The organism is Phenylobacterium sp. SCN 70-31, from assembly GCF_001724605.1.
Lineage (GTDB): Bacteria > Pseudomonadota > Alphaproteobacteria > Caulobacterales > Caulobacteraceae > Phenylobacterium.
The window spans coordinates 1-57671 of the sequence record NZ_MEEX01000003.1 but is presented as its reverse complement, the minus strand read 5'-3'; the positions used below and the strand labels follow the sequence as shown (position 1 = coordinate 57671).

General features: G+C 69.7%; 37 protein-coding genes and 1 pseudogene (1 of these 38 running past the window's edge). 22 read left to right on the top strand and 16 right to left on the bottom strand.

What is annotated here, in order from left to right:
• The 4 genes in view from ABS78_RS01520 to ABS78_RS01505 are tightly spaced (at most 38 nt apart) and all read right to left on the bottom strand, a layout consistent with a single transcriptional unit that may run on beyond the window.
• Positions 1–473, bottom strand: the 5' portion of a protein-coding gene (locus ABS78_RS01520) for a glycosyltransferase family 4 protein (protein ID WP_293374178.1). The gene continues 1183 nt to the left of window position 1, outside the view; the window shows 473 of its 1656 coding nt (coding positions 1–473); it begins with the start codon at positions 471–473; its stop codon lies off the left edge, out of view.
• 38 nt (positions 474–511) lie between these two features.
• Positions 512–3700, bottom strand: a complete 3189-nt coding sequence (locus tag ABS78_RS01515) for a CHAT domain-containing protein (RefSeq protein ID WP_293374177.1) — start codon at positions 3698–3700, stop codon at positions 512–514.
• Positions 3697–7419, bottom strand: a complete 3723-nt coding sequence (locus ABS78_RS01510) for a filamentous hemagglutinin N-terminal domain-containing protein (protein WP_293374175.1) — start codon at positions 7417–7419, stop codon at positions 3697–3699. The genes ABS78_RS01515 and ABS78_RS01510 overlap by 4 nt, the downstream gene beginning before the upstream one ends.
• Before the next feature lie 17 nt (positions 7420–7436).
• The gene (locus ABS78_RS01505; RefSeq protein WP_293374173.1) at positions 7437–9194 is read right to left on the bottom strand and encodes a ShlB/FhaC/HecB family hemolysin secretion/activation protein; all 1758 of its coding nucleotides are present in this window, start codon (positions 9192–9194) and stop codon (positions 7437–7439) included.
• 278 nt (positions 9195–9472) lie between these two features.
• Between ABS78_RS01505 and ABS78_RS01500 the strand changes: the two genes are divergently transcribed.
• From ABS78_RS01500 to ABS78_RS01480, 5 genes are all read left to right on the top strand, one after another.
• Positions 9473–10780 carry a multiheme c-type cytochrome gene (locus ABS78_RS01500; protein ID WP_293374171.1) on the top strand — a complete coding sequence of 436 codons (1308 nt, stop codon included), beginning with the start codon at positions 9473–9475 and terminating at the stop codon, positions 10778–10780.
• On the top strand, positions 10777–12729 hold the full coding sequence (locus ABS78_RS01495; protein ID WP_293374169.1) for a heme-binding protein: 1953 nt from the start codon (positions 10777–10779) through the stop codon (positions 12727–12729). The genes ABS78_RS01500 and ABS78_RS01495 overlap by 4 nt, the downstream gene beginning before the upstream one ends.
• Positions 12730–12731: 2 nt before the next feature.
• The gene (locus tag ABS78_RS01490; protein WP_293374167.1) at positions 12732–14714 is read left to right on the top strand and encodes a hypothetical protein; all 1983 of its coding nucleotides are present in this window, start codon (positions 12732–12734) and stop codon (positions 14712–14714) included.
• 22 nt (positions 14715–14736) lie between these two features.
• Positions 14737–18696, top strand: a complete 3960-nt coding sequence (locus ABS78_RS01485) for a hypothetical protein (protein WP_293374165.1) — start codon at positions 14737–14739, stop codon at positions 18694–18696.
• Between the two features lie 78 nt (positions 18697–18774).
• Positions 18775–19287, top strand: coding sequence for a GNAT family N-acetyltransferase (locus ABS78_RS01480; protein WP_293374163.1), 513 nt, complete (start codon positions 18775–18777; stop codon positions 19285–19287).
• Between the two features lie 83 nt (positions 19288–19370).
• On the opposite strand, the gene ABS78_RS01475 is transcribed toward ABS78_RS01480, so the two are convergent.
• Genes ABS78_RS01475 through ABS78_RS01460 form a run of 4 tightly spaced genes read right to left on the bottom strand, consistent with a single transcriptional unit; the run spans position 19371 to position 25243 of the window.
• Positions 19371–21242, bottom strand: a complete 1872-nt coding sequence (locus tag ABS78_RS01475) for an adenylate/guanylate cyclase domain-containing protein (protein ID WP_293374161.1) — start codon at positions 21240–21242, stop codon at positions 19371–19373.
• 3 nt (positions 21243–21245) lie between these two features.
• Positions 21246–22079, bottom strand: a complete 834-nt coding sequence (locus tag ABS78_RS01470; RefSeq protein ID WP_293374159.1) for a phosphodiesterase — start codon at positions 22077–22079, stop codon at positions 21246–21248.
• 52 nt (positions 22080–22131) lie between these two features.
• Positions 22132–23568: an aldehyde dehydrogenase family protein gene (locus ABS78_RS01465; protein WP_293374157.1), complete on the bottom strand. Its 1437-nt coding sequence runs from the start codon at positions 23566–23568 to the stop codon at positions 22132–22134.
• 25 nt (positions 23569–23593) lie between these two features.
• Complete coding sequence (locus tag ABS78_RS01460; RefSeq protein WP_293374155.1) at positions 23594–25243, bottom strand: acetolactate synthase large subunit; 1650 nt, start codon at positions 25241–25243, stop codon at positions 23594–23596.
• A 175-nt stretch (positions 25244–25418) separates the two neighbouring features.
• Here ABS78_RS01460 and gdhA point away from each other — a divergent pair, with 175 nt between their 5' ends.
• Complete coding sequence (gene gdhA / locus ABS78_RS01455; RefSeq protein WP_293374154.1) at positions 25419–26774, top strand: NADP-specific glutamate dehydrogenase; 1356 nt, start codon at positions 25419–25421, stop codon at positions 26772–26774.
• A gap of 103 nt (positions 26775–26877) precedes the next feature.
• Here gdhA and ABS78_RS01450 read toward each other — a convergent pair whose 3' ends face one another.
• From ABS78_RS01450 to ABS78_RS01440, 3 genes are read right to left on the bottom strand one after another with little or no spacing between them, the layout of a single operon-like run.
• Complete coding sequence (locus ABS78_RS01450; RefSeq protein WP_293374152.1) at positions 26878–28731, bottom strand: cytochrome c3 family protein; 1854 nt, start codon at positions 28729–28731, stop codon at positions 26878–26880.
• Position 28732: 1 nt separating this feature from the next.
• Positions 28733–29611 (bottom strand): hypothetical protein, encoded by an 879-nt coding sequence (locus ABS78_RS01445; RefSeq protein ID WP_293374150.1) that lies wholly within the window; start codon positions 29609–29611, stop codon positions 28733–28735.
• 4 nt (positions 29612–29615) lie between these two features.
• Complete coding sequence (locus tag ABS78_RS01440) at positions 29616–32066, bottom strand: NAD(P)-binding domain-containing protein (protein WP_293374149.1); 2451 nt, start codon at positions 32064–32066, stop codon at positions 29616–29618.
• A gap of 149 nt (positions 32067–32215) precedes the next feature.
• Between ABS78_RS01440 and ABS78_RS01435 the strand changes: the two genes are divergently transcribed.
• The 8 genes from ABS78_RS01435 to ABS78_RS01400 all read left to right on the top strand — a co-directional run bounded on the left by ABS78_RS01435 (position 32216) and on the right by ABS78_RS01400 (position 39874).
• On the top strand, positions 32216–34189 hold the full coding sequence (locus ABS78_RS01435) for a heme lyase CcmF/NrfE family subunit (RefSeq protein WP_293374147.1): 1974 nt from the start codon (positions 32216–32218) through the stop codon (positions 34187–34189).
• Entirely contained in the window at positions 34186–34722 is a 537-nt protein-coding gene (locus ABS78_RS01430; protein ID WP_293374145.1) for a DsbE family thiol:disulfide interchange protein, read from the top strand. Before ABS78_RS01435 ends, ABS78_RS01430 begins: the two co-directional genes overlap by 4 nt.
• Positions 34719–35186: a cytochrome c-type biogenesis protein gene (locus tag ABS78_RS01425; protein WP_293374143.1), complete on the top strand. Its 468-nt coding sequence runs from the start codon at positions 34719–34721 to the stop codon at positions 35184–35186. Before ABS78_RS01430 ends, ABS78_RS01425 begins: the two co-directional genes overlap by 4 nt.
• Positions 35186–36394 carry a c-type cytochrome biogenesis protein CcmI gene (gene ccmI / locus ABS78_RS01420; protein ID WP_293374142.1) on the top strand — a complete coding sequence of 403 codons (1209 nt, stop codon included), beginning with the start codon at positions 35186–35188 and terminating at the stop codon, positions 36392–36394. Before ABS78_RS01425 ends, ccmI begins: the two co-directional genes overlap by 1 nt.
• A gap of 8 nt (positions 36395–36402) precedes the next feature.
• The gene (locus ABS78_RS01415; protein ID WP_293374140.1) at positions 36403–37533 is read left to right on the top strand and encodes an ATP-binding protein; all 1131 of its coding nucleotides are present in this window, start codon (positions 36403–36405) and stop codon (positions 37531–37533) included.
• A gap of 83 nt (positions 37534–37616) precedes the next feature.
• Positions 37617–38315 carry a phosphate signaling complex protein PhoU gene (gene phoU / locus ABS78_RS01410; protein WP_293374138.1) on the top strand — a complete coding sequence of 233 codons (699 nt, stop codon included), beginning with the start codon at positions 37617–37619 and terminating at the stop codon, positions 38313–38315.
• Positions 38312–39001: a phosphate regulon transcriptional regulator PhoB gene (gene phoB / locus ABS78_RS01405; protein ID WP_293374136.1), complete on the top strand. Its 690-nt coding sequence runs from the start codon at positions 38312–38314 to the stop codon at positions 38999–39001. The genes phoU (ABS78_RS01410) and phoB overlap by 4 nt, the downstream gene beginning before the upstream one ends.
• A gap of 66 nt (positions 39002–39067) precedes the next feature.
• A complete protein-coding gene (locus ABS78_RS01400) occupies positions 39068–39874 on the top strand; it encodes a UDP-2,3-diacylglucosamine diphosphatase (RefSeq protein WP_293374135.1) in 807 nt (268 codons plus the stop codon).
• A gap of 160 nt (positions 39875–40034) precedes the next feature.
• Here the strand turns inward: ABS78_RS01400 and ABS78_RS01395 are convergent, their stop codons facing one another.
• Together ABS78_RS01395 and ABS78_RS01390 are read right to left on the bottom strand one after the other, a co-directional pair.
• The gene (locus ABS78_RS01395; protein ID WP_293374133.1) at positions 40035–41051 is read right to left on the bottom strand and encodes an inorganic phosphate transporter; all 1017 of its coding nucleotides are present in this window, start codon (positions 41049–41051) and stop codon (positions 40035–40037) included.
• 9 nt (positions 41052–41060) lie between these two features.
• Positions 41061–41702, bottom strand: coding sequence for a DUF47 domain-containing protein (locus tag ABS78_RS01390; protein ID WP_293374131.1), 642 nt, complete (start codon positions 41700–41702; stop codon positions 41061–41063).
• 234 nt (positions 41703–41936) lie between these two features.
• Here ABS78_RS01390 and ABS78_RS01385 point away from each other — a divergent pair, with 234 nt between their 5' ends.
• From ABS78_RS01385 to ABS78_RS01360, 6 genes are all read left to right on the top strand, one after another.
• Positions 41937–42953, top strand: a complete 1017-nt coding sequence (locus ABS78_RS01385) for a PstS family phosphate ABC transporter substrate-binding protein (protein WP_293374129.1) — start codon at positions 41937–41939, stop codon at positions 42951–42953.
• A 31-nt stretch (positions 42954–42984) separates the two neighbouring features.
• Positions 42985–43923, top strand: a complete 939-nt coding sequence (pstC, locus tag ABS78_RS01380) for a phosphate ABC transporter permease subunit PstC (RefSeq protein WP_293374127.1) — start codon at positions 42985–42987, stop codon at positions 43921–43923.
• Positions 43923–44855 (top strand): phosphate ABC transporter permease PstA, encoded by a 933-nt coding sequence (pstA, locus tag ABS78_RS01375; protein WP_293374125.1) that lies wholly within the window; start codon positions 43923–43925, stop codon positions 44853–44855. The genes pstC and pstA overlap by 1 nt, the downstream gene beginning before the upstream one ends.
• 35 nt (positions 44856–44890) lie before the next feature.
• A complete protein-coding gene (pstB, locus tag ABS78_RS01370) occupies positions 44891–45706 on the top strand; it encodes a phosphate ABC transporter ATP-binding protein PstB (RefSeq protein WP_293374123.1) in 816 nt (271 codons plus the stop codon).
• A gap of 8 nt (positions 45707–45714) precedes the next feature.
• Positions 45715–46383, top strand: coding sequence for a phosphate signaling complex protein PhoU (phoU, locus tag ABS78_RS01365; protein WP_293374121.1), 669 nt, complete (start codon positions 45715–45717; stop codon positions 46381–46383).
• 215 nt (positions 46384–46598) lie between these two features.
• The gene (locus tag ABS78_RS01360; RefSeq protein ID WP_293374119.1) at positions 46599–47639 is read left to right on the top strand and encodes an FAD-dependent oxidoreductase; all 1041 of its coding nucleotides are present in this window, start codon (positions 46599–46601) and stop codon (positions 47637–47639) included.
• 213 nt (positions 47640–47852) lie between these two features.
• On the opposite strand, the pseudogene ABS78_RS01355 reads toward ABS78_RS01360, so the two are convergent.
• The 3 genes and pseudogenes from ABS78_RS01355 to ABS78_RS01345 all read right to left on the bottom strand — a co-directional run.
• Positions 47853–48746: pseudogene (locus ABS78_RS01355) on the bottom strand (transglutaminase family protein); the annotation flags it as partial.
• A gap of 12 nt (positions 48747–48758) precedes the next feature.
• Positions 48759–49706, bottom strand: coding sequence for an alpha-E domain-containing protein (locus tag ABS78_RS01350; RefSeq protein ID WP_293374117.1), 948 nt, complete (start codon positions 49704–49706; stop codon positions 48759–48761).
• Positions 49703–51112 (bottom strand): circularly permuted type 2 ATP-grasp protein, encoded by a 1410-nt coding sequence (locus tag ABS78_RS01345; RefSeq protein WP_363082513.1) that lies wholly within the window; start codon positions 51110–51112, stop codon positions 49703–49705. The genes ABS78_RS01350 and ABS78_RS01345 overlap by 4 nt, the downstream gene beginning before the upstream one ends.
• Positions 51113–51383: 271 nt before the next feature.
• Here ABS78_RS01345 and ABS78_RS01340 point away from each other — a divergent pair, with 271 nt between their 5' ends.
• The gene (locus ABS78_RS01340) at positions 51384–53159 is read left to right on the top strand and encodes an autotransporter assembly complex family protein (protein WP_293374115.1); all 1776 of its coding nucleotides are present in this window, start codon (positions 51384–51386) and stop codon (positions 53157–53159) included.
• A gap of 107 nt (positions 53160–53266) precedes the next feature.
• Positions 53267–57373: a translocation/assembly module TamB domain-containing protein gene (locus ABS78_RS01335; RefSeq protein ID WP_293374113.1), complete on the top strand. Its 4107-nt coding sequence runs from the start codon at positions 53267–53269 to the stop codon at positions 57371–57373.
• The last annotated feature ends 298 nt before the right edge of the window (positions 57374–57671 follow it).

The window sequence follows — 57671 nt, the reverse complement described above, 5'->3', positions numbered from 1 at the left end:
CCTTCCAACAAGGATTCCACGGCCTTGCGTCCTGCATCTGATGTGCAGATCAGGGCGTCCCAGGGTTCGAGCGGCGCCAGCAGAAGCCCCGCCATCTCGTCGAGGATATAGGCCTCGGCGATCGAATGCGTCACCCCGGTCAGGGAGTACGCGGTCCCCCCGAAAGCCCGGCGCGCCCAGGCCTCTCCGCGCAACTCCGGGGTGGGGATGTAGAGGGCGCCCGCTTCCGCGACATGTCGCCGGTCCGCCCGGCCGAACCACCGGACGGGGCGGGTGGCCCCACCCAGGCGGGCGACCAGGGCGTCCAGTTCCGACTGCTCCTGGTCACGGGCGTTCCAGAAATAGAAGGCGTCCACGTCGGCATGGGCGAGAAGACCGCGCAGGAAGCCTTCGCCCGCCGAGTTGCGGCCCATCGGATGGGGAATCGCGGCGTCGTACGGCTCGGTGCTGAACAGGATCGCTGCGTTCGTCATGCCGCGCTCACGGTCCCGGCGCCCGCCGGCGCCAGGACTCAGTCCGCCGTCCCGCCGGCCGTCGGGAGCGGTCGGGAGCCGTCGCCGACGATCGTGAAGGGCGCCCAGTAGTACGGGTGCGAGAACTCGGGGTCCTGTTGCAACGCGAGCTGGGAACGAGTGAGCGCCTGGGCCTGCGACGTCGCATCGGCCGAGAACATGCCCGTCATCAGCTTCACGGTGGCCACAGAGTCCACCGACCAGTGCGAAACGATGAGCGAACGGCCGCCGGCGTAGATCACCGCGCGGGTAAGACCGCCCAGGGCTTCGCCGCCGCCTTGCAGCCCGGTGGCGGAGGGGTCGGCGCCCGCACCGCCGGTGTCGCAGGCCGACAGCACCACGAGGTCGGCGTCCAGCTTCAGGTCCAGGATCTCGCTGGTGTCGAGCAGCCCGTCCGAATCGCCCAGGCCGACCGAGGTCATGAGCGCAGGTTCCGGCAGGCAGGCCGAGGGCTGGGGAAGCAGGCCGTGGGTGGCGAAGTAGAGCACCTTGTAGTCGGAAAGGTCGTTCCGGGCCCGCAGGGAGTCGTCGGTGAAGGCTCCGCCGACGACGATATGCGCGTCGCTGGCCCCGCCGATGCTGGCGCTCACCGCCCGGACCTCGTCGGCGGTGTCGGGCAGCGGCGGCATCTGCAGCAGCGCCAGACGCGTGTTCTCGCAGATGTCGGAGATGTCGCGCTCGCTGCGCAGGCTGACGCCGCGGCGCACGACCGACGAGTAGGCGCGGGTGTCGGCCCGGCCGGGCGTGAGCGGATCGGCGAAGCCCAGGAAGCTCTGGCGGGCCTGCGAGGGCGCGAAGGCGCGCGACTGCAGGAAGCTGGCCGCCGAGAGGACCAGGGCGGAGTCCACCTTCGCCCCCAGCCAGGCCACCTTGCGATAGTCGGCTTCGCCCGTCCGTCCGGCCCCAGCGACCGCGGCGGTGGGGTCGGAGGTCACGAGGGCCGCCACCGGCAATGCGATCAGCGCGCCGTCGGGCTCGTAGATCAGGTGGCGGGCGGCCATGACGTCGGCGGCCACGGGACCGAACAACCCCTGGAACAGCCGATAGGCCTCGACGACGTCGAACGGGGGCAGGGTGTCTTCGGCCTCGAACGGCGCGCGCAGGCGGCGCACCGAGGCGCCGGCCGTTCCCCGGTTGAAATCGATCGCGTAAGGCTCTGCTTTCGTAGGAGAAACGAGAAGTCCGTAGCCGCGATCGTCGAGCAGCAGGATCTTGACGTACACCTCCTGAGCCCCCAGCGCCTTCTGGAGATCGGGCAGGGCGGCCTGGGAAGACACGAGTTGGGCGTAGCGCGGGTTGGCGGCCAGGAGCTGAGCTTCCAGTCCGTCGGCCTGCTGCTGGAGCGAGGCGAGGCGGGCTTCCAGATCGGCGCGGTCGCGATTGGCCGCGTCGCCCGGCTGGAGGCCGGCGATCTGGGCCTCGACGACGCGCAGTTCGCGCCGCGTGTCCTCCAGCGCGCGGACCAGGCCCGTGACGGCGCTGTCGCCCGAGGCGACGCGGGCGGCCAGCTTGGACACCGTCTGGGCCGTGGCGTTCGAAGCCACGCTGGAGGCGGCGTTGAAGAAACGCGCCTTGTAGTCGTCGGACCGGCCGGGGTCGGATTTGATGCGACGCAGCAGCAGATCGAAATAGGGCGCCGCGTCGTCGGCCGAAGCGCCGAGGGCGCCGCGCTGCTGCTGGAACAGTTCGAAGGCGCGGGCGTACGAGGCCAGCGCGGCCTCTTCCTGCCCCGCGGCGATCTGGGCGCGGCCCAGGTCCAGGAGCAGGCCGCCTTCGGCGGCGGTTCCGGCATGCCGGAGCCTGACCGTGCGGATGGCGCCCTGATACCGGGCGACGGCGCGGGCAGGCTGGCCGTCGTCCAGGTCGAGTTCGGCGAGATCGGCCTCGATCCGCGCGCGGAGCCAGATGTTGAGCGCGCCGCTGGCCTCGGCGCCCGTGAGCAGGGCGGAGGCGCGGTTGAGCGCAGCCCGGGCGCCGGCGTCATCGCCCTGCGCGGCCAGGGAGGATCCCACCACCTCCAGCGCCTGGGCGTCCTGGACGGCGAGGCGGTCGGACAGCGAGACGCGGCTGCCCCCCAGGATGTCGCGGCCGGCCGGGCGACGATTCAGGGCCTGGGACAGTTCGGCGCCGATGGCCACGTCGCCGCCGTCCTCGCGCGTCGCCACGGGCCCTGTGGGGCCCAGCCCCTGGGCCGTGCGAACGGCCTGGTTGGCGTTCAGGGCGGCCTGGCCGGCCTCCACCGCCTGGGCGAAGCGGCCCGCGTTGCGCAGGTGCAGGGCGCGATAGGTCCGGGCCTGGGAGGCGAGGAAGGGATCGTTGGCGGCGGCGACCAGCGGCTCGGCCTCGCGGAAATGACGGTCGGCTTCGGCGAAGCGGCCGTTGTTGGACACGTTCAGCGCCAGGTTGAGCAGCGCCTCGGCCTGTTCGGCCGGAGGGGCCCGGCGGGCCTGGGCGTCGGCGACGAGGGCCTGGAAGTCGGTCTCGGCCTGCTCGAACCGCCATTCGTTGTTCTGGACGTAGGCGCGCGCCCTCAGGCGCGAGGGGTCGGTGGCCGCCGCCGCCTGCGAACGGGCCAGGCCGCCGGTGGCGCCACCGAAGTCGGCTGCGATTTCGGCGCTGGCGGCTGACGTCTGCAGGTCGGAGGCGGCGGGCGCCTTGATGGCTCCGGCGACGACCTTGAGCCCGGTCTCCAGGATGTCGGCGATCTGGGCGGGGCCTTCGGCCGCGTAATATCCGCCGCGCCGCTCGGACGCATAGGCGAGGTAGGGCGCCTGGCCCGCGACGCTCCGGCAGGCCCGACGGGTGATGGCGCCCAGGCCGGGGAGGTCCTCGACCTTGCCGGCTTCGCAGGACGCGCGTGCGGCCAGCGCCGATTCCACCACCTGGGCGTCGTCGGCGCGAGGCATGACATAGAGGCGACCGAGGCTGCCTTCCCACCCGCGGCAGCGGATGTTCCAGGTCCGCCGTCCGGCCGCCTGCACGGCGGGGTCGTCGTAGTCGCGCACCGCCTGGCAGACGGCGCCGCTGGCGGCGCTCTGGCCCAACGGGATCAGGTCGGCCCGCGTCTGGGCCCCGACCGGCGTCGGCAGGATCGCGACAATGGCGACGGCGCTCAGGACCGCGCCCAGGAGAGTCGGGGCCGTCGGGCTGAGGGCCGTCGGCGTAGGGGCGAAGCTCGTGCCGGTCATTTCTTCTGCCTACGCTTGCGCCAGATCTCTTCACTGCCCGCGCCCGTCGTCACGGGGTCGGTCACGATCTCGTCCGGGCTGGGGGACGCCACCCCCAGGATGACTGGCGGGTTGATCAGGTTTTCGGACGAGATGGCGTCCAGCAGGCCGTCAGCCGTGAGATCGTTCTCTCCGGACAGGGCGTCCCGAATTCTCAGAACGCCGTCGTTGAGGCCCGCACCGCCGTCGCCCGAGCCGCCCGAGGCGAGCAGGGGACACATCGATGTGCCCACGTCACAGCTGTTGAAGCGATAGGCCGCGCCATCGGGCTTGGAGATCTCGACGCCGGACGCGTCGAGGACCACGAAAGTCAGGGCGTCGTTCGCGTCCGGTCCGGTGAGCGTGCGGCCGTCGGGGCCGGCGAACGCCCCCCACAGCTCCACCACCCTGGGCGGATCGATGATCAGGGCCGGTCGGAACTGGCCTGTGAAGAAGAGGCCGACGGACTGCGCCGTGCCCGAGGGCGCGGCGTTCTGCTGGACGACCTTGTTCTCGGCCGACACTTCGAGGCGGCCGGCGGAGACATAGACCTTGAGCAGTTCGGCGCCCTGCGGAGCCACCCCGGCCGGCATGCCGGCGGCGAGGTCGATTCCCTCGACCGGCGTGCTCTGGATGAGGGAGATGAAGCGTGGCGACCCCATCAGGATGTCTTCGCGCGCCGCCAGCCGCACCTCGTCGAAGGCGCGGATGTTGGTGTAATTCCCGCGCTGATAGGTCGCGGCGCCCAGCCCCCCCGTGATCAGGATGGAATCGGGGCGCCAGTTGAGGTCCGCCGCATCGCCGATCCGCAGGACGCCGCCGTTGGACGAAGGGGCGGCCAACCCGTTCACGCGGGCGACGTTCGACGAGCCCACCAGGAAGGTGACCCGCGGCGTCGCGGACGGATCGACGGTCAGGTCCAGCAGGGTGAGGTCGCCCCGCGAACCGCCGGTCGTGAGGCCGGCGTAGACTCTCACCTCGTCGGACGCGCGCAGCTGGCCGAAGTCGTTGTTGTCGAGCACGAACCCGCCGGCGCCGCCCGCGGCTCCCCCGACCGTGATCGCGCCGCTACGGGACTCGATCTGGATGCGCGGGGCGGTGACCAGTCCGGTCAGGTCGAGATCGCCCGCGGCGATGCGGACCGTCCCGGCGGCGGTCGTCTGCGCCAGCGTCGCCTTGCCGGCCACGTCGATCGTGACGTCACGTCCCGCCGAGAGAGGCGCCGTCGAGGTGAAATTTCCGAGAGATGTGATTGAAAGATCGCGAACAACCGGCGCGATGGCTGAACCGAGCGACAGGCTGGTTCCCTGCAGGATCAGGTCGCGGCCGGTCCGATAGCTGGTCGTCGTCACACTGCCGCTGAGCGCTCGCAGCGTCAGGTCCTCGCTGGCCGAGACGGCGCCCGCCGTCACGCTGGCGCCCGTGAGCGTGACCGAGCCCGAGTCGGCGCGGACGTCGCCGAGACGTAGGGCGCCCGCGGCGCTCACCGAGATGTTGCGGACGGCCGAGAGCGCCGTGGTCAGCTCGAAGTCGCCCGTGGTGCTGCCGAGCGAGAGGTCGCGCCCGGCTGTCACCGAGTCCAGCCGGACGGTGGGCGCCCGCAGGGTGGCGTCGCGGGCCGCGACGACCGAAACGAGGCCCGGCGTTTCGCGCACCACCTCCACGATGGCGTCCTGGCCGGCCCTGACCGTCACCGCCGTGGCGCCGGTCACGCCGCCGGTCCCCAGCCCCAGCCGGGCGTCCAGGTTCGACGATTCCACGTGGACCACCCGACCGTTCCCGGCCGCATCCGGATTGCCCACGAATCCGACGCCCACTTCGTCCGGCGCGGTTCCGGTGAGGGTGGCTTCGCCGAGCGAGGCCGTGCCGTTGGTGGCCAGGATGTAGATGTCGTCGCCGGCGGTGGCCGACCCCACCGCGGCGTCGCCGTTGGTGGAGACGATGTAGAGGTCGCCCGACGTCGTCACCGCGCCCAGCTTCAGGCTTTCGGCCTGGCCGTTCACCTTCGGCGCCGTGACGGTGTTCACCTCCAGGGCGCCGCCGCGCAGATTGACGTTGGCGCCCGCGGTGATGCTGTCGATCCGCGCCGAGGCCAGGTTCACGGTGACATTCTGCGGCGCCGTGAGCGAGATGACGCCGGAGACCGACGAGTCGCCTTCGCCGAGCACGATGTCGCGCCCGGCCGTCACGTTCAGGCTGAGCGGCGCCGTCACGGCCCCGATCTGGACATCGGTCTTGGCCGATATGGCGCCCTCGCGCGTGACGCCGACACCGGCCAGGAGGATGTCGCCTTCCGTCGAGGCGACGTTGAGCGCGCCCGCGGCGACGAGGCCGTTGGCGTCCACCGAGGCGCCGGTGATCGAGACGTCCCGATTGGCGGTGACCCGGCCCAGTTCGATGCTGGCGGTGGCGGCGATCCGGACGTCCCGGCCCGTCGAGATGGCCGAGATCGCCGTCGGGTCGAACAGCGCGGCGACCAGGGCGTTGTCCAGGACCACCGATTCCATCGGCGCCATGAACCCGTTGCCGAAGCCGTTGCCGTTGCCGAACCCGTTGCCGGGGCAGTCTCCGCGGAGTTCGCAGAAATCGGGATCGGTGTCCTCCCGGAGGGTGGTCGGGTCCTTGAGCTCCTCGAGGGGGCGCAGCCAGGGCCGCGGGCTGACCGGACCCACGTTGCGGACATTCAGGTCGCGCGACGCGCTGGCCTGGTTCAGGAAGATCTCGGTCTCGCCGGCGCCGGCGAGGCTTTCTCCCGGCAGGCGGTTGGAGATGCCGCCGCCCCCGGATAGCACGATGTCGCCGCCCTCGGCCTTCGCGGCGGTGGCGGTGATCATGCCTTCGAGGTTCACCACGGCCTTGGTCGCCGTGGTGGGGTTGACCGCCGCGACGAAGACCGTGTTCGCGCGCGTCGCGCCGGCCAGATCGATCAGCAGGCGGTCGTTCGAACCGTCGCCGGCGCTCGGCACGATGAAGTCGACGAGGTCGAAATCGCCCCCCGTGCCCGGAGCCAGTCGGAGCTGGTAGCTGTCGGCCGCGCCGTACAGCACGCTGCCGTCCGGCGCGGACACCAGGGCGTTGGCGCGCGTGACGATGGTGGGGCCGGTGAAGGCCGCCACGCCGCCGTGCGCGGTGACCTTGGCGTCGGAGAGGACCCAGAGCCTCGCCCCGGGCAGGACATCGCCGCCCTTGAACGAAAACAGGGTGTTGGACGGATCGAGGAACGTCGAGGTGTCGGGCGTGCCGAGCGAAACCAGGATGCTGCCCGCGTCGATCTGTGCGCCGCGGCCGAAGATGATGCTGCTCTGGGACGCGAACCAGATATTGCCGCCATAGGCGCCGCCGACCCGACCCTCGACCACGCCTTCGATCTTCGAGGCCGCCAGCCCCGTGATCCGGTTGAGGACGACGCCGTCCCGCGATGCGAAGTTGAAGCTGACGGTCTCGTTCGGGAAGACGTCGAAGCTGCTCCAGCTCAACACCGTGCGGGGCGCGTTGAGCGTGACGTCGATCCGCGTTTCGCCCGTCACGATCGTAGGCAGGCCGCCGCCCGGATTGACATCGGGCAGGCCGCCGACCGGCAGCGCCGCCGCCGGCGTCGGCGCGAGGGTGTTGGCGCTGGCGAGGACGCCGCAAAGCGCCGTGCGCGCCAGGAGAAGCCGGCGTCGGGCCGACGATGCGGCGGATCGGGGCGTCGTCGGCATCGTTACTCCCCTGCGCATCATAGCAGGCTCGCCGTAAGCTGGATGAGGACACGATCGCCGCGGCGCGGACCGCCGGGCCGGGTGGCGTCCAGCGGGTGCGCGTAGGTCACTTCGAGGTTGGCGCGGTTGAACAGGCGGAAGATCACCCCGGCGCCCACGGACGTGAGCGTGCGATCCTTCTCGGCCAGGGTGACGGAGGTCTTGTTGTTGACCACATATCCCGCATCGAAGAACGCATAGGGCGCGGCCTGGACCTTCGGATGCAGCTGGTGGGGGCCGTAGCGCAGCTCGAACGCGCCGGAGAGGCCCTTGTCGCCCAGGGCGGCGGCCGGATCGTAGCCGCGGCCGACCGTCAGCCCGCCCACCGAAATCTGCTCATAGGGCAGGAGAACGCTGTCGGAATACTGGGCCTGGCCGCGGAACATGCCGGTGAGACGCTCGCCCAGCACGATATCGGCGCCGCCCTGGGCCTTCAGCACCCAGGCGTCGGGCTTGCCCGCAAAGCGGCTCAGCAACACATCGCCGCTGTCGCTGCCACCCAGGATCGAGAGGCCCTTGCGGAGCGTCGCGCCCCCGCGCAGCAGCAGCGGCCGACCCGACAGCTCCGTGCGATAGTCGCCGTCGGCGCGCGCGTAGACCACCCTGAGCTGGTCGTGGCTGAGCCGCGTCACGCCGCCGAAGTCCGTCTTCTGGTCGACGACGTCCAGGCCGCCGGCCAGATAGAGATTCCGGTTCCGCGACCTCAGCAGCGGATAGGCCGCCTCGATATTGCCCACCAGCGACTTGCTTTGGAGATCGACGGGCGCGAGCGCGCCGCCGGGCTCGCTCTGGCCGTAGGTGATGGATGCGCGGCCCACCAGACCCTCGGAGCCGAACCGCGCGGTCTCGGCGAGCTGGACCAGCCATTGCTCCTTCGAGTCGAGCGTATGGAAGACGGTCAGCGCCGTGCTCTCGCCATAGGGGGTGAAGCCCGCGAATTCCGCGCGGAGCAGGCCGCCCCAGCGCCCGACCGCCTTCGATCCCGTGTTCTGGACGTTGGCGAACGCCGTCGGTCCGTCGCGCGCCACGGTGAGGTCGATGTCCACCGCCCCCCGCTCCGGACTGGAGGAAGGCCGTATCGCGGCGCGCACCCGCACGCCGGGCGTGTCGGAGGCGAGCAGCAGGTAGCGTTGGGCCCGCGCCATGTCGAACGGCTTCATCCCGCGGAGCTTCTCGGCGTAACGCTCGATGGTCTCCTGTACGGGGCCGACGTCGCCGCGGACGCGGACGTTGACCACATGCGCCTCGATCACTTCCAGCACCAGCGCGCCGCCGCTGATTCGCTGCTCGGGGATCTCGACGCGAGCCAGGACGCCGCGATCGAAGATGATCCGGGCGGCGCGATCGCGAATGGCGCAGACGACCGAGACCGGCTGGCTGCGGCCCAGATATTCGGCGTAGGCGGCGCGCAGTTCGTCGTCGTCGAGGGCCGTCACGCCGCGAAAGGTGACCGAACTGAGGTTGACCTGGACGTCCGAGGATTCGAGCGGGCAGGGGCCTGGGGGTTCGGGCGCGAAGGCGCTGCCGGCGCGTGGCGGCGGCGGCCGGGAGACGCGGGTGGAGGGGTCGAGTTCGGCGGCTGTCACGCCGGGGGTGGGCGCGCCCGGGGCGGGCTGTGACGGCGGCGGTTGCGCCTGGGCGAAGGCGGGCGGCGTGAGCGCCGTGCCGGCGAAGGCGAGAAGGGCGATTCGCGGCGCCAGGCCGGCGCGACGCAGCGCTCCGCGAGCCTTAGCCATACCCAAATCCCCCCACAACACGGTGTCGAGCCGTCTTACCGTCCGCGTAACATGTTGTTAAGCGCCCACTCCCGACAAGCGAGGATGCTGCGGAAGCGGGCGCCGGCCGAGTCTTTTGGCGGGAATGCGCCTTATTCGGGCTACCGAAGCCGAAGCGAGACGGCTAAGACTGCGCCGAGTGCGCCGGGGGAGAGCCTATGGGGGGAGCACGAGCGTCGCGAGTTATCGGCGCGCTTTGCGTCGCCGCAGCCCTGGCTGCGTGTGTTCTCGGCGTAGGAATGACGCGTAACGCCACGGCCGCGCCCGGTTCGTCGGCGTCGGCTGCGGTGCATGAAGGCGTGGCGTCCTGCGCCGGTTCGACCTGCCACAGCCGCCAGGTCGATTCGGGCGTGAACGTCCGCCAGAACGAACTCATCACCTGGCAGGACCCCTCCAGCGTGGCGGGCGCGCACAGCCGCGCCTACCGTGTGCTCTACGAGGCTCGTGGCCAGGCGATCATCCGCAAGATGGGCCTGGGCCCCGAGGGGGTGGCGAACCAGTGCCTGGGTTGCCACGCGGACCCGGCGCCTCCCGGCCTCCGGGGCGCGCGGTTCCAGCTTTCCGACGGCGTCGGCTGCGAGGCCTGCCACGGCGGTTCGCGCAACTGGCTGGCCAGCCACCGGGCGGTCGGCGGCACGCACGCGGACAATGTGGCGCGCGGGATGAAGGCTCTGGAGAATCCCAAGGTTCGCGCCGGCGTCTGCCTCGACTGCCACTTCAGCGGCTCGAAACCCGGACAGTTCGTCAGTCACGAGATCATGGCCGCAGGCCACCCGCGGGTGGCGTTCGAACTCGATCTGTTCTCGACCCTCCAGCAGCACTGGGACGTCGACGCCGACTATGTGCAGCGCAAGGGCTATGCGGGCGGCGTGAAGACCTGGGCCGTCGGCCAGGCCATGGCGCTGGAGCGCGCGCTGACGCTCTACGGCGAGCCGGGCCGCAACCGGGGCGCGTTCCCCGAACTGCTCTTCTTCGACTGCCACAGCTGCCACCGCCAGATTTCGGACGATCCCAAGGCGCGTCCCCAGTGGCAGGCCAACCCCGGCAGGCCGATTCCGTCCGGTTCGCCGCCGTTCAACGACGAGAACATGATCATGCTGGCCGCCGCGGCGAAGGTCGTGGCGCCGGGTCTGGCGGCGCGTCTGGAAGCCGATTCCCGCGCGTTCCATTCCGCGATCGCCCGCGACCGGGCCGAATCGCTGCGGGCGGCGGCCAAGCTTGCGGCCACCTCGCGTGCGCTTTCCGACGCCTTCGCCGCCCGGGCGTTCTCGCGGGCGGAAACGCTGGCCATCGTCGACACGGTGCTCGCGGGCGAACTGGCCCGCAGGTACACCGACTACGCCGGAAGCGCGCAGGCGGTGATGGCGGCGGACACGCTGCTGAACGCCCTGGTGGCCTCGGGTCAGGCCGACCGCGCCGCCGTGGCCCGCATTCGGCCCAGCCTGGACCGGGCCTACGCCCAGGTCCGCGATCCCAACAGCTATCGACCTGAGGCCTTCCGCGCCGCGCTGACCCAGGTCGCTCAAGGTGCGAGGTCGCTCAGATGAGCGTGCGTCGTTGGGCCGTGTTCTCGGCCGCGTTGGCATTGACGGCCTGCGGCGGGGGCGGCGGTGGAGGAAGCAGCGGGGGCGGCGGAACGCCTCCTCCGCCCACGAATCCGCCGCCGAGCGCGCCGCTCTACACTCTGCCGGACGCTCAGGCCCTGACCTCGGCCGACGTCCAGCAGGTGCTGGCCCAGGCGATCGCGGAAGCCCGCGCGCGCAACCTCCCGGCCGTCATCGCGGTCACCGACCGCGTCGGCAACGTGCTGGCGGTCTATTCGATGACGGGCGCCCGCGGGACGGCCACGCTGCGCGCCGGGCCGACAGGCGTGAATCGCGACGTCCAGGGCGCGGCCGTGCCGGCCGCCGCCGCCGCGATCGCCAAGGCCGTCACGGGCGCCTACCTCTCGTCCGGGGGCAACGCGTTCTCGACCCGGACGGCCAGTCAGATCGTGCAGGAGCATTTTCCGCCCGCGCCGACGACGGTCGGACTCGAGGGCGGACCGCTGTTCGGCGTGCAGTTCTCGCAGTTGCCGTGTTCGGATGTGGTCACACGGACCGCGACGACCGTGGTGGGGCCGCGCCGCTCGCCCCTGGGGCTGTCGGCGGACCCGGGCGGCTTCCCGCTCTACAAGAACGGCGTGCTCGTGGGCGGCGTGGGCGTCGCCGCGGACGGCGATTACGGGTTCGACACCAACATCCTCGACGTGGACGACGACGCCGAGGAGGCGATCGCCTTCGCCGGGGCCACCGCGTTCGCGGCGCCCGAGGACATCCGCGCCGAGCGCGTATCGGTTGACGGGACGACCCTTCGTTTCAGCGACGCCAGTTCGGGAACCCTGCGCACCACGCCCAGCAGCGCGCCCGCGTTCGCGAGCCTGCCGGCGGGGACCGGGGTCTTCACGCCGGTGACGGGCTATTACTCCGGCGCAGGCGCCCTGGCTGGCCAGGCCTACGGGACCGAGGCGTCCGGCCTTCGGCTGGCCAGCACCGCGGAGTTCTCGATCGCCGGCGCCATGGTGCTGACCGACGGGGCCGGACAGGGGCGCTTTCCGATCCGGGGCGGCACCGACGCCGCCGATGGCCTGACACCGCTTTCGGCCACCGAGGTGAGGGTGGTCCTCGAAGAGGCCTTCACCGTGATGAGCCGGGCGCGGGCGCAGATCCGCCGCCCGCTGGACAGCCGCGCCCAGGTCTCGATCTCCGTCGTGGACAGCCGCGGCCAGATCCTGGGCATCGTCCGGTCGCCGGACGCGCCGGTCTTCGGCATCGATGTCTCGGTGCAGAAGGCGCGCACGACGGCCTTGCTGTCGGGAACCGCCGCAGCGTCCGACCTCCTGGCCGATCCCAGCGCGGACGTCCGCGGTTTCGTGCAGAAGGTTCGGGACTTCCTGCCCTCGGCGACTGCATTGACCGGCCAGACCGCCTTCGCCGCCAAGTCGATCGGGAACCTCGCGCGACCGTTCTTCCCGGACGGTGAAGTCGGACGGCCGAACGGACCCCTGTCGCGCCCCATCACCGAGTGGAGCCCGCTGTCCACTGGGCTCCAGTCCGCGCTGGTGCTGAGCAACATCGGACAGCACCTGCAGTTCGTCACAGGCGCCAGCGCGACCGACACGCCGCAGCGCTGTACGTTCCTGCCCGAGCCGGCGCCCGGACAGAATCGCCTGCAGAACGGCCTTCAGATCTTCTCGGGATCGGTGCCGATCTATCGCGGCGGTCGCCTGGTGGGTTCGATCGGCGTTTCGGGCGACGGGATCGACCAGGACGACATGATCTCGTTTCTTGGGCTCCACAACGGCGGCCTGAAGGTGGGCGGGATCGGCAACGCCCCGACGGCCATCCGGGCCGACCAGATTCTTGCGGGGCCCACCCAGACCCGGCTGCGCTACGTGGGGTGCCCGTTCGCGCCCTTCCTCGATACGTCCGAACAGAACGTGTGCCAGGGGAAATAGGCATGCGCTCGGTCCCGTTCCTCGCCCTGACCGCGGTCGCGACCCTCGCGGGTCAGGCCCAGGCTGCATCGGCGGGGCCGCAGAGCATCGACGACGTCCTGGCGTCGATCTCGACCGGGGACGGGGGCGCCGCGCCGCCTCTCACCATCGACGACATTCTGGCTCAGGCTCCGGTCGTCGAGCTTGCAGTCGCTTCGGTCGATCTCAACGCACGGGACGCCGCAGCGCAGGAGCCCTCCGCCGCTGCGTCCGCCCAGCCCGCAACCTCGGTTGAACCCGCTCCGGCCGACGGCGCGCCGCTGGACGGCCGCCGGCGGCCAGGCCGGGTCCAGACCTATCCCGCGCCGATCACGCAGGACAATCCGGGCGCCGTCCGGGCGCCGCCGCCCGAGGCCTTTCCGCGCGACGAACTGCCCGTTCCCGACCGTTGGCGCCTGGCCGGCGCTCTGGGCGTGACGACGCCGCGCTGGTGGGATCCCTACCATCAGAACTTCCTGAAGGGCGACATCCCCATCAAGGGGACGCACGACTGGTTCTTCGCCCTGACCGGAATCTCCGACACGGTGGTCGAGCCGCGCACCTTCCCCATCCCCGTGGGCGTGCAGACGACCGAGCGGCCGGGCAGCATCGACGTGTTCGGCAAGGACACCAGCCTGGTTCTGGCCCAGACGTTCATCGTCGGCGCCGCGCTGATCAAGGGGTCCACCGCCTACAAGCCGCCGGACCTGGAGTTCCGTATCGCGCTGGCCGGGCAGTACAACTACGTCGACGTGCCCGAACGCCGGGTGCTTCATGTCGAGCCCAGCAAGAAGTCGCACCGTCGGGACGCGTTCATCGGCGTCCAGGAGCTGTTCGTCGACAAGCACCTGACGAACGTGTCGGACCGCTACGACTTCGATTCCCTCCGTGTGGGCATTCAGCCGTTCTCCAGCGACTTCCGTGGTTTCCTGTTCCAGGACAACCAGCTCGGCGTCCGCCTGTTCGGCAACCGCGACAACAACCGCTTCCAGTACAATCTGGCGCTGTTCCAGCGGGTCGAGAAGGACACCAACTCGGGCCTGAACGATCTGACGCAGACCCCGCGCGACGACTATGTCGCCATCGCCAACCTCTACCGCCAGGACCTGCCGTTCCCGGGCATGACCTCGCAGGTGACGGTGATCCACAACCGCAACCGCGAAGCCAACGACATCCAGATCGACGAGAACGGCTTTCCGGTCCGGCCGGCGCTGATCGGAAACCTGCGGGGGCGGGAGTACGACGTCACCTACCTGGGCTACAACGCCGACGGCCGGATCGGGCGGATCAACCTGACCGCTTCGGCCTACTATGCGTTCGGCGAGAGCCGGAACAACATCTTCACCGGCCGCAAGGCGCAGATCCGCAGCTACTTCCTGGCGGCCGAACCCTCCATCGACTTCTCCTGGGCCCGCTTCCGGCTCCAGGGCCTGTATGCGTCGGGTGACGGCGACCCCTACGACAACCGCGAGAAGGGCTTCGACGCCATCTTCGAGAACCCGCAGTTCGCGGGGTCCGACACCAGCTACTGGATCCGCCAGACGATCCCCTTTGCGGGCGGCGGCCGGGTGATCGGTGTGAACGGGCGCAACGGCGTGTTGAACAGCCTGCGGTCGTCGAAGGAAGAGGGACAATCCAACTTCAACAATCCGGGCACCGTCCTGCTGGGCGGCGGCGCCGATTTCGACCTGACGCCCGAACTGCGGCTGACCACCAACGTGAACCACCTGGCGATGGCCGACACCGCCATCGTCCAGGCGCTGCGTCAGGAAGGTTCGATTCCGAAGTCCCTGGGCTGGGACGCGTCCGTCTCGACGATCTGGCGACCCAAGATGACGCAGAACATCGTGATCCGGGCCTCGGGCGCCGTGTTCGATCCGGGCAAGGGTTTCGAAGACCTGTTCGCCAACAGCGAGCGGAACAAGCGATACTATTCCATCCTTCTCAACGCGATTCTGACCTTCTAGGGCCAAGATGCTGAAATCCGGGATGAAATGGCTGCGAATGGGGGCGTTTGTCGCGCTGACCATGCTCGCGCCCCTGTCCCTGAAGGCCGCGGAAGGCGAAAAGCCGGTCAAGCGCACCTATGTCACCGCGCCGGCGGCCAAGTTCTCGATGACCGACGCGGAAGTGGACGCCGACAGCCAGGGCTGCGTCTCGTGCCACACCGGCAGCGACGCCAAGACAATGCACCTGTCGCCGGCGGTGAAGCTGGGCTGCGTGTCGTGCCACGGCGGCGATGCGAAGGTGATCGCCCCGGCGGGGCTGGAGAAGACCGCGCCGCAGTACGCCGCCCTGCGCGACAAGGCGCACGTGCTGCCGAAGTATCCCCAGAGCTGGAACTTCCCCAGTTCGGCCAATCCGAAGGTGAGCTACACGCTCCTCAACAAGGAGGCGCCCGAGTTCGTGCGCTTCGTGAACCCCTCCGACTACCGGGTGGCGCGCCAGGCTTGCGGCGCCTGCCACATGGAGGTGATCGAGCGGGCCGAGCGGTCGTTGATGGCCACGGGCGCCATGCTGTTCGGCGGGGCGTCGTACAACAACGGCATCCTGCCGTTCAAAAACTACCTCCTGGGCGAGGCCTACACCCACCACGGCGAGCCGGCCCGGCTGCTGTCGCCCGGAACTCCGCCGGGAACGGTGACGCGCGAACAGGCCCAGCGCGGCGCGCTGCCGACGCTCTATCCGCTGCCGACGTGGCAGGTGACGCCGCCGGGCGACGTCTTCCGCGTGTTCGAGCGCGGCGGTCGCAACATCAACAGCCAGTTCGCCGAGGTGGGCCTGCCCAACGCGCTGGGACAGATTCAGCGCCTGGAGGAGCCGGGCCGGCCCGACATCCGCCAGTCGAACCGCGGTCCGGGCACCGGGCTGCGCGCGGCGATCCCGCTGCTGAACATCCACAAGACCCGCCTGAACGACCCCTTCACCTGGTTCATGGGCACCAACGACCAGCCGGGCGACTACCGCTCGTCGGGCTGCGCCTCGTGCCACGTGGTCTACGCCAACAACCGCCAGCCGCACGCCAGCCTGACCTGGGCCCAGTACGGCCGTGACGGCGAGAGCCACCAGGCCGATCCGACGATCCCCAAGGGCGAGCCGGGCCACCCGATCAAGCACGTGTTCACCCGGGCGATCCCGACGGCCCAGTGCATGAACTGCCACATGCACCAGCCGAACATGTTCGTGAACACCTACCTCGGCTACACCATGTGGGACTACGAGGCCGACGCGCCGCACATGTGGCCCGAGAAGCAGGCGTATCCGACCAGCGCCGAGATGCGGAAGGTGCTCAACCGCAACCCCGAAGGCGCCGCGCCGCGGGGCAAGTGGGCCGACCTCGATTTCCTGCGCAACGTCTTCGGCCTGAACCGCAAGCTGAAGGACACCCAGTTCGCCGACTACCACGGCCACGGCTGGAACTTCCGCGCCATCTTCAAGCGCGATCGCGACGGCAACCTGCTCGACAAGGACGGCGCGATCATCGCCAACGACGACCCCGAGAAGTTCCACCGCGAGGGCGCGCCGGACTTCACGCCGGTCGGTCAGAACGCCCCCGGCAAGGCGGTCCACATGATGGACATCCACGCCGAGAAGGGGATGCAGTGCGCCGACTGCCACTTCTCGAACGACAGCCACGGCACCGGACTGATCTACGGCGAGGTGGCCAATGCGGTGGAGATCCGCTGCAAGGACTGCCACGGCACGTCCCAGGCCTATCCGACCCTGCGCACGTCCGGGCCGGCCGCCGATCCCAACGGCAACGACCTCAGCCTGCTGCGCAACCCCGACGGTCAGCGCCGGTTCGAATGGCTCGAGCGCGACGGTCGCCAGGTGCTGATCCAGCGGTCGCTGCTGGACCCCAAGCTGGAGTGGCGGATCAAGCTGACGAAGGACACGGTCGACAGCACCTCGCCCGACTTCAACGCCAAGTCGGCGCGCGCCAAGCTGATGTCGAAGATCGGCCAGGACGGGCGGCCGTTCTCGTGGGGGCCGGGCGTGGCCGCGGGCGACCTGGCCCACAACGACGAGGAGATGGAGTGCTTCGCCTGCCACACCTCGTGGACCACGGCGTGCGCCGGCTGCCACCTGCCGATCGAGGCGAACTGGAAGACCACGACCCACAAGTACGAGGGCGAGCAGACCCGCAACTACGCGACCTACAATCCCCAGGTCGCGCGCGACGACATGTACCAGCTCGGCAAGCACCAGACGACGAAGGGCTCGACCATCGCGCCGATCCGTTCCTCGTCGGCCCTGGTGCTGTCGTCGACCAACGTCAACCGCGAGCGGATCTACGTCCAGCAGCCGCCGATCTCGGCGTCGGGCTTCTCGAGCCAGGCGTTCGCGCCGCACTTCCCGCACACGGTGCGGACCACCGAGACCAAGACGTGCAGCGATTGTCACGTCTCAGCGGCGAACGACAACAACGCGATCATGGCCCAGCTCCTGCTGCTCGGGACCAACTTCGTGAACTTCATCGGCCAGAACGCCTGGGTCGGCCTGGAAGGTGGGATCGAGGCGGTTCGGGTCTCGGAATGGAGCGAGCCGCAGGCGGTGTTCGGCAGCTATCTGCATCGCTACGCCTACCCCGACTTCTACAAGGCCCACGTCGACCAGAATAAGCGCGAGCTGAAGGACTGGGTGCGCGGGAAGGCGTTCGCCAAGGGCCTGTCGGGCGGGGAAGAGGAAAGCATCGAAGAGATCGCCAACGTCCACCACCGGACGTCGGGTGCGGCCAGCTGCCTCCAGCTTCGCGGCGAGTACATGTTCCTGGCCGAAGGGAAGGGCGGCTTCCGCGTTCTCGACGTGGCCAGCATCTCCAACAAGGGTGTCTCCCAGCGCGTGATCTCGGCGCCGTTCTCGCCCCTGGGCCACGACACCCAGGTGCCGTCGAAGAACGCGACCTGCATGGCGCTGGCCACCAACCAGCCGATCGCGCCGCTGCGGAACCAGGCGATGCAGACGATGATGGTGAAGGACCTGGCGACGGGCGCCGACGTCAGCCTCCTGGACGCCAACCAGGAGCAGAAGTTCCACCCGCTGTATTCCTACGCCGTGGTCACGGACTTCGAGGAAGGCCTGATCCTCGTGAACGTCGACACGCTGGCCGATGGGGAGCCGCGCAACAACCGGCTCAAGCGCGCCGTCACCTGGAACCCGGGCAATGTGCTGAAGGGCGCGCGGCACGTCACCCTGGGCGGCCACTACGCCTATGTCGCCGCCGAGGCCGGCCTGGTGGTGGTGGACCTGAACGATCCGCTCAGGCCCCGCCACGTCACCACGGTGACCCTGCCCGACGCGCGCGCCTCGGCGCTCCAGTTCCGCTACCTCTGGGTCACCACGGCCCGCGGCCTGGAAGTGCTCGACGTCACCCGCCTCGACCAGCCCCGGCTGATTGAGGGCGCCACGACGCCGCTGGTCGATGCGCGCCGGGTCTACGTGGCCCGCACCTACGCCTATGTCGCGGCGGGCCGCGACGGCCTGGTGATCGTGGATGTCAAGAATCCGGAGCGGCCGCGCCTTTATCAGAAGTACGACGCGCAGGGGACGCTGAACGACGCGCAGGACGTGGTGGTCGCCTCGACCAACGCGTCGCTGTTCGCCTACGTCGCCGACGGCCGGAACGGGATGAAGGTGCTCCAACTCACCAGCCCCTCCAGCCAGCCCAACTTCTACGGCTTCTCGCCGGCGCCCAAGCCCGAGCTGATCGCCTGGCGAAAGACGCCGTCGCCGGCGCTGGCTCTCTCCAAGGGGCTGGACCGCGACCGGGCGGTGGACGAGAGCGGCTATCAGATGGCCATCTTCGGCCGCCTGGGCTCGCGCCCCTTCAACCGGGCCGAGATGGAGCGCTTCTTCACCGATCGCTGGGGCCGGCCCTATCGGGTGAACGACACCGTCGACATGACCGCCTGGCTTGGGCCACGCCCGGTGCAGCAGGCGACCCGGTAGCCCCCCGCATCGGCCCGTCCTGGCCGCGTCGCCGAGAAGCTTGACCCGCCCGCCGCCTCGGCGTGAGGTCGCCCCGAGATGAGTCATCCATCCCCAGGCGTTTCGATCCGCCCTCTGGCGCTCGCAGATGTGGCCGACATGCTGCGGATCGAGGCCGAGGCCTATCCGCCATCTCTGCGCGAGGGCGAGGCGATGTTCGCCAGCCGTCTCCGGCTCGCGGCCTCGTACTGTCTTGCGGCGACGCGCGACGGCCAGTTGATCGCCTATCTGATCGCCCACGGGTGGCCCGCCCGGGCGCCGCCCGCCCTGGGCTCCGTCCTGTCCGACGGCCCCAGCGAGGTTCTGTACATTCAGGATCTGGCCGTCTCGCCCGCGGGACGTGGCCTGAAGATCGGGGAGGCGCTGGTTGCGCACGCCTTCGAGCGGGCGGCGGACGACGGGCTCCCGGCGGCGGAACTGATCGCCGTCGAGGGCGCAGGCCGCTACTGGCGTTCACTCGGATTCCGTGAGGCGCCGGTCTCACGGGCTCTTGCCGGTAAGGTCGCGTCCTACGGGCCCGAAGCCCGGTGGATGAGCCGTAAGATCGGCTGATCGGGCGGAGACGGCGAGGCCAGGGCGTCTGGCCGACGCCAGGTCTTCTTGCTTCCCAAGACGGCAAGGGGGAGGCGGGCGCCTCAGTCCGCTGGCTTCTCGTCGATCGGTGTCGTGTAGGCGGGGATCGGCACCGGCACGCCCTTGAGGTCGATCTCGCCGACGGTCTCGATAGGAACGTCGCGCTTCGCCAGCTTGAGGGTGTCTGAACTGAAGAGGATGCGGGTGCCGAAGGTCTTGTTGGCCGCCTCCAGACGCGCGGCGATCACCACCACCTCGCCGTAGGCCGTGTAGTTGAACCGCCGCTCGCCGCCGAAATTCCCGACCAAGCCTACGCCCGAGGACAGGCCCATCCGCGTGTAGCCGAACCGGATGCCCCGGGCGATCATGCGCTCGCGGATCTCCAGGGCGTAGATGTCGATCTCGCGGGCGCAGGCGATGGCGCGGTCGGCATGGTCGTCGGACGGCACGGGCGCGCCGAAGATCGCGATGATGCCGTCGCCGGTCATCTTGTCGATCATGGCCTCGTGCTTCCAGAGGATGTCGATCACCCCGTCGAAATACTCGTTGATGACTTCCGAAAAGGTCTCGAGCGGCAGGCTGGCCACCAGGTTCGAGAAATTCTCGAGGTCCGAGATCATCACGGTGATCTCGCGCTCTTCGGCGCCGATCTTCACCTGCTCCTGGCCATCGACCATCCGGTCGATCACCTGGGGCGCGAGATAGCGTTCGAGGGTGGAGGAGTAGAAGGCCCGTTGGGTCTGAAGCTCGGCGGCGGCCAGCCGGCTGAGGACGAAGAAGCCGAAGGCGAAACTCAGCGACGGCGCCGTCATCGGGATCATCATCGCAGCGTAGCTGTAGAGCCCGAACGCCAGCGCCGCGCCGCCCACGATGGCCAGCAGCACGATGCCGACCGAGATCCACCATCTCTGGGTCGAGCGGCCGAGGAGGGCGCCTCCCAGGGCCGCCGCCAGGACGATCAGGGCGTCCAGGATGTGGCCCGGGGTCCGAACCCGGTCGCCCGCCAGCATCTGCGACAGGGCGTGGACATGCACCTCGACGCCCGGCGTGCCGTCGTAGTGGCCGCGCAGGAAGCGCAGGGGCGTGGTGTGCATGTCCTCCTTCAGCGTGTCGGAGTCGGCCGAAGCCGACCGTGTGACGCGCCCGATGAAGGCGATCTTGTCCTTGAAGAAGGCCTCGGGAAGGAAAGCCACGAAGGCGGCGGAGTAGGCCGGCGCGATGGCGCCGGTGTTCTCGGCCGACACCTTCGGGTCCGGGCGCCGATAGCGGATGGCGAAGTCGCCCTTCGGGGGCTTCAGGCCCGCGCCCACCACGCCGGTCTGGGTGGCGAGCGCCAGGTTGTGGCCGGGATGGGGGTCGTACCGGCGCACGACGTCGTCGTAGTCCACGCGCATCAGCGCCCGCGCGTCGGCGTAGTGGAGCTTCGGCGCCACCGGGAAATCGACGCCCGGCCTGAGTTGCGGGTCCACCGCCGCCACGATCGGCGCCGTGGTGCCGGCGATCGTCTCCTGGAAGGCCGCGAACTCCTCGGGCGAATCCCAGGTGTCCAGCAGGTAGTCGACGGCGATGGCCTTCACGCCCTTGGAATCGAGGGCGGCCAGCAGTTCCCCCAGCCACACCTTGTCGATCGGCGACAGGCAGTGGCAGGGCGAGGCCTCGCGCATGGCGTTCAGCGCCTCGTCGTCCACCTTGATGATCACGAAATCCGGCTGGGCCGCCGGCGCGCCCATCGCCAGCCGCAGGTCGTAGGTCAGGTTCTCGACGAACCGGATCGGCGTGGTGCGATTGAGGCCCAGCGCGGCCGCGGCGGCGAGGACCGACACGATCAGGACGACGGCGACGTCCGCAAACCCCTTGCCGCTGCGCTCGCGCAGCGCCTGGACGACCCCGAGCAGGCGGCTGATCAGGCCCTGGCGCTTGCCCGTGGCCGCCATCGGTCAGGCCAGTTTCCGGAAAGGGAAATTATAGGTCACCGCGGGCGTGTAGTCGCCGGCCTGGCAGATGTGGGTGGTCAGGCTGCCGTGCTGGCACATCAGCAGCGCGAAGGCCGGCGGCTCCTCGACCAGGATTTCCCGGCCGTCCGGCACATGGACGTCGACCTCGGTGAGGTCGAGCGTGAGCTGGATCGACGTGGCCGGCGCCGCGGACAGCACATGACCGGCGAACACGCCGTTGAACGCCCGGTGGATGTGGCCGCACATGATCGTCTGCACCTGCTCGCGCCCCTTGAGGACGCGCGCGAGCCGACCGATCCAGGGCGAATCCGGATCGGGGTCCATCCACTGGATTCCGCTGGGGATCGGCGGGTGGTGGAGGATGACGGCGGTCGGCTTGTCGGGCTCGGCGTCCAGGGTGGCGGCCAGCCAGGCCGCGCGATCCTCGCAGTATTCCCCGTCGTTGGGACCGTCCAGCGTGTCGCAAACCACCAGCCGCATGGGGCCGAAATCGACGGCGTACTGAACGAAGCCGTTCGGGTCGGTCTGGGCGCCCGGCCCGCCGAAGATCGACAGGAAGGCCTCGCGATTGTCGTGGTTTCCGACAGCGTAGTAGATCGGGATTTCGCAGTCGGCCATCAGGCGCTGGAGTTCGAGGTACTCTTCGGGCTCGCCGCGATCGACCAGATCGCCGCTCGCGATGATGGCGACCGGCCGCGGCCGCAGCTCGTGGATTGTCCGCATCACCTGACGAAGACGTTCTTCGTTCCGCTGTTGATTCAGCGGATCCTTCCCCGTCGTGACGTGGAGGTCGGTGATCTGTGCGATCGTCAACACCAAGCCGCCTCCCCAAGCAGCGCACGCATCGTCCCGAGGTAAGTACGCAAGCTCAGCGGCGACGGATGACGAGATTGCGAATTTCCGTCATGTCCTCCATGGCGAAGCGTACGCCCTCGCGTCCCAGGCCCGAATCCTTCACCCCGCCGTACGGCATGTTGTCGACCCGATAGCTGGGCACGTCGCCGATCACGACTCCCCCCACGTCGAGATGGTCCCATGCTTCGAGCATCTTGTAGAGATCGCGCGTGAAGACCCCCGTCTGCAGGCCGAACTTGGAATCGTTGACCTCGGCCATCGCGTCCTTGAAGTCGGTGAACTTCGAAAGGATCGCCACGGGTCCGAAGGCTTCTTCGGCGTAGAGCGCCGCTGTGCGGTCGACGCCCTCCAGCAGCGTGGCGTCCAGCATGGCGCCGTCGCGCTTGCCGCCGCAGAGCAGCGTCGCGCCGCCGCCCACGGCCTCCTGGATCCAGCTGTCGAGACGGCGGGCCTCCTTTTCGTCGATCATAGGGCCGACGAACGTGGCCTCTTCGCGAGGGTCGCCGGAGATCAGGGTCCTGGTCTTGGCCACCAGGCGATCCCTCAGTTCGTCGTAGATGTCGGCGTGGATGATGATCCGCTGCACGCCGATGCAGGACTGGCCCGACTGGTAGAAGGCGCCGAAGATGATCCGCTCGACGGCGTCGTCCAGGTCGGTGTCGGCGTCGACGATCACGGCGGCGTTGCCGCCCAGTTCCAGCACCACCTTCTTTTTGCCGGCCTTGGCCTTCAGGTCCCAGCCGACGCCGGGCGAACCGGTGAACGAAAGCAGCTTGAGCCGCTCGTCGGTGGTGAACAGGTCGGCGCCGTCGCGCTGGGCCGGCAGGATCGAGAACGCGCCCTTGGGCAGGTCGGTCTCGGCCAGGATCTCGCCGATGATGATCGCGCCCAGCGGCGTGCGCGACGCCGGCTTCATCACGAACGGGCAACCGACGGCCAGGGCCGGCGCGATCTTGTGGGCGGCCAGGTTCAGCGGGAAGTTGAAGGGGCTGATGAACGAGCAGGGGCCGATCGGTACTCGCTTCCAGATTCCCTGGTAGCCCTTGGCGCGGGGACTGATGTCCAGCGGCTGGACCTCGCCCGTCATCCGCACGCTCTCCTCGGCGGCGATGCGGAAGGTGTCGATCAGGCGCGAGACCTCGCCGCGGGCGTCGCGGATCGGCTTGCCCGCCTCGATGCAGAGCGCGTAGGCCAGTTCGTCGAACCGCTCCTGGAAGCGTTTGACGCAGTGGGCCAGCACCTCCTGGCGCGCATAGGCCGGCATCCGCGCCATCGGCTCGGCGGCGTCCACCGTCGCGGCGATGCCGGCGTCGATGATCCGGGCGTCGGCCAGCGCCACGCGGGTGGCCACCTTGCCGGTGTACTTGTCCGTCACCTCGAGATCGAGGTTCGGGGTCTGGGCCTCGTTGGCGAGGTAGAGCGGGTAGGAGTCCCTGAGGGCGGCCGCCATGTGCTTCGTCCTTCCTCGGCCGCGTTCAGAGCGCCGCGCTCAGTTCCTTGATCTGACGGTTCAGGATGAGATCGTTGTCCGAATAGTCGACCGGGCAGTCGATGAGATTCACCCCCGGCGTGTTCAGGCACTGCTTCAGCAGTTCGGGCAGGTGCGAGGCGCTCTCCACCCGATACCCGTTGGCGCCGTAGCTCTTGGCGTATTCCACGAAGTCGGGGTTGCCGTAGGTCAGGCCCCAGTCCTTGAAGCCCATGTTGGCCTGCTTCCAGCGGATCATGCCGTAGCTGTTGTCGTTCAGGATCAGCACGGTGATGTTGAGCTTCAGCCGGACGGCCGTCTCCATCTCCTGGCTGTTCATCATGAAGCCGCCGTCGCCGCAGATCGCCATGACCTTGCGGTCGGGATAGACCATGCTGGAGGCCATGGCCGACGGCAGGCCCGCACCCATGGTGGCCAGCGCGTTGTCCAGCAGCACCGTGTTGGCCATCCGGGCCGGATAGTTGCGGGCGAACCAGATCTTGTAGACGCCGTTGTCGAGACAGATGATGCCGTCGCCCGGCATCGCCTCGCGGATCTGTTTCACCAGATACTGCGGGTAGATCGGGAAGCGCATGTCGTTGTCGTACTTGGCCGTATGCTCGACTTCGGCGGCGCGCGCCGCCAGCATGGCCGTGAAGTCCCAGTTCGACGACGGCAGGATGTCTTCCTTGAGCTGCCAGATGGCGTTGCCGATGTCGCCGATGACCTCGTACTGCGGGAAGTAGACCGGATCGACCTCCGCCGACCGGAAGTTGATGTGAATCACCTCGGCGCCGCCCCGTTGCATGAAGAAGGGCGGCTTCTCGATCACGTCGTGGCCGATGTTGACGATCAGGTCGGCCGCGCCGATCGCGCGGTGGACGAAGTCTCCGGCCGACAGCGCGGCGCAGCCCATGAAGCGGGGATTGGTCTCGTCGACCACGCCCTTGCCGAGCTGTGTCGAGACGAAGGGGATGCCCGTCTTCTCGATGAACTGGGTCAGCATCCGGCTGGTCATGGTGCGGTTGGCGCCGGCGCCGATGACCAGGATGGGGGATTTGGCCTGCTCGATGCGCTTGGCGGCCGCGCGCACCGCCTTCTCGTCGGCGACCGGGCGGCGGGCGTTGCTCTTGGGCAGAGGCGTCGAGTCGGTGTGCTCGTCGGCGATATCTTCGGGGAATTCGAGATGGACGGCGCCCGGCTTCTCCTCCTGTGCGAGGCGGAAAGCCTCGCGGATGCGGCTGGGGATGTTGTCGGCGCTGGCGAGCTGATGCGTGTACTTCGTGATCGGCTTCATCATGTCGACCACGTCGAGGATCTGGAATCGACCCTGCTTGGACTTCTTGATGGGCTTCTGGCCGGTGATCATCATCATCGGCATGCCGCCCAGCTGGGCGTAGGCCGAGGCGGTCACGAAGTTGGTGGCCCCCGGGCCCAGCGTGGCGACGCAGACGCCCGCCTTGCCGGTGTGGCGTCCGAAGGTGGCGGCCATGAAACCCGCGCCCTGTTCGTGGCGCGTCAGAATCAGCTTGATCTTCGTGGAGCGGGACAGACTGTCCAGGAAGTCGAGATTTTCCTCGCCCGGAACGCCGAAGACATACTCGACGCCTTCCTCTTCAAGGCACTCGACGAACAGATCCGAAGCTTTGGTCGACATGTCACAACCCCCATCCCACGGGAGAGTTGTCGCAAATTCCGGCGCGTTGTGAAGGGCGAAAGCGCGCAACCTCAATTGCGTCCGCGATTGTACCTAGTCCGTAACGTTTTCGCGGCTAAGGTTTCGCCCGACAGGCGAGCTCGTGGCCTGACATCCGACAATTGGGGGACACGAAATGGCGGTAAGCGATCACGTTGATCTGGGCGGCTTCATCGAAGGGGTGAAGCGGCGAAATCCGGGGCAGCCCGAGTTCGTCCAGGCGGTCCAGGAAGTGGCCGAGGACATCTTCGACTTCATCCAGGACAAGGAACAGTACCACAAGGCCCAGATCCTGCGCCGGATCGCCGAACCCGACCGGGTCATCAGCTTCCGCGTGTGCTGGGAGGACGACAAGGGCAACATCCGCGTCCAGCGGGCGTGGCGCGTCCAGAACAACAACGCGATCGGCCCCTACAAGGGCGGCATCCGGTTCCACCCCTCGGTGACCGAGAGCGTGCTGAAGTTCCTGGCGTTCGAGCAGACCTTCAAGAACGCCCTGACCGGCCTGCCTATGGGCGGCGGCAAGGGCGGGTCGAACTTCAATCCGAAGGGCAAGTCCGACAACGAGGTCATGCGCTTCTGCCAGAGCCTCATGGTCGAACTTTACCGGCATGTGGGCGCCGACGTGGACGTGCCGGCCGGCGACATCGGCGTGGGCGGCCGCGAGATCGGCTACATGTTCGGCCAGTACAAGCGCATCACCAACCACTTCACCGGCGTCCTGACCGGCAAGGGGCTGGAGTACGGCGGCAGCCTGATCCGCACCGAGGCGACCGGCTACGGCGCCACCTACTTCCTTCGGAACATGCTCCAGACCCAGGGGAAGGACATCGCCGGGCACACCGTCGTGATCTCGGGATCGGGCAACGTGGCCACTCACGCCGCCGAGAAGTGCACGGCCCTGGGCGGCAAGGTGCTGACGCTCTCAGATTCCGAGGGCTTCATCTACGATCCCGAAGGCCTGACGCAGGAGAAGATCGACTGGGTCAAGGACCTCAAGAACAAGCGCCGGGGACGGATCAGCGAGTACGCCGCAGCCTTCAAGGGCGCGGAGTTCCATGCCGGCAAGACGCCCTGGGGCGTGAAGTGCGACCTGGCGCTGCCCTGTGCGACCCAGAACGAACTTCTCGGCCCCGACGCCGACGTGCTCCTGGCCAACGGGTGCATCGCGGTGTCGGAAGGCGCCAACATGCCGACCAACCTGGATGGCGTTCACAAGTTCAAGGCGGCGGGCATCCTCTTCGCGCCCGGCAAGGCGGCCAACGCCGGCGGCGTGGCGGTCTCGGGCCTGGAGATGAGCCAGAACTCGGCGCGCATTTCCTGGAAGGAAGAGGAACTCCAGCGCCTGCTGGTCGACATCATGAAGGGCATCCACGACCGCTGCGTCGAGTACGGAACCAAGCCCGGCGGCGGCGTCGACTATGTGAAGGGCGCCAACATCGCCGGCTTCAAGAAGGTGGCCGACGCCATGCTGGCCTACGGCGTGGTGTAGCCAAGCCTGAATCGCCGACCTCGGTCGGATCGCGAACGCCGCCTGGGGAAACCTTGGCGGCGTTCTTCTTTGTATCGGTCGTTCCCTTCGCGACAGGTCGCCGTCAGTCGCCCAGACGCGCCACCTGCTGTGTCCATCGCAGGGTCTCCAGGGGCGGATGACCCGGTTTGGGCGTCGCCTGGCCCGGCGCATGGAAGCTGTGGCACGTGGTGCAGTCGGCGTCGTCGGCCGCGGCGATCTGCGCGGTCGTCTGGCCGTGGCAGGTCGCGCACGACTTGAGATCGGGGATCAGGACGTCGCCCGACCTCGCAGACGTCTGGGCCTTGTGGCAGTCGGCGCATTCGAAGCCGCCGGCCTTCGCCTGGCCGGGCCCGCCGTGTTCCGGCACGCTGTGGTCGAAGCCGCCGCGCGGCAGATAGCGCTGGGTCAGACTGACCGGCGCCATGCGGACCGTATCACCTTCCCAGGCGACGGTATGGCAGTCGTAGCAGGCGCCCCCGCGCGAGAAGGTGGCGCGATAGGCGCTGGCGCCCGTGGCCGAGAACGCTTCCGGCCGGATGGTCCCGGGGCGCTGGCGGTTGCTGCCGGCCCCTCCGGTCAGCCTGCGACCGGCCAGGGTGTCGACCACCTTCTGAAGCTCGCCGTGCGGCAGTTCCAGCAGGCGGCCGTCCGAGCCCCGGGCGTAGGCCAGGCTGTGGCACGAGCCGCAGTCGCGCTCCATCTCGATCGGCTGGAAGCCCGTACCGCCGGCGTCGGGCCGGTGGCAGGAGGCGCATTCGAGCGCGGCGCCGTAGCCTTTGTTCTTGCCCAGGACGATGGCCTGCCGCGCCACGCCGCCCAGCGGTTGCAGGTGCAGATCGTGCGGGAAGGTGAGGCCGTTGCGTTCCTGCGGCGCCGTGTTCAGCGCGATCCGCTGGAACGTGGGCTTCGGTCCGGCGGACGTCACCACCATCGCCTTGAAGGTGGCGTGCTTTTCCCAGTTCGGGGTGTCGACCAGTTCGGTGGTCTTCAACCGCATCTTGAGCTGGCTGTGGCAGCTCGCGCAGTCTTGCACCACGACGAGGCGCGGCTTGTGATCCATCGGAGCTTCGGGCGTCGAGCCTGGAACGGGCCCCGCCTTCGTGTGCTCGATGTGGCAGCTCGCGCAGCGGTCGGTGGGGTGGCCCACCGCCCGCTGGACCAGGGTGGAGACCTTGCCGCCCAGGCTGGCGGGCAGGGGCGTCGCCGCCTCCAGCTTGTCTCTCGGGGCGTGGTCCGAAGCCAGGAGGGGTTCGAACGGACTCCCGGCCTCCCTGGCGCGGGCCAATGACTTCGGCGCCGCATCGCCGGCGCCGTGGCAGCTCTGGCAGGCGTCGTCGCGGACGGCCTGGAAGTTCTTGACGTGACAGGCCTTGCAGTCGGTCTCGAGGAAGGCGTGCGCCTTGCTGAGCGGACCGGACGACCACTGCTGGTCCGGATGGATCCGCGGCGCGAGCACGCCCGACAAAAACAGCGGGACCAGCAGACAGATCAGGGCGATGGTCGAGCCCAGCACCCAGGCCATGTTGCGCCGGTTGAAGACCCTGGCCTGGAGCGAGAAGACGCTGGGCGCGGGGTGATGATCGTCGTCCTCGCGGGTGACGGTGACGGTGGCCCCGTCCTCCGCCGTTTCGAACGCGAGGCGATACGAGCCGAAACCCGCCACCGGGCCGCGGGCTAGGTCGATTTCCGCGCGCTGGGTCGAGCGGCCGTCCACGGTGAACGGCGCGCCGCTGACGGTCTCCAGCACGACGCGGCCGTCGCCGGCGAAACGCATGCGGGCGTGCTTCAGGTCGACGGCGAGGTCGGCGAGAATCACGTCGTTGTCCGGGGCCCGGCCGATGCCGGCCTCGGGGCCGGCGACGTCCCGCTCGCGAATGATGGGATCGCCGCCGCCGGCGCGCTCGGTGATCAGCCTGAGGTGGAACGCCTGAGCCATGTCACCAGTACGCAAAGACGCTGACGATGTGCGCGATCAGCGCCGCCAGCAGGGCGAAGGTGGCGGGGATGTGCACGAACAGCCACGCTTCGAGAAGCGCGGTGATGCCCATCTGGCGGCGGGCGAGCGAGAGCGCGTCCGCCTTCTGCTGCATCAGGCTTTCCACCTTGGTCAGGGCTTCGGCCTGGACGGCGCTGCCGGGGGCGGGCAGGGCGCGCAGCCGCGCCAGCGCGCGCCGGTTCGCGCAATCGCCGTAGCTCTGGGTCAGACGCTTCCAGAAGCTGCCGCCCAGGTCGGTCTGTTCGATCGAAAGGCGCACGACGTCGGCGGCCGCCCGGTCGAGCGGCTGGGCCGCCTCGTGAAGCTGGGCGTCCAGGCTGCCGATCGTATCCAGCATCTGGCGGCGAGTGGTTTCGCCGCGGTTGCCGTGCAGGCGCTGGGGCAGGGTGGCGTAGGCCCAGACGCCCAGCGCGCCCGAGACGATGACCGCCATCATCAGCACATAGGCCAGGGTGTGGATGTTCCACCCGAACTGGAAGCCGGTGTGCAGCGTGGCCAGGATGGTGAGCGACAGGCCCAGATAGACATGCGCCGACACCCACGCCTTGAGCGAGTAGTGGCCCGCGGTGATCACACGCTTGCGGACGCCCAGGCAGGCCAGCCAGACGATCAGGCCGGCGCTCATCGTGCCCAGAAGATAGCCCAGCCAGCTTCCGCCGTTGGGCGGCTCGGCCAGGTCGCGCGCGACGAAGAAATAGACCCCGACCACGACGACGCAGAGCGCCGTCGCCACCTGCGCCCAGAAGAAGCTGCGATGACGCAGGAACCCCTCGTGGGTCCGGTGCCTGACGCGCTCTGTATGTCCCCCGACCTGACTCACGCCCTTAGGTCACCTTCTCGATCCGGGCGACCGACAGGAACGCGTCGGGAGAGACCCGGATCGCCGCGCCCGTGGGACAGGCCCGCACACAGGCCGGCCCCCCGGCCTTGCCCGAGCACATGTCGCACTTGATGGCCAGCTTCGGACTCTCGCCGCCCTCGGCCTTGGCGGCCTTCTTGCGCCACTCGTAGGAGGGCTGGCCCGGCCCCGGCCCCTTGCCGAACAGCATCCACTCCCAGAGCGGCGGCTTCTTCGGGGGCGGCTTGTCCATCTGGATCACGCCGTAGGGACAGGCGCGCTGGCAGTTGCCGCATCCGATGCAGGTCTCGTTGATGAACACTTCGCCGTCCGGGCCGCGCCGGATCGCGTTGGGCGGGCAGTCGCTCATGCAGTGCGGATGCTCGCAGTGGCGGCACGAGGTGGGCACGTGGATGTTGGCGAAGGTGGTGCCGGCCTCGCGGTTGAGCCGCGAAAGGCCGTCGTGGCTGTCGGCGCAGGCCCGCTCGCAGTTGTCGCAGCCGACGCACAGACTCTCGTCGATCAGCAGCACGTCGGTGGCCTCGCCGATGCCCTGCTTGATCAGGAAGTTCGCCACCGAGGAGTACATGTCGACGGCGCCGCCGAACTGCTCCTTCTGGCTTTCGATGAACTCGTTGACCTCCTTGCGGGCGCGCATCTCGTCGTACATGCGCTTGGCCAGCTCGGGCTTCCGCGAGAGAAGGCGGCGGAAGGGGTCCGCCGGCAGCTTGACCACCGTCGAGCGGATCGCCGCCTTCACGGTCGCCACCCGCGGCGCCCGCTCGATCATCGCCATCTCGCCCGAGTACGAGCCGGCGGGCACGTACGACATGAAGACCGGTTTCCCGCCCAGGTCCTTCTCCACGATCATCGAGCCCGAGCGGATGATGTAGAGGTCGTCCGAGATATCGCCTTCCTTGATGATCGGTTCGCCGGGGCGGACCTCGATCACCTCCGACGTGGCCAGGACCTCCTGGATGTCGGCCGGCGTGAGGCCCGACTTGAAGATCTGCAGCACCTGACGTTCGGTGGTGATCCGGTTCACCGTCTCGCGGGCCTGCGGCACCTGGCTCATCAGCTTTAGGGCGGCCATGCGGGGGATTTCGACGCAGATGGTCGGCTCGGCGGCGCGGATCGTGGCCCCGCGCTTGCGGCCCGAGATCAGGCCGACCTCGCCGAAGATCGAGCCTTCGCCGATCGGCACCGTGATGTTGGGGTTGGACGGATCGACCTCGACCTTCACCGAGCCGTCGGCGATCCCGAACAGCGACGACCCCTGCTCGTTGCGGATGAAGACGGCGTCGCCCGGCCGGTAGGCCCGGACTTCGCTGTCCAACAGGAACTCGCGCATCTGGAGCGGCGACAGGCCGTTCAGGATCTCGACGCGGCTCCGGAGGAACTCGAGCCAGTCGGACACGCTGCGCGAACCGGGCAGGGCCTTCAGCTTGGCGACCAGCAGCGGTTCGTCGGCGGGTTCCAGGGCGGTGTTGCCGCTGATGAATTCGACGACGTCGTAGCCCTGGTTCATGCAGTGCTTGATCAGCGGGTAGCCGGCCAGGGCGCCGATCACATAGATGCCGGGCTTGGTGCTCTCGAAGGTCGGCGAGAGGATCGGGAAGGCCGTGCGGTCGGGGCTGGCGAAGGTGATCCCGCAGCTTTCGATGAAGGCGCGGGGCGGGGCGGCGCCCATCCGGGCGATGATCCGGTCGCAGCGATAGCGCGTCTGGCCCTGGGGCGTGTCGACCGTGAGCCAGCCGTCCTCGATCAGCGCGGCCTGGGTCTCGGCCATCACCTTGATGCGGCCGGCGTCGCGCGCCGCCAGCAATCCGTCGACGTTCGGCTTCTTGGCGGTCGGGAAGTCGGCGCCGCGGTTCAGGAGCGTGACGCTGTTGTTCTGGCCCGCGTCGGCGATCAGGCCCATGGCGTTCTCGATGCCGGCGTCCCCGCCGCCGATCACCGTGATGTGTTCGTCGGTGTACTCACCGGGGTCGTCGAGCTGGTACTGCACGTGGGGCAGGTTGGCGCCTTCGCAGCGCATGCGATTCGGGTTGCCCTGGGTGCCGATGGCCAGAACGATGTTCTCGGCGCGGATGGGCTCGCCGCGCGTCAGCTCGATCGTGAAGGCGCCTTTTTCGCCGGTGATCGCCTTGACCTCGGCGTTGAACTTCACGTTCACGCCGGCGGCCTTCACGTCGGTGTTCCACTGGTCGAGGATCTTCTCGCGCTTGCCGGCCTCGAACTGGCAATCGGCGCGCAGCACCAGGACGGCGGGCGTCGCCATCACGTGCTTGCCCTTCTGGTAGCGGAAGATCGTGTCCGACAGGTGGTCGGTCTTTTCCAGCAGGACGTGGGACAGGCCCTTCCGCGCCGCATGCGCAGCCGCGCTCATGCCCGCCGGACCGGATCCTATGATCGCGACCTTGTAGAGTTCCGACATCGCCCAAACGCCCCCAGCACTCCGGCCCTGCGGCCGCACCCCCTCAAGCCCCGACTAGCTTTGGCCCCTTCTGCTCTAGCACTGTAGCATTTCCGATCTATGCCGAACGCGCTACCACGCACCGCAGGTCGGAGGGGAGCACAAAGTCCATGTCGGCGGAAGTCGGTCAGTTCGCACTGATTCTCGCATTGCTCCTGTCTGCGGTTCAGACGGTCGCTCCGCTCTACGGCGCCCACCGTGGCGACGGTGTCCTGATGGCGGTCGGCCGCCAGGCGGCGATCCTGCAGGGCGTTTTCGTTTCGGTCGCCTTCGCCTGCCTGATCCACGGCTACGTCACGTGCGACTTCTCGATGGCGCTGGTGGCGCAGCACAGCCACACCACCCAGCCCCTGGCGTATCGCATTGCGGCCAGTTGGGGCAGCCACGAAGGTTCGATGCTCCTCTGGGTGCTGATTCTCGCCATCTACGGCGCCGGCGTCGCCGGGTTCGGCGGGACGCTGCGCGAAACACTCCAGGCCCGGGTCCTGGGCGTCCAGGGCGTCCTGGGTCTGGCCTTCCTCAGCTTCCTGATCTTCACCTCGAACCCCTTCCTGCGTCTTTCGCCGGCTCCGGTGGAGGGGACCGAGCTCAATCCGCTGCTCCAGGACCCGGGGCTCGTCCTGCATCCCCCGCTGCTCTACCTCGGCTACGTCGGCTTCTCGGTGGCCTTCTGCTTCGCCGTCGCGGCCCTGCTGGAGGGGCGCGTGGACGCGGCCTGGGCGCGCTGGATCCGGCCCTGGGTGCTGGCGGCCTGGGCGCCGCTCACCGCGGGCATCACATTGGGCAGCGGCTGGGCCTACTACGAGCTCGGCTGGGGCGGCTGGTGGTTCTGGGACCCCGTGGAGAACGCGTCGCTGATGCCCTGGCTGCTGGGCACGGCGCTGTTGCATTCGGCCCTGGTGCTCGAGCGTCGCGGGGCGCTGGCGAGCTGGACCATCCTCCTGGCGATTCTCACCTTCTCTCTCAGTCTCGTGGGCACCTTCCTGGTCCGCTCGGGCATTCTCACCAGCGTCCACGCCTTCGCCGTGGACCCGCAGCGGGGCGTGTACATCCTCGGAATACTGGCGGCGACGACGGGCGTTTCGCTCGCGCTCTACGCCTGGCGGGCGCCGGCGCTGCGTGCGGGCGCGCTGTTCCAGCCCGTTTCGCGGGAAGGTGGGGTCACCCTGAACAACCTCTTCCTCACCGCGCTCACCGCCACCGTGTTCCTTGGCACGTTCAGTCCGGTGTTCATCGAGATGCTGAACGGCGACAAGATCTCGGTGGGGCCGCCCTATTACAACCGCACCTTCGCGCCGCTGGCCGTTCCGCTGATGATGCTGGTGGTGTTCGGCCCGATGCTGAACTGGAAGCGCGACGAGGCGAAGCGGGTGCTCCAGCGCGTCCGCATCCCGGCGATCCTCGCGGGCGTGGCCCTGATCCTGGCCGTGGCGCTGGGCGGGCTGGACCACCTCCTGGCCGCCGGCGGCATCGCGCTTGGAGCCTGGCTGCTGTTCGGCTCGCTGGCCGTCCTGGTCCGCCGGTGGTGGGCGGGGCGCGCCTACCTTGTCCGCTCGATCCTCACCACGCCGCGCGCCGTCGTGGGTCTGGTCATCGCACACGCCGGTCTCGGAATGCTGGTGATCGGCGTCACGGGAACCACCGCCTGGGACAGCGAGAAGGTGCTCAACATGCGGCCCGGCCAGACCATCGAGTTCGCCGGCCGCAGCCTCACCATGATCGCCCTGGAGACCGTACGGGGCCCCAACTACGAGGCGCGTCAGGCCCGCTTCTCGGTGGAGGACCGCTTCGGCCCCTACCGGTTCCGCAGTGAACGGCGCTTCTATCCCTCGGCCCAGTCCCAGACCACCGAGGCCGCCATCCGCGTCGGGTTCACCGGCAACTTCTACGTCTCGATCGGCGAAGAATCGCCCGGCGGGATCGTCGTGCGGATGTGGAGCCATCCGCTGATCGTCTGGATCTGGATCGGCGGCTTCGCCATGTCGATCGGGGGCTTGGTTTCGCTCAGCGACCGGCGCCTGCGTGTCGGCGCCGCCGTGCGCGCGCCGCTTCCAGCCGCCCCGCAACCCCTGCCTGCCGAATGAAGCGTCTCCTGTTCCTGGCGCCGGTCGCCGTCTTCGGCGTCCTGCTGGTGGTGTTCTTCCTGGGTCTGGGGCGCGACCCGCGGTCGCTGCCGTCGGTCTTCATCGGCAAGACTCTGCCCGAGTTCGCGGCGCCGGCCGTACGCCCTGGCGACGTGGGCCTGTCCCGCGCCGACCTGAACGGCGGCGATCCGGTGCTCCTGAACGTCTTCGCCTCGTGGTGCGGCCCGTGCCGGGTCGAGCACCCGGTCTTCATGCGCCTGCGCGCCGAGGGCGTGCCGATCCACGGCCTGGACTGGAAGGAAGACGCCGAGGCCGGCTATCGCTGGCTTCAGGAGAACGGCGATCCCTATATCCGCGTGGGCAGCGACCCGGCCGGACGCGTCGGGATCGAGCTGGGCGTCGCCGGCGTGCCCGAGACCTTTGTCATCGATAAGCAGGGGCGCGTGCGCTATCGCCATGTGGGGGCCGTCACCCCCGACGTCTGGGAACGCAAGCTGCGGCCGATGATGGAAGATCTCAGGAGGGAGCCGTGAGACGCCTGACCGCCGGCCTGACCCTCGCGTTCGTACTGGCCGCCGGGCCGGCGCTGGCCGTCAAGCCCGACGAGCAACTCGCCGATCCCGCTCAGGAAGCCCGCGCGCTGACCCTGGGAAAGGAGCTGCGCTGCGTCGTCTGCCAGAACCAGTCGATCGACGATTCCGACGCGGCCCTCGCACGAGACCTGCGCCTGATCCTGCGCGAGCGCATCGCCGCGGGCGACACGGACGAGCAGGCGATCGACTTCATCGTGGCCCGCTACGGCAGCTTCGTGCAGCTTCGGCCGCCACTTCGCGCCGACACCGTGGCGCTGTGGTTCGGGCCGCTGGCCGTCCTGATCCTGGGCGGCGTCGGGGCGGCGCTCTACATCCGCAGCCGCCGGCCGGCCGCGGCGACGGGGCTGACCGCCGAAGAAGAGGCCGAGGTGGCCGAGGTGTTGAACTCGGATAGGGCGCGTTGATGCTTTGGATGATCCTGACCCTGATGACGGTCCTGGCCGCCGTGGGGCTCGCCATCCCTCTGTTCCGCCGCCGCGACGCCGCCCGCCAGACGCGGGCCGACGCGGTCACCGTGCTCAAGGACCAACTCGGCGAGATCGAAGCCCAGGCTCGGGCCGGCGCGATCCCCGAACCCGAGGCCGATGCACTGAAGACCGACCTCAAGCGCCGTGTCCTGGCGGAGGGGCGCCAGCGGGAGGCCGAGGCCCGGCCGCTGCCCGAGCGCACGCTGCTCATCGTGGCGCTGGGGATCGTGGCGGTGGTGACCCTGGCGGGAACCGGGCTCTACCTGGCGATCGGCCGTCCCGACGTGCCGGCGTCGCCCGCCACGGCCCAGGGGAGCGGCGCGGCGGGCGGGGGAACCTCGGCGGACGGCCATCCCCAGGGCGACGTCGCGGCCATGATCGCCCAGCTCGAGACCCAGATGCGCCAGCGTCCGGACAACGCCGAGGGCTGGCGGATGCTGGGCTGGTCGTATCTCCAGACGGGCCGCAACGCCGAGGCGGCCGAGGCCTACGGCCGCGCGGCCGCCCTTGACCCGGCCAACGCCGACTATCTGTCGGCCCAGGGCGAGGCCACGGTGCTGGCCGCCGAAGGACAGGTCACCCCCGCGGCGGAAGCCATCTTCCGCAAGACCCTGAGGATCGACGCCGCCGACCCCAGGGCCCGCTACTACCTCGCCGTCGGCAAGGATCAGCGCGGCGACCAGGCCGGCGCCATGAACGACTGGATTGCGCTCCTGCGTTCGGCGCCGCCGGGCGCGCCCTGGGCGCCCGAGGTGCGGGCCTTCATCGAGAAGGTCGCCGCCGACCGGGGTGTCGATATCGCCGGCCGCCTGCCGGCCGCGCCGGCGACCGAGGGCGGTTCCGGAATGGCCGCGGCGCCGCGAGGGCCTACGGCCGAGCAGGTCGCCGAGGCGCAGTCGCTGAGCGACGGCGACCGGTCGGTGATGATCGAGGGCATGGTCGCCGGCCTCGCCGAACGCCTGAAACAGAACCCCCGCGACCGGGCGGGCTGGGAGCGCCTCCTGCGCGCGCGCATGGTCCTGGGCCAGGCGGACCAGGCCGCCGCGGACTACCGGGCGGCGCGCCAGGCGTTCGCCGGCTCTCCCGCCGACCAGGAGGCCCTCAGGGCGGCCGCCCGGCAGCTCGGCGTGCCGGTGGGCGGATGAATCCCGAGGTGATCGAGCGCGCCGGCGCGGGCGACGCCGCGCAGCTCATCCTGGAGCTGTTGCCCGAACCGGTCATTCTGGTGCGGGGCGGCGAGGGCGAGCCGCCCGAGATCGCCTATGGCAACCAGGCCGCGCGGGAGATCTTCCGTATCGACCTGACCGGGGCTCCGCTGGGCGCGGCGCTGCGCCGGCCCGAGGTCCTGGAGGCGATCGAGGAGGCGCTGGCCACCGCCGAGGCGGCCGAGGTGGCGTTCGAGACGATCGGCGTTCAACCCCGGTTCTGGCGCGCCTTCGCCAAGCCGCTGGACCGCGAGCCCGACGGCCGCCAGCGCCTCGTGGTGGTTCTGCGCGACGAAACCGACGCCCGGCGCACCGAGCGGATGCGCGCCGACTTCCTGGCCAACGCCAGCCACGAGTTGCGCACGCCGCTGGCCTCCCTGGCCGGCTTCGTGGAGACGTTGCGCACGCACGCCAAGGACGATGCCCAGGCGCGCGACAAGTTCCTGGGCATCATGGCCCAGCAGGCGACGCGGATGGCTCGCCTCGTGGACGATCTGCTCTCGTTGAGCCGGATCGAACTCAACGAGCACATCGCGCCGTCGGGCAAGGTCGACATCGCGCGTACGGTCCAGGACGTATCCGACGCGTTGCGCCCTCTCACCGAGGAGCGGGGCGTCGGCGTCACGATCCGCGCCGAACCCCCGCCGCCGTCCGTCACGGGCGATCGCGACCAGCTCGTTCAGGTCATCCAGAATCTCGTCGACAACGCGATCAAGTACACGCCCAAGGGCGGCCAGGTGAGGATCGACCTCCAGCTCGTCGCCAGTTCCGAGGCCGCCCGGGCGCCCAGTCGGCCCGGGGTGGGCCTGTCGCTGCTGTCGCCGGATGGCGGGGACGGACAGGCCTATGTGGTGGTGCGGGTCACCGACGCCGGTCCGGGGATCGCGCGTCAGCATCTTCCGCGCCTCTCCGAACGCTTCTACCGCGTCGAGGGCCAGCGCAGCGGCGGCACGGGCCTGGGCCTGGCCATCGTCAAGCACGTGGTCAACCGGCACCGCGGCGGTCTGGTGGTCGAAAGCGCCGAGGGGGAGGGCAGCACCTTCAGCGTCTACCTGCCGGTGGCGCCCCAGGTCGCATGATGGCCGGCCCGACCGCCGCCGAGGCCGTCGCAAAAGTGTCGTAAGACCGCAGTAGTTTGCGCGGGCATCGCAAGAGGGCCCGCGTGACACGCTCCTATCAAGCCGAGTTGCGGCAGCTCGTCGCCGAAGTCATCCGTATGGGCGGGCTCGCCGAGGCCCAGGTCGTGGACGCGGTCGACGCCGTGGTCCGCCGCGACGTCCCCCTGGCCCAGGCCCTGATCGTGCGCGACCTGCGCCTGGACACGCTCCAGAGCGAGGTGGAGCGGCGGGCCCTGGCCCTGATCGCCGCGCACCAGCCGGGCGAGGCCGACCTGCGCCGGGCGATCTCCACACTGAAGCTGGCCATGAACCTGGAACGCTGCGGCGACCTGGCGCGCAACATCGCCAAGCGCAGCCTGGTGCTGTCGGCGGGCGAGCCGCTGCTGCCGCTCACCGGCGCCATCGAGCGGATGGGGCGGCTGGTGTCGGCCCGGCTGCGGGCGGTCCTGGACGCCTACGCCGTCGGCGACGTCGAGCCGGCGCTGGACGTCTGGCGGCGCGACGGCGAGATCGACGAGCACTACGAGAGCCTGTTCCGGGAACTTCTCGCCTACATGGCCACCCGGTCCGACTCGGTCGCCGCCGGCGCCCACCTGCTGTTCGTGGCCAAGAACCTGGAACGCATCGGCGACCACGCCACGAACATCGCCGAGATCCTGCATTTCCAGATGACCGGCGAGGAGCTGACGGGCGAGCGGCCCAAGGTCAGCCTTCCCGAGATCGATGCGGAGGTCCGCGCTTGACGCCCTATGTTCTGGTGGTCGAGGACGAGGACGCCCTGGCGACCCTGCTCGACTACAACCTGATGAAGGAAGGCTTCCGCGTCGAGCGGGCCGCCGACGGCGAGGAGGCTCTTCTTCGCGTCGCCGAGGAGCCGCCTGATCTGGTGGTGCTGGACTGGATGCTGCCCAAGGTGTCGGGCGTCGAGGTCTGCCGCCAGCTCCGCGCCGGGACCGAGACCCGCAGGACGCCGGTCCTGATGCTCACGGCGCGGGGCGAAGAGGCCGACAAGATCCGCGGCCTCGACACCGGCGCCGACGACTATGTGGTGAAGCCGTTCTCGATGAGCGAGCTGGTGGCCCGCATCCGCGCCCTGCTGCGCCGGACACGCCCCGAGCTGATGGACGAGCAGCTCGAGTACGCCGACCTGCTTCTGGACCGCGGGCGGCATCGCGTCACCCGCAACGGCAAGGATGTCCACCTGGGACCGACCGAGTACCGGCTTCTGGATTTCCTCATGCAGCGGCCCGGCCGGGTCTTCAGCCGCGAGCGGCTGCTGGACGCGGTCTGGGGCGCCAACACCTACGTCGAGGTGCGCACGGTCGACGTCCACGTCGGTCGCCTGCGCAAGGCCCTGCGCCAGGACGGCCAGCCCGACCTGATCCGGACGGTCCGTTCGGCGGGCTACTCGCTGGACAAGGACGGGTAGGGCGTCACGCGTCCGTCACGGACTCCCGTTAGCCGACATGTGATTTCGCTGTTTTGGGGGACCGCGATGCCGGAGCACGCGCCGACCGTCCGCTGCCGGACGGCCTTCATCTCGGACATCCATCTGGGGACCAAGGGCTGTCAGGCCGACCTGCTGCTGGAGTTCATCCGCGAGCTGGAGTGCGAGACACTCTATCTCGTGGGCGACATCGTCGACGGCTGGAAGATGAAGTCCGGCTGGTTCTGGCCTCAGGCGCACAACGACGTGGTCCAGAAGATCCTGCGCCTGGCCCGCAAGGGTGTCCGCGTCGTCTATGTGCCCGGCAACCACGACGACCGCATCCGGGATTTCTGCGGCGTCCATTTCGGCGGCGTGGTGGTGGTCCGCGACGCGATCCACGAGGCGGCGGACGGCCGGCGCTATCTGGTGACCCACGGCGACGAGTTCGACGGCGTGGTGCAGAACGCCAGGTGGTTGGCGTTCCTGGGCGACTGGAGCTATCGCGCGTTGCTCGCGCTCAACACCCATTTCAACCGTGTGCGGCGGCTGCTCGGCCTCAACTACTGGAGCCTGTCGGCCTTCCTGAAACACAAGGTGAAGGACGCCGTCGCCTTCATCGACCAGTTCGAGACCGCGATGGCCGACGAGGCCCGCCGCCGTGGCGTCTCGGGCGTGATCTGCGGCCACATCCACAAGGCCGAGATCCGCGACTTCGGGGATATTCGCTATCTGAACGACGGCGACTGGGTCGAGAGCTGCACCGCCATCGTCGAGGGGTTCGACGGCGAGTTCCGCATCGTGGACTGGCTGGCGGAGCGCCGCGCCCTGGCGGCTCCGCCGCTGCGCCTGGCCGAGGCGCCTCTCGCGGCCTGATCCCCTCGGGCTTCTCTGAAAATGATGGCCGCGACCGGGGGGCGGTCGCGGCCGAACGGCCATCGGGGCGGCCGATCTGTAGAGTACGCGGGGGGTTACTGAGCGTCAGTCTAGCCCGCGTGCGTGTCAGGTCCGTGACGTCTTCAGCCGAAAGCCCGGTTCAGCCGAAAGCCCGGTCGGCCATGCGCGCAAGGCCGTAGAACGCCGCGGCGATCAGGGCGGAGGCGGGCAGGGTGACCACCCAGGCCCAGACGATACGGCCCGCCACGTTCCACCGCACCGCCGACATCCGCCGCGAGGCGCCGACGCCGACGATCGAGCCGGTGATGGTGTGGGTGGTCGAGATCGGTACGCCGATGTGGGTGGCGATGAAGATGGTGATGGCCCCGCCGGTCTCGGCGCAGAAGCCCTGCTGGGGCGTCAGCCGGGTGATCTTGGACCCCATGGTGTGGACGATCCGCCAGCCGCCGAACAGGGTGCCGAGCGCCAGCGCCGCCTGACAGGTGATCACCACCCAGAACGGCACGTGGAACTCCGAACCCAGGTGTCCGTGGGCGAACAGCAGCACGGCGATGATGCCCATGGTCTTCTGGGCGTCGTTGCCGCCGTGGCCCAGCGAGAACATTGCGGCCGAGACGAGCTGGAGTTTCCGGAAGACCGAATCGGCCAGCGCCGGCGTCGCCCGGATGAACAGCCACGAGACGATCAGCACCAGGCCCAGCGCCAGGGCGAAGCCGATGGCCGGCGAGACGAAGATGCCCGCCACGGTCTTGAAGACGCCGCTCCAGACGATGCCGTCGAAACCCGCCTTGCTGATCCCGGCGCCCAGCAGCCCTCCGATCAGCGCGTGCGAGGAGGACGAGGGGATGCCGGCCAGCCAGGTGATGACGTTCCAGCTGATCGCGCCGCCCAGCGCCCCGAAGATCACGGCGTCCGAGACGATGTCGGCCGAGACGATCCCCTTGCCCACCGTGTTGGCCACGTGCAGGCCGAAGAACAGGAAGGCGATGAAGTTGAAGAACGCGGCCCAGGCCACGGCCACGCCGGGCGAGAGCACGCGGGTGGCCACCACGGTCGCGATGGAGTTGGCCGCATCGTGCAGGCCGTTCAGGAAGTCGAACGCCAGCGCGACGAAGATGAGGAAGATCAGCAGCCAGCTGACGCCTGCGAGGTCCACGGCAGGGCCTTACAGGTGCTCGATCAGCACGCTGCTGACCCGGTTGGCCACATCCTCGAACCGGTCGACCACCTTCTCCAGGTGGTCGTAGATCTCGGCGCCGATGATGTAGGCCATGGGATCGGTCTTGCCGACGTCGCGATACAGCGCCGCGATCCCGGCGTCGTAGAGGTGGTCCGACTGCTCTTCCTGTGCGGTGACCTGCTCGGTGAGTTCGCCCAGCCTGGCGGCGTTGGCCTTCAGCGATCGCAGCATCGGCACGGCCTGGCCGATCAGGTCGGCCGTCCGGACGATCACGCCGCCCAGTTCCAGCATGTGCGGCTGGAAGGTCGTCTGCTCGAACAGCGCGGTGACCTTGGCGGTCTTGTGCATCTGGTCGATGGCGTCGTCCATCGAGGTGATGAGATCGATGATGTCGGCGCGGTCGAAGGGGGTGATGAACGAGCGGCGCACATGCAGCATCACGGCCCGCGCGATGTCGTCGGCCTGCGCCTCATGGGCGGCGACGTCCGCGCCGTGCCGGGGCGTCTCGGGACCGCCTTCCAGCAGCTTGTGCAGCGATCGGGCGCCGGCGCTCAGCGTGGCGGCGTGACTGTCGAAGAGGTCGAAGAACTGGCCCTCCTTCGGCATAAGGGCCTGAAACCATCTCACGTGAGACCTCGATGCGGCTGCGTCGCGCCAGTGCGCGGCGGCTCCATAGCGTGATCCGCGCGCGCCGTCATCGAACTGTCACGCAACTGTCGCGAAAGCTTTCGGCGACCGTCGCCAAACTGTCATGCGGCGCGCGTAGAGCCACGGCATGACGTGCTGCGGGGGCGACCCGGCGGGCCATGCGGTCCCGATGTCCCGGACGCCTCGCCGACGATCCTTGGAGAGACGATCACGATGCGCGTGACCCTTTTGATCGGTGTTGCAGCCGCGGCGCTGGCGCTGGCCGCCTGTGGTGACAACCCCGCCAAGCCCGGCGCGGCCGCGCCGGCCGTCCTGCTGATCGACGGCTCCAGCACCGTCTATCCGATCTCCGAGGCCCTGGGCGAAGAATTCCAGAACACATCCGGCGCCCGCGTCACCGTCGGCCTGTCGGGCACGGGAGGCGGCTTCAAGAAGCTGTGCCGGGGCGAGATCGACATCGCCGGCGCCTCGCGTCCGATCAAGGCCGAGGAGGCCAAGGCCTGCGCCGACGCCGGGATCGAGGTCATCGAGCTGCCGGTGGCGCTGGACGCCCTGGCCGTCGTGGTCAGTCCGCAGAACACCTTCGCCGATTGTATGACGGTGGACGAGCTGAAGACCCTCTGGCAGCCGTCGGCCCAGGGCAAGATCTCGAACTGGAGCCAGGTCCGCGCCGGCTTCCCGGCCGAGCCCGTGAAGCTGTTCGGCGCGGGCACCGACTCGGGCACGTTCGACTACTTCACCAAGGCCATCAACGGCGAGGAGGGCGCCTCGCGCGGCGACTACACGGCCACCGAGGACGACAACGTCACGATCAACGGCGTCAGCGGCGACGCCGACGCGCTGGGCTACCTGGGCCTGGCCTACCTCACCGAGAACGCCGGAAAGGTGAAGGCGGTCCAGATCCGCCAGGCCGACGGCTCGTGCGTCGGTCCCTCGGCCGCGACGGCCCGCAACGCCAGCTATCAGCCCCTGTCGCGGCCGCTGTTCTACTACGTCAGCAAGAAGTCGGCGGACGAGCGGCCCCATGTGGCGGCATTCATCAAGTTCGCCTTCGATCCGACGCACGCCGAACCGCTGGTCTCGGAGGTGGGCTATGTTCCGCTCCCGACTGCGGCCTATCCGCTGGCGATCGCGAAGTTCGAGGCGCGCCGGACCGGCAGCTTCTTCGACGGCGGCTCCAAGGTGGGCGTGACCGCCGAGGATCTGGTCGCCGACGCCGCGCAGAAATGACCTTCTTGGCCCGCCGCCGGGTTTCCCACAGATGACCACGACCGGGTCTCCCCTCTCCGAATACGAGGCGCTGCGCGCCAGCCCCTTCCTGCGCCGGGGCCGCGTCCTGGCGGCCGTGATGAAAGTCGTGCTGTTCGCCTGCGCGGCGCTCTCCGTGGTCATCACCGCCGCGATCGTCTGGGTCCTGGTCTCCGAATCCCTCCCGTTCTTCCGGGAAATCCCGCTGACGACCTTCCTGACCGACACGGAATGGACGCCCGTCTTCACCAACGCGCGCTACGGCATCCTGCCCCTCCTGTCGGCCACCTTCTGGGCGGCCGGGATCGCGATGGCGGTGGCGACGCCGCTGGGCCTGGTGCTCGCGGTCTATCTCAGCGAGTTCGCCCGTCCGGGCGTGCGCGAGGCGCTCAAGCCGATCCTGGAGATGCTGGCCGCCGTGCCGACCGTGGTCTTCGGCTACTTCGCCCTGCTGTTCCTCACCCCGCTGGCGCGCCAGTTCATCCCCGGCCTTTCGGGGTTCAATCTGCTGATCCCCGGCATCGTGATGGGCGTGATGATCCTGCCCTACGTCGTCTCCATCAGCGAGGACGCCATGCGGGCGGTGCCCATGTCGCTGCGCGAGGGCGCCTTCGCGGTGGGGATGAGCCGGGTCCAGATGGCGTTCTCGGTGATCATTCCCGGCGCCTTCTCGGGGGTGACGGCGGCCTACCTCCTGGGGTTCTCGCGGGCGGTGGGCGAAACGATGGTCGTGGCCATCGCGGCCGGCCAGAACCCGAACCTGACGGGCGATCCGCGCGAAGGCGCGGCCACCATCACAGCCTATATCGTCCAGATGAGCCTTGGCGACCTGCCGCACGGCTCGCTGGCGTACTCGACCATCTTCGCGGCGGGTCTGACGCTGTTCGTCATCACCCTGGTCTTCAACCTGCTGGGCTTCTTCCTCCGGCGGAAGTTCCGGGAGGCTTACTGATGTCGGTCACCGCGCTCGGCGCACCCGCCGAGACCCAGCGTCTCGTCCTCCAGAAGAAGGCCCAGGACCTGATCTTCGGGACCATCGGCGTCCTGGTGCTGTTCGTGGTCATGGGCCTGCTGTTGACCCTGGTCTCGGACCTCGTCGTCGACGGCGCGGGGCGGATCACGCCGGAGTTCCTCACCAGCTTCCCGTCCCGCCGGGCCGCCCAGGCGGGCGTGCTGTCGGCCTGGATCGGCACCAGCCTGGTGATGATCGTCACCGCGGTCGTGGCCGTCCCGCTGGGGGTGGGGGCCGGCCTCTACCTTGAGGAGTACGCCCCCAAGAACATCCTCACCGACGCCATCGAGATCAACGTCAGCAACCTGGCCGGCGTGCCCTCGATCATCTACGGCCTGCTGGCCCTGGGCTTTTTCGTCTACGCGCTCGGCATGGGCCAGACGATCCTGGTGGGCGGCCTGGTGCTGGCGCTGCTGATCCTGCCCATCGTCATCGTGGCCACGCGCGAGGCGCTGCGCGCGGTGCCGGCGGGCCTGCGGGAGAGCGCCTACGGGATCGGCGCCAACCAGTGGCAGGTGATGTGGAACTACATCCTGCCCAGCGCGCGGCCCGGCATCCTGACCGGCGCCATCGTCGGCCTGTCGCGAGCCATCGGCGAGACGGCGCCGATCATCACCATCGGCGCGCTGACCTACATCGCCTTCCTGCCCCCGTCGCCCGTGAGCGCCAGCCCGCCGTTCGTCAACTTCGACTGGCTGAACTCGCCCTTCACCGTCATGCCCATCCAGATGTTCAACTGGGTCTCGCGGCCACAGGCGGCGTTCCATGAGAACGCCGCGGCCACCGGGGTCCTGCTGCTGGGCATGACCCTCCTCATGAACGGCTTTGCGATCTACCTGCGATATCGCCTCCGCCGCACGGTCCGGACCTGAAGATGAACGCCGCCACCCAACTCAGGAGCCCCGCCGTGAGCACGCCCTTGCCCTTGGCGATCCCCGGGGCGATCCCCGGGACGACGGACGCCCAGATCCGCGCCCAGGTGTCGGACCTCAACTTCTGGTACGGCAAGTTCCAGGCGCTGCACGGTGTCTCGATGCCGATCCACGACCGGCAGGTCACGGCCATCATCGGCCCGTCCGGCTGCGGCAAGAGCACGCTGCTCCGCTGCTTCAACCGCATCCACGACCTGTACCTCGGCGTCCGCTACGAAGGCGCGATCGAGCTGATGCCCGACCGCCTGAACCTCGTCGGCAAGGCCGTCGATCCCATCCTGGTCCGCCTGATGGTGGGCATGGTGTTCCAGAAGCCGAACCCCTTCCCCAAGAGCATCTTCGAGAACGTGGCTTCGGGCCTCTATGTCCGCGGGATCCGCAACAAGGGCGAGGTGGAGGGGCGTGTCGAGCATGCGCTGAAGCAGGCCGCGATCTGGGACGAGGTGAGCGACCGCCTCAAGAAGCCCGCCTACGAGCTTTCGGGCGGACAGCAGCAGCGTCTCTGCATCGCCCGCGCGCTCGCGCCCGAACCCAAGCTGCTGCTGCTGGACGAGCCGACGTCCGCCCTCGACCCCATCGCCACCGCCAAGATCGAGAGCCTGATCGACGACCTGGCCGAACAGGTCACCATCGTGATCGTGACCCACAACATGGGGCAGGCGGCCCGCATCTCGGACCACACCGCCTTCATGCACCTGGGCAAGCTGGTCGAGTTCGGCGAGACCGAGCAGATTTTCACCAGTCCGCAGGCCGAGCAGACCCGCGACTACGTCACCGGCCGCTACGGGTAGGACCCGACATGGAACACACCGTCAAAGCCGTCGACGACCAGCTCAACGCCATGACGCGCGATCTCGCCGCCATGGGCGACCTTGCCGTCGCCCAGGTGCGGGCGGCGATCGACGTCTTCCTGCGTCATGATCTGACGGCCGCCGCCAAGGTGGTGCGCGGCGACGACGCCCTCGATCTGCAGGACGCCGACATCGAGCGCCGCGCCGTCCGCTTCATCGCGCTGCATCAGCCGATGGCCGACGACCTCCGCCGGCCGATCGCCGCCATGAAGATCGCCATGCAGCTCGAACGCTGCGGGGACCTGGCCAAGAACATCGCCAAGCGGGTCGGGCGCATGGACGCGCCCGCCGACGCCGACCAGGCCGAGCCGGTGGCCGGGCTGGGCCGCCTGGCCGCCGAGCGCCTGTCGTCTGTAGTGGACGCCTACCGGGCCTCCGACGCCCAGGGCGCCTACAACGTCTGGGTTCGCGACACCGAGATCGACGAACTCCACGAGAAGGTCCTGGCGGGGCTGATCGAGGCCATGGCCCGCGAATCACGGGCGCTGGGCGACTTCGCCCACCTCCTGTTCATCGCCAAGAACCTCGAGCGGATCGGCGACCACGCCACCAATATCGCCGAGCTTGTGCACTACCAGATCACCGGCGCCGATCTGGCCGACCGACCCAAGCTCTAGGCTTGCGCACAGACGGGCGCGGCGGCCTACATGACGGCATGCCCTCGCTCTCTCCGTCCCGCTTGATCCGCCCGACGCCGGAGGCGATCCCGACGCCCGATCGGCGAACCCTTCTGGGGGGCGCGTTCTCGCTGGCGGGCTCAGGCCTTCTGGGCGGATGCGCCACGGCAGCCCCGCCGGCGCCCCTCCGGCCGGATTTCCGGGCGCCGCCGCCCTTGGCGCCGATCCGCGCCCGGCCCGACCGTATCACCGGCATCACCGTCTGCCTGCGCCCGTTCCGGGCGGCCGGACCGCGCCTCGAAGCCGAGACGGTCGGCGACAAGCTGGTGGTCCACAACTACGGCCACGGCGGCAGCGGCTGGTCTCTCAGCTGGGGCTACGCGATGGAGGCCGTGCGTATGGCCCTGGCGGGCGGCGCGCGCGACATCGCCGTCCTGGGCGCGGGCGCGCTCGGCCTGACGGCCGCGACGGTCGCCCAGCGTGCGGGCGCACGCGTCACCATCTACGCCCGCGAGCGTCCCCAGGAGACGCGCTCGGCGCGGGCCACGGGCGTCTGGTCGCCCGACAGCCGAATCGCCCTTTCCGGATCGGTCGACGCCGGCTTCGCGGCCCGCTGGGAGGCGTTCACCCGCACCTCGTTCCGGATGCACCAGCAGTTCCTGGGGCTGGCCGACGCGCCCGTCGAATGGACCGAACGCTACATCCTCTCCGACATGCGGCCGTCCGGACCGTCGCCCGACCCGATGGGGTTCGCCCACTATGGCGGGCGCATCCGCGACCTCACGCCCGAGACGGTCACGCTGTCGCCGGCCGACCATCCGTTCCCGACCGCCTACGCGCGGCGGGCGGCGCTGCCGATGTTCAACATCACCGCGTATGCGAAGATGCTGGTGGACGACTTCCTGCTGGGGGGCGGCCGGTTCGAGACCGTGGAGTTCCACAGTCCCTCCGAGCTCGCCAGGTTACCCCAGGCGGTGATCGTCAACTGTCCGGGCTATGGCGCCCGCGCGCTCTGGAAGGACGAGAGCCTCGTGCCGGTGCGCGGCCAGATCGCCTGGCTCGTCCCCCAGCCGGAGGTGACCTACGGCGTTCACTACCGGGGTGTCGGCACGATCTCGCGCCGCGACGGCCTGGTGGTGCAGAACAGCGGCGCCGACGAGTCCTACGGCCACAACGACGCCAACGAGGCGCCCGATCGCGCCGAGGCCGACGCTGCGGTGGCGACGATCGCGCGGCTGTTCCCGACCGCGACCTGACCTATATTGCGGAAGCTGCGGCGGGCTACGACGGCCCACCGGCGCGCCGATTCCCGACCCCGATCCGGACGGTGGGTCAGAGCGTCATCGCAAGAGCGCTCTCCCGCCGCAGCGCCGCTACTGCTGTTGCTGCTGCATCTGGTGCAGCCGCTGTTGATGCTGGTAGGCCGCGCCGTGCATCCGGCGCGCGCTTTGACCGCCACGGGGCGTGGACGAGACCCGCAGGAATTCCGGCTCCGAGATCGCGGCCCGGGCCTTGCGCACCGACACGCCGACCGCGAGCTGGCTTTCGGCCTCACCCTTGTAGACGCCGCGGGACGGCGGCACGTCGGAATAGTCGCGGCCCACGGCGCAGGCCACGTGGCGTTCGGTGGCCGGTGTGTTGTTGGTCGGGTCGAAGCCGATCCAGCGCACGCTGGGCAGGAACACCTCGACCCAGGCATGGGTGGCGTCCGGGTCCGACCGGTCGCCATGCTTGCGGTCGGTGAACAGGTAGCCCGACACATAGCGCGCGGGAACGCCCCACGAGCGGCAGATGGCGATCATCACATGGGCGAAGTCCTGGCAGACGCCCTTGCGCGCTCTCAGCACATCGTCGATCGGGCTGTCGGCCCGGGTGACGCCGGCCTCGTAGCCGAACGAGGCGTATAGGGTCTCGTTCAGCGCCTGGAGCGCGGAAAGCGGGTCGCGGCCGCGCAAGGCGTCGATGTCGTGATCGGCCATGTACTGGCGCAACGCCTCGCTCTCGCGGGCGAAACCATGCGGATGCAGGAAGTCGAAGTTCTCGCCGCGCAGGAACTCCGAGCGGAGCCGATCCCATTCGCCCTGGTCCAGTCGGTCGGGCAGGGGAGACGGCGCCTGGGTCTCCACGGCCGAGCGGGCGGTGATGGTGAGGCTGTCGTGCGGCTGGGGCACGTCGAAGTGGTAGACCGCGTTCCCGAAGCTGTCGGCGTAGCTGAACACCTGGGCGGGCGGGTCCAGGTCGAGGTCGAAGCTCACCAGCCGCTGACGCGCGCTCTTCTGCGGCTGCATCCACACTTCCATGACGCTTTCGCGCACGGGGAAGGCGTATCGGTACTGGGTGACGTGGCGGATCTCGAGCAGCACGGATCGTGACTCCTAGGCCGGCAGCCGGTCTTCGAGCGGGTAGGCGACGAAGGTGTCGTACAGGCTGCGGTGGATGGCGGCGCATTCGTCCAGCACCGTCTTCAGGAAGGCGCTGGCGCCGCCCGCCTCGATCTCGTCCAGGTCGGCGTACTGCATCCGGGCGCGCAGGCGACCGGCGAGGCGGTCGGGGCCGACGCTGCCCGCCAGGCCGGCATGGCGGATGATGGCTGACAGGTGCCCCTCGATCTCCTGGGCGCAGAACCGGATCGACCGCGGAAAGTCCTCGTCCAGCAGCAGGAACTGCAGGATGTACCGCGGTCGCATCTCCGCAGTGTAGACCCTCAGATAGGGTTCCAGCGCGCAGCCCATGCGCAGCACGCTGGTAAGCGCGAAGTGGTCTCCCAACGGGCGGCGTCGCCGCGTCTCGCCGAACGCCACCTCGAGCAGTGACCCGATGAGCTGCGCCCGCTCCAGGTAGACGCCGAGGAGGAGGAAGCTCCAGCCTTCGCCGTGACTCATGGTGGCGTCGCCGGCTCCCTTGAACAGGTGCAGGTCTGCGATGGTGTCGTGCAGGAAGAGCTGCGACCCATCGGCGAATGAGCGCCCGGCGTTCGGGTCGGTCATGCGAAGGTAGATGAGGTTCAGCCGTTCCCAGGTCTCGGTCGTGATCTGGTCGCGAACCTGCCGCGCGTTCTCCCGCGCCCGCGAGATGGAGCAGAGGATCGAACCGTCGTCCTCCTTGTCGAGGGTCAGCGCGAGCGCCGCCTCGTAGGGGCTCTTGGCTTTGGCGACGTCGGGGTCCCCGACGGCGGCCAGCGCGATCCGCGCCACCTGGGTGGCCGCCTCGGATCGGTCCAGGGTGGCCGAGAGCATGACGTCCGAAAGCCGGCACATGTGCTCGGCCCGCTCTACATAGCGACCGATCCAGTAGAGGCTGTCGGCGACCCGAGCGAGCATCATGACCGATCTCCCTTGGTGTCGCTGAGCACCCAGGTGTCCTTCGAGCCCCCGCCCTGGCTGGAGTTCACGACCAGCGAACCCTTCTTGAGCGCCACGCGGGTGAGCGCGCCGGGCGTCACCACGATCTTCTCGCCCGAGAGGATGAAGGGACGCAGGTCCACGTGCCGCGGCTCGACCGCGTGGTCGATGAGGCAGGGCGCTGTGGAAAGCTGGATCGTAGGCTGGGCGATGTAGTTGTCCGGGTCGGCCTTCAGCGCCTCGGCGAACTCGGCCTGCTGGGCCTTCGTGGAATGCGGCCCGACCAGCATCCCGTAGCCGCCCGAGGCGCCCACCGCCTTCACCACCAGCTTGTCGAGGTTGGCCAGCACGTGGCTGAGCTGGGCCTTCTCGCGGCAGAGGTAGGTCTCGATGTTGGGCAGGATGGCGTCTTCGCCCAGGTAGTAGCGGATCATCTCGGGCACATACGCATAGACGGCCTTGTCGTCGGCCACCCCGGTGCCGGGCGCGTTGCAGATCACCACATTGCCGGCGCGGTAGGCGTTGAACAGGCCCGCGGCGCCCAGCGAGGAGTCCCGCCGGAAGGTGAGGGGATCGATGAAGTCGTCGTCCACGCGGCGGTAGATCACGTCGATCCGCCGCAGCCCTGTGGTGGTCCGCATGTAGACCATGTTGTCGTGGACCACGAGGTCGCGGCCCTCGACCAGCGGAACCCCCATGAGCCGGGCCAGGTAGGCGTGCTCGTAGTAGGCCGAGTTGTAGACGCCGGGCGTCAGCACGACGACCTGCGGGTTGGGCCGCCAGTCGGCCGCCATGCTCTTCAGCGTCGCGAGCAGCAGGTCGGGATAGCGGTCGATCGAGCGCACGCCGGCCGATCGGAAGGTGCCGGGGAAGACGCGCCGCGAGGCCTCCCGGTTGGCCAGCATGTACGAGACGCCGGAGGGGACCCGCAGGTTGTCCTCCAGCACCGCGAACTCGCCGTTCTCCTGCCGGATGAGGTCCGAGCCACAGACGTTGGCGTAGGCCTTGTGCGGCACGTACAGGTTCTGCATCTCGCGCCGGTAGCTGGGCGCGTTCAGCACCAGCTCGCGCGGGACGACCCCGTCCATGAGGATCTGCTGTTCCGAGTAGATATCGGCCAGGAACATGTTCAGGGCGCGCAGCCGCTGGGCCAGTCCCGCCTCGATCCGGGCCCATTCCGCGCCCGCGATGATGCGCGGCAGGATGTCGCTCGGGATGATGCGTTCCGTGGTGCTTTCGGCGCCGTAGACCGTGAAGGTGATGCCCTGGAGAAGGAAGAACCGCTCCTGCGTGCGCTGACGCTCGGCGAGTTCGTCGGGGGTCAGGGTCGCAAGCCGGGCGTCCAGCGCCGCATAGTGCGGCCGGACCTGCCCGTCGGGCGTCAGCATTTCGTCGTACGGCCCCGCCACGGGGGCCGTCGCATTCTCCGGGGCCGGCTCGTCGCGCCTGACGCTCACAGTGGAATCCACGCCTCTAAAGCCCGCTACAGCCTCGACTCTGTAGGACGCTTACGGCGCGGCCGATAGCGGGACCTGCAAATTCGTGTCCTGCGGATCACAGGTCAGGCGGGCGCCTATCATTTGGGCGCCGGGTTTGGATGACAGGGGCCGGGGCGACGGCTACACCCGGAAATCGGGGGGCGCGAATGGGGATTCGGGCTTGGGTCGACTGCTTTCCGTCGTCGCCGCCTCGGCGGCATTCTGTGCGCCGGCGCTCGCCGTCGCGGCGGAACCCAAGGCCACCATCCAGGGTCAGTTGGACGGGAGCCTGCGGGGCGACATCCAGCGGGCGGTCGGCGAGGCCGACCGGCCCGTCGAGAACCGCTTCGAGGCCCGCCGCCGCGCGCGGACGGCGGCCGAGGACGCCATCGCCGTCCTGCGATCCGAGGGTTACTACGCCTACGACGTCCAGCCCGATGTGAGCGACGGCGAGCCGCCGCGCCCCGTCGTGCGGATCTCGCCGGGCCGCCGCTTCCTGCTGGGGTCCAGCGCCATCGCCTGGCAGGGGGAAGCGCCCGCGGCCGACGCCCAGACCGCCGCCACGTCCGCCCTGGGACTCAAGCCGGGCGGACCGGGACGGGCCGCCGAGGTTGTCGCGGCCGAAGGGCGGATCATCGCCGCGATCCAGGCGCGCGGCTACGCCGACGCGACGGCCGAGCCCCGCGAAGTGATCGTCGACCATGCCGACTTCACCTTGAGCCCCACCTACCGGATCGCGGCCGGTGGGCTGGTCCGCCTGGACGGACTGGAGATCGCGACGGACGGTCGCACCCGGCCGGCCTGGATCCGCGGCCTGGCGCCCTGGACCGAAGGCGACGTCTACGATCCGGCCGATGTCGCCGAGCTGGAGCGTCGCCTGCTGGACACCGGCGTCTACGACACCGTGACCGTCGCCCTGACCCCGCCGGAGAAGACCACCGAGGAGGGCCTGCGCCCCGTCGTGGTCAGCCTGGCCGAGCGCGCGCGCCGGACGATCGAGGGCAGCGCCAGCTACGACACCGCCGACGGCTTCGGGGTCAATGCGCGCTGGACGCACTACAACCGCCTGGGCCGGGCCGACACCCTGGCGCTGCTGGCGCAGGTGTCGGTTCGCGACAGCCGCGCCGGCGCCGAGTTGTCGTTGCCGCATTGGCGCAAGGCCCAGCAGACCTTGAAGACCAGCGCCGCCGTCTATCGTGTCCGCACCGACGCCTACGACGAGACCGGCGCCGGGGTGCAGGCGGACATCACGCGACGCTACGGACCCACCTCGTACTTCACCTACGGCGCTTCGCTGGACCTCAGCCGCACCGAGGAACTGCGCGCCCGCACGCTCATGCCGCTGGGTCGGGACCTGGTGACGGTGGGGACACTGGCGGACCTGCTGTTCGACCGGTCGAACGACCCTCTGGATCCCACCCGCGGCTGGCGGCTCAGCACGCGGCTCGAGCCGACCCTGATCGTGGGCGACACCACGCTGCCCTACCTGCGCGCCGTGGCGCAGGGGACCTACTACCTGTCGCTGGACCGGGCGTCGGACACCGTGATCGCCGCGCGGGTTCGCGCGGGCCGGATCATCAACGGGACGGTGGACGAGGTTCCCGCTTCGCAGCGCTTCTACGCCGGCGGCGGCGGTTCGGTCCGGGGCTTCCCGTTCCAGGCGGTGGGGCCGCGGCTGGACGACAACACGCCGCGTGGCGGGGTCTTCCTGTTCGAGTCGTCCCTGGAGCTGCGCCGGCGGCTGACGGAACGGTGGGGATTCGCGGCCTTCGTCGACACGGGCGCCGTGGGATCGAGCGGCCCGGTGGACTTCCAGGATCTGGCCGTGGGTGCGGGCGTCGGCGTCCGCTACAACCTGGGCTTCGCTCCGATCCGCTTCGACATCGCCACGCCCGTCGCCCGCAAGCGCGGCGAGCCGGCGTTCCAGATCTACGTCAGCATCGGACAGAGCTTTTGACCGAGGGCCCGGACACGTCACCTGAAGCGACTCCGGAAGCGGGGCCGGAATCCGGCGCGGCCCGCGGCGGTCCGCGTCGGGGCGGCCGGCGCCGGGGCGCGCTGGCGATGCGTATCGCCCTCGTGGCGACGCTGGGCGTGTTCGTGCTTCTGGCCGCCGTCGTCGCCGGGCTGCGCTACGGCGTGCTGCTGCCGCAGGTCCGGCTGCTGATCGAGGCGCGCACCGACGGCCTCGAACTGGGACGCATCGGCCGGCTGAAGATCGAGGGGCTCAGCGGCGACATCTGGCGTGACGCGCGGGTCCGCCGCCTGACGATCCGGGACGACAAGGGCGTCTGGCTGGAGGCCCAGGACGTCCGGCTGACATGGCGGTATCTGGAACTTATGCGGCGCCGCTTCGACGCCGACCTGATCGAGGCGCGGCAGGTCCGGGTGCTGCGCCGGCCCGAACTGGGGCCGAAGGGGCAGGATCGCGGCCTGCCGGTCTCGTTCAAGATCGATGCGATCCGCACCCGCCTCGTGATGGAGCCGGCCTTCAGCTACGAGCGCGGCGTCTACGACCTGAAGGCGGACGTCGACATCGCCCGGGTCGGCGCGCGCAGCGGCCGGCTGTCGGCCGACAGCGTCCTGCACCCCGGGGACCGGCTGGCCGTGGACGTCCGCGTGGGCGGCGAGGGGCCGCTGCGGATCGTCACCGACGCGCGCGAGGCGCGTGGCGGGGCGCTGGCCGGCGCGCTGGGCCTGCCGGCGCAGCAGGCGTTTGAGCTGTCGATCCGCGCCGACGGGACCACGTCGGAGGGTCGCTTCACCGCACGGGCCGTCTCGGGCGACACCATGCCCCTGGCGGCCAAGGGCGCCTGGACGCCGGCGGGCGGAGAGGCCGATGGGCGCCTGTCGCTTTCGGCGTCGTCCCTGACCGCGCCCCTGGCCGAGCGGCTGGGACCCGAGGTGACCTTCACCGTCTCGGGCCGCAAGGCGGGCGAGGGCGCCTATGCGCTGGACGCGCGCGCGCAGGCCGAGGCCGTCCAGGCGCGGATCTGGGGCCTGGGCGACGTGGGCGCGCGGCGGACGGGGCCGGCCGGCCTGAGGGTGGCGGTGGCGGCGCCGTCGCTGTCGCGCATCACCGGCGGCCCGCAGATGGGCGCCGCCGGCCTGACGGGCGTCCTGCGGGGCGATGGAGCGGGCTGGCGCTTCACGGGCGACGCGGCGGTCTCGGCCGTCGACCTGGGCGGGTATGGCCTGAACCGGATCGGGGGACCGCTCGAGGTCGTGACCGGGAAGACCGGCGTGCACGTCGAGGCGCGCCTGGCCGGCGCCGGCGGACGCGGCGAGGGCTTCGCGGCGGCGCTGCTGGGCGGCGCGCCGACGGCGGCGCTGTCGGCCGAGCGCCTGGCCAACGGACAGATCCTGCTGCGCGACCTGGACGTCGCCGGCCGCGGCCTGCGGGTGGAGGCCTCGGGCGGCCGCAGCCTGCTGGGCGGACTGACCTTCAAGGGCCGGGCCTCGGTCTCCAACCTGGAGGCGGCGCAGGCCGGCGCCCGCGGTGGCGCAGCCGCCGACTGGCAGGCGGCCCAGGCCCGCGCGGGCGCCCCCTGGACCTTCACGCTGGACGCGCGGGGCCAGCGCCTGGCCCTGGGCGTGTCCGAACTGGACCGCCTGATGGGCGCGGCGCCGCGGCTTCAGGTCCGCGCCAACTGGCAGGCCGGGCGGCTGGAGGTGGCCCGCGCCGCGTTGAACGGCGCCGCGCTCGACGCGTCGGCCAGCGGCGCGATGGCGGCGAACGGAGCCCTGGCGTTCAAGACCGACTGGAGCGCCCAGGGGCCGGTGCGCGCCGGCCCAGTCGAGATCACCGGCCGCCTGAGCGGCGACGGACGGGTGGCCGGCACGGTCGCCGCGCCGCGCCTCGACCTGACGGCCGCCATCGAGCAGGTGGACATTCCCCGCCTGCCGCTGCGCGACGCGAAGCTGACCCTGACCTTCGTTCAACAGGCCGACGGTTCGAACGGCGCCGTGGCGCTGACGGCCGACAGCGCCTACGGCCCGGCGCGCGGCCGCGCCGACTTCCGCTTCCCGCGGGGCGGCGTCGATCTGAGCGGCCTGTCGGTGGATGCGGGCGGGCTGACGGCCGAGGGCTCGGTGTCGCTGCGGCGCGCCAGCCCTTCGGCGGCCGACCTCAAGCTGGAGGTGGTGAGGGGGGCGTTCCTGGATGGAGGGCGCCTCTCGGGCGCGCTCAAGGTGCGCGACGCCGCGGGCGGTCCGCAGGCCAACCTGTCGCTGCGGGGCCAGGCCGTGCAGCTTCCGGGCTCGGCCTTGGTGATCCGGACGGCGACGGTCACCGCGGACGGCCCGTTGTCCCGATTGCCCTACACGCTGGACGTCCGGGGCGCCTCCGGCCAGGGGCCGTGGGCCGTCGAGGGCCAGGGCGTCCTGTCGGACCTGGCGCCGGGCTACGGCGTCACCTTCGCCGGCCAGGGGCGGCTGGCGGGCCGGGGCCTGCGGACGACAGAGGCCGCCAGCGTGCGTCTCGTCGGCGACGATCGCACGGCGCGTCTCCGGCTGGTCGCCGAGGACGGCGGCCTGATCTCGGTGGACGGCGCGCTGAACCGGAGCGGCGCCGACCTCAAGGCGCGTATCGACCGGCTGGGCCTGAGCCTGTTCGATCCCGACCTCACGGGACGCCTGAACGCCACGATGGCGCTGCGGGGCCAGGGCGAGCAGCTGACCGGCGATCTCGAGGCGCGGATGATCAACCTGCGCGGGCGGGGCGCGCCGGCCAAGCTGGGACTGGACGGGACCGTCCGCGCCCGGCTGACAGACGACAGCCTCTCGATCGACCTGACCACCACCAACGACAGCGGCGTGAAGGGCGAGGCGGCCTTCGTCCTGCCCGCCGAGGCTTCGGCCGCGCCGTTCCGGGTGGCCATCGCCCGCCAGCGGCCGATGAGCGGCCGCTTCGACTTCGAGGGCGAGGTGGGACCGCTCTGGGATCTGCTGATCGGCGGCGACCGCGCCCTCTCGGGCTTCGTGCGCGCCCAGGGGCAGGTATCGGGCGCGTTGGCCGACCCGCGCGCCCGGGGCTCGGTGGTGGTGGAGCGGGGCCGGTTCGACGACGGCGCGACGGGCCTTTCGCTGCGCGAGGTGGCGGTCAGAGCCGCCTTCGACGAACATGCGGTGGACGTCACCGAAGCCCGCGGCGTCGACGGGAAGGGCGGGAAGCTGAACGGCCAGGGCCGGATCAGCCTCGAGCGGGCGGGCGTGTCCAGCTTCCGGCTGGACCTCCAGGACTTCCGGCTGATCGAGACCGACCAGGCCTCGGCTTCGGCGACCGGGCAGGGCGCCATCAACCGCGCGGCCGACGGCAAGGTGACGTTGACGGGCGACTTCACCATCAACGAGGCCGAGGTAGCGGCCGATCCGCCGGTCCCCTCGGGGGTGGTCCCGATGGAGGTGAAGGAGATCAACCGGCCCGACGACCTGCAGACCGCGCTGCCCACGCGTGCGCGGGCCGGGCCGGCCTGGGGGCTGGACGTGCGCCTGCGCGCGCCGCGGCGGATCTACCTGCGCGGGCGGGGCCTGGACCTTGAGATGTCGCTGGACGCGCGGGTGGGCGGCACGACGGCGCAGCCCGAACTGACGGGCGTGGCGCGGGTGGTGCGCGGCGACTACGACTTCGCCGGCCGGCGGTTCACCTTCGACGACCGGGGCGTGGTCTATCTGTCGACCCGGCCGCAGAACATCCGGCTGCAACTGGACGCCGTCGGGGAAGACGACACCCTGACGGTGACGGTGCGGATCCGCGGCACGGCGGCCAAGCCCGAGATCACCCTGGTGTCGTCGCCCAGCCTGCCCAACGACGAGATCCTGGCCCAGGTGCTGTTCGGCCGCTCGGCCTCGCAGCTTTCGGCGGTGGAGGCGGCCCAGCTCGCCGTGGCGCTGTCGTCGCTGGCGGGCGGCGGCGGGTTCGACGTGGTGGGCAATCTGCGCAACTTCGCCGGCCTGGACCGGCTGGCGTTCGGCGGCGGGGACGAGGCGGGGGTGACGGTCTCGGGGGGCAAGTACCTGACCGACGACGTCTATCTGGAACTGACGGGCGGCGGGCGCGAAGGACCGACGGCGACGGTGGAATGGCGCATCCGCAAGAACCTCTCGATCCTGTCGCGGCTGGCCGGAGAGTCCGGCAACCGCATCGCCATCCGCTGGCGGCGGGATTACTGAGCGGATCGGCTGTCTGGGCGGGATTCGTGCAGTCCACGGATGCGCACGGATGGGCGGCACCGCCAGGATGGGCGCGCAAAGGGCGGCGGACGTCGGCAGGCGTCTTGACGGAACCGCAGAGGACTCCGGCGTCCCCGCGATCTCTGCGGTTTTCCGAAGAACGACACCGCGTTCAGCCACTGGCTACGCCCCTCCCCCTTTGCGGGGAGGGGTTGGGGTGGGGGTGTCAATTCAGCGCCTGCCCATGCCGCCCCTAACGCCGAAACCGCCCGTCCCAACTCACCCGGCCAAACCTCGC

What these genes read in the sequence shown, in the direction of transcription:
- pstA (WP_293374125.1), top strand. Translation starts at nt 43,923, where the DNA reads ATGTCGGTCACCGCGCTCGGCGCACCCGCCGAGACCCAGCGTCTCGTC.
- ABS78_RS01345 (WP_363082513.1), bottom strand. Translation starts at nt 51,112, where the DNA reads ATGCTGACGCCCGACGGGCAGGTCCGGCCGCACTATGCGGCGCTGGAC.
- ABS78_RS01450 (WP_293374152.1), bottom strand. Translation starts at nt 28,731, where the DNA reads ATGGCTCAGGCGTTCCACCTCAGGCTGATCACCGAGCGCGCCGGCGGC.
- ABS78_RS01480 (WP_293374163.1), top strand. Translation starts at nt 18,775, where the DNA reads ATGAGTCATCCATCCCCAGGCGTTTCGATCCGCCCTCTGGCGCTCGCA.
- ABS78_RS01460 (WP_293374155.1), bottom strand. Translation starts at nt 25,243, where the DNA reads ATGTCGACCAAAGCTTCGGATCTGTTCGTCGAGTGCCTTGAAGAGGAA.
- ABS78_RS01485 (WP_293374165.1), top strand. Translation starts at nt 14,737, where the DNA reads ATGAAATGGCTGCGAATGGGGGCGTTTGTCGCGCTGACCATGCTCGCG.
- ABS78_RS01515 (WP_293374177.1), bottom strand. Translation starts at nt 3,700, where the DNA reads ATGACCGGCACGAGCTTCGCCCCTACGCCGACGGCCCTCAGCCCGACG.
- ABS78_RS01495 (WP_293374169.1), top strand. Translation starts at nt 10,777, where the DNA reads ATGAGCGTGCGTCGTTGGGCCGTGTTCTCGGCCGCGTTGGCATTGACG.
- ABS78_RS01465 (WP_293374157.1), bottom strand. Translation starts at nt 23,568, where the DNA reads ATGGCGGCCGCCCTCAGGGACTCCTACCCGCTCTACCTCGCCAACGAG.
- ABS78_RS01475 (WP_293374161.1), bottom strand. Translation starts at nt 21,242, where the DNA reads ATGGCGGCCACGGGCAAGCGCCAGGGCCTGATCAGCCGCCTGCTCGGG.
- ABS78_RS01440 (WP_293374149.1), bottom strand. Translation starts at nt 32,066, where the DNA reads ATGTCGGAACTCTACAAGGTCGCGATCATAGGATCCGGTCCGGCGGGC.
- ABS78_RS01490 (WP_293374167.1), top strand. Translation starts at nt 12,732, where the DNA reads ATGCGCTCGGTCCCGTTCCTCGCCCTGACCGCGGTCGCGACCCTCGCG.
- ccmI (WP_293374142.1), top strand. Translation starts at nt 35,186, where the DNA reads ATGCTTTGGATGATCCTGACCCTGATGACGGTCCTGGCCGCCGTGGGG.
- ABS78_RS01400 (WP_293374135.1), top strand. Translation starts at nt 39,068, where the DNA reads ATGCCGGAGCACGCGCCGACCGTCCGCTGCCGGACGGCCTTCATCTCG.
- gdhA (WP_293374154.1), top strand. Translation starts at nt 25,419, where the DNA reads ATGGCGGTAAGCGATCACGTTGATCTGGGCGGCTTCATCGAAGGGGTG.
- ABS78_RS01385 (WP_293374129.1), top strand. Translation starts at nt 41,937, where the DNA reads ATGCGCGTGACCCTTTTGATCGGTGTTGCAGCCGCGGCGCTGGCGCTG.
- ABS78_RS01435 (WP_293374147.1), top strand. Translation starts at nt 32,216, where the DNA reads ATGTCGGCGGAAGTCGGTCAGTTCGCACTGATTCTCGCATTGCTCCTG.
- ABS78_RS01430 (WP_293374145.1), top strand. Translation starts at nt 34,186, where the DNA reads ATGAAGCGTCTCCTGTTCCTGGCGCCGGTCGCCGTCTTCGGCGTCCTG.
- pstC (WP_293374127.1), top strand. Translation starts at nt 42,985, where the DNA reads ATGACCACGACCGGGTCTCCCCTCTCCGAATACGAGGCGCTGCGCGCC.
- ABS78_RS01505 (WP_293374173.1), bottom strand. Translation starts at nt 9,194, where the DNA reads ATGGCTAAGGCTCGCGGAGCGCTGCGTCGCGCCGGCCTGGCGCCGCGA.
- ABS78_RS01350 (WP_293374117.1), bottom strand. Translation starts at nt 49,706, where the DNA reads ATGATGCTCGCTCGGGTCGCCGACAGCCTCTACTGGATCGGTCGCTAT.
- phoU (WP_293374121.1), top strand. Translation starts at nt 45,715, where the DNA reads ATGGAACACACCGTCAAAGCCGTCGACGACCAGCTCAACGCCATGACG.
- ABS78_RS01335 (WP_293374113.1), top strand. Translation starts at nt 53,267, where the DNA reads ATGCGTATCGCCCTCGTGGCGACGCTGGGCGTGTTCGTGCTTCTGGCC.
- ABS78_RS01500 (WP_293374171.1), top strand. Translation starts at nt 9,473, where the DNA reads ATGACGCGTAACGCCACGGCCGCGCCCGGTTCGTCGGCGTCGGCTGCG.
- ABS78_RS01510 (WP_293374175.1), bottom strand. Translation starts at nt 7,419, where the DNA reads ATGCCGACGACGCCCCGATCCGCCGCATCGTCGGCCCGACGCCGGCTT.